48 protein-coding genes are annotated in these 55,929 nt (G+C 72.6%); 24 read left to right on the top strand and 24 right to left on the bottom strand.

Annotated elements, in window-relative coordinates:
- The 5 genes from ACGFIS_RS35415 to ACGFIS_RS35395 form a co-directional block, all read left to right on the top strand.
- Positions 1 to 2,435 (top strand): condensation domain-containing protein (locus ACGFIS_RS35415; RefSeq protein ID WP_392973816.1); only part of this gene is annotated, 2,435 nt, incomplete at its 5' end.
- Positions 2,432 to 6,433 carry an amino acid adenylation domain-containing protein gene (locus ACGFIS_RS35410; RefSeq protein ID WP_392973815.1) on the top strand — a complete coding sequence of 1,334 codons (4,002 nt, stop codon included), beginning with the start codon at positions 2,432 to 2,434 and terminating at the stop codon, positions 6,431 to 6,433. The genes ACGFIS_RS35415 and ACGFIS_RS35410, both read left to right, overlap by 4 nt.
- 13 nt (positions 6,434 to 6,446) lie before the next feature.
- The gene (locus ACGFIS_RS35405) at positions 6,447 to 6,656 is read left to right on the top strand and encodes an MbtH family protein (RefSeq protein ID WP_392898104.1); all 210 of its coding nucleotides are present in this window, start codon (positions 6,447 to 6,449) and stop codon (positions 6,654 to 6,656) included.
- Positions 6,649 to 7,308 (top strand): GNAT family N-acetyltransferase, encoded by a 660-nt coding sequence (locus ACGFIS_RS35400; RefSeq protein ID WP_392898102.1) that lies wholly within the window; start codon positions 6,649 to 6,651, stop codon positions 7,306 to 7,308. The genes ACGFIS_RS35405 and ACGFIS_RS35400 overlap by 8 nt, the downstream gene beginning before the upstream one ends.
- Positions 7,305 to 8,042, top strand: a complete 738-nt coding sequence (locus ACGFIS_RS35395) for a thioesterase II family protein (protein WP_392898100.1) — start codon at positions 7,305 to 7,307, stop codon at positions 8,040 to 8,042. Before ACGFIS_RS35400 ends, ACGFIS_RS35395 begins: the two co-directional genes overlap by 4 nt.
- A 67-nt stretch (positions 8,043 to 8,109) precedes the next feature.
- On the opposite strand, the gene ACGFIS_RS35390 is transcribed toward ACGFIS_RS35395, so the two are convergent.
- Positions 8,110 to 9,165: a S1 family peptidase gene (locus tag ACGFIS_RS35390; RefSeq protein ID WP_392898097.1), complete on the bottom strand. Its 1,056-nt coding sequence runs from the start codon at positions 9,163 to 9,165 to the stop codon at positions 8,110 to 8,112.
- A 199-nt stretch (positions 9,166 to 9,364) separates the two neighbouring features.
- Complete coding sequence (locus tag ACGFIS_RS35385) at positions 9,365 to 10,441, bottom strand: S1 family peptidase (RefSeq protein ID WP_392898094.1); 1,077 nt, start codon at positions 10,439 to 10,441, stop codon at positions 9,365 to 9,367.
- Positions 10,442 to 10,716: 275 nt separating this feature from the next.
- On the opposite strand from ACGFIS_RS35385, the gene ACGFIS_RS35380 reads away from it, so the two are divergent.
- Positions 10,717 to 11,706 (top strand): ABC transporter ATP-binding protein, encoded by a 990-nt coding sequence (locus tag ACGFIS_RS35380; protein WP_392898092.1) that lies wholly within the window; start codon positions 10,717 to 10,719, stop codon positions 11,704 to 11,706.
- A 3-nt stretch (positions 11,707 to 11,709) separates the two neighbouring features.
- On the opposite strand, the gene ACGFIS_RS35375 is transcribed toward ACGFIS_RS35380, so the two are convergent.
- The 8 genes from ACGFIS_RS35375 to ACGFIS_RS35340 all read right to left on the bottom strand — a co-directional run bounded on the left by ACGFIS_RS35375 (position 11,710) and on the right by ACGFIS_RS35340 (position 24,937).
- The gene (locus ACGFIS_RS35375; protein WP_392898089.1) at positions 11,710 to 15,423 is read right to left on the bottom strand and encodes a glycosyl hydrolase; all 3,714 of its coding nucleotides are present in this window, start codon (positions 15,421 to 15,423) and stop codon (positions 11,710 to 11,712) included.
- Complete coding sequence (locus ACGFIS_RS35370) at positions 15,420 to 16,247, bottom strand: carbohydrate ABC transporter permease (RefSeq protein ID WP_392898086.1); 828 nt, start codon at positions 16,245 to 16,247, stop codon at positions 15,420 to 15,422. The genes ACGFIS_RS35375 and ACGFIS_RS35370 overlap by 4 nt, the downstream gene beginning before the upstream one ends.
- On the bottom strand, positions 16,244 to 17,194 hold the full coding sequence (locus tag ACGFIS_RS35365) for a carbohydrate ABC transporter permease (RefSeq protein WP_392973814.1): 951 nt from the start codon (positions 17,192 to 17,194) through the stop codon (positions 16,244 to 16,246). The genes ACGFIS_RS35370 and ACGFIS_RS35365 overlap by 4 nt, the downstream gene beginning before the upstream one ends.
- 2 nt (positions 17,195 to 17,196) lie before the next feature.
- Positions 17,197 to 18,459, bottom strand: a complete 1,263-nt coding sequence (locus ACGFIS_RS35360; RefSeq protein WP_392898081.1) for an ABC transporter substrate-binding protein — start codon at positions 18,457 to 18,459, stop codon at positions 17,197 to 17,199.
- A gap of 123 nt (positions 18,460 to 18,582) precedes the next feature.
- Entirely contained in the window at positions 18,583 to 21,324 is a 2,742-nt protein-coding gene (locus ACGFIS_RS35355) for a family 78 glycoside hydrolase catalytic domain (RefSeq protein WP_392898079.1), read from the bottom strand.
- 307 nt (positions 21,325 to 21,631) lie between these two features.
- The gene (locus tag ACGFIS_RS35350) at positions 21,632 to 23,056 is read right to left on the bottom strand and encodes an FGGY family carbohydrate kinase (RefSeq protein WP_392898077.1); all 1,425 of its coding nucleotides are present in this window, start codon (positions 23,054 to 23,056) and stop codon (positions 21,632 to 21,634) included.
- 37 nt (positions 23,057 to 23,093) lie between these two features.
- Positions 23,094 to 24,101 (bottom strand): 2-hydroxyacid dehydrogenase, encoded by a 1,008-nt coding sequence (locus tag ACGFIS_RS35345; RefSeq protein WP_392898074.1) that lies wholly within the window; start codon positions 24,099 to 24,101, stop codon positions 23,094 to 23,096.
- A gap of 47 nt (positions 24,102 to 24,148) precedes the next feature.
- On the bottom strand, positions 24,149 to 24,937 hold the full coding sequence (locus ACGFIS_RS35340; protein ID WP_392898071.1) for a DeoR/GlpR family DNA-binding transcription regulator: 789 nt from the start codon (positions 24,935 to 24,937) through the stop codon (positions 24,149 to 24,151).
- Positions 24,938 to 25,179: 242 nt separating this feature from the next.
- Between ACGFIS_RS35340 and ACGFIS_RS35335 the strand changes: the two genes are divergently transcribed.
- From ACGFIS_RS35335 to ACGFIS_RS35315, 5 genes are all read left to right on the top strand, one after another.
- Positions 25,180 to 26,655, top strand: a complete 1,476-nt coding sequence (locus ACGFIS_RS35335) for an FGGY-family carbohydrate kinase (RefSeq protein ID WP_392898068.1) — start codon at positions 25,180 to 25,182, stop codon at positions 26,653 to 26,655.
- A gap of 21 nt (positions 26,656 to 26,676) precedes the next feature.
- Entirely contained in the window at positions 26,677 to 27,276 is a 600-nt protein-coding gene (locus ACGFIS_RS35330) for a histidine phosphatase family protein (protein WP_392973813.1), read from the top strand.
- A 113-nt stretch (positions 27,277 to 27,389) separates the two neighbouring features.
- Positions 27,390 to 28,343 carry an ornithine cyclodeaminase family protein gene (locus ACGFIS_RS35325; RefSeq protein WP_392898062.1) on the top strand — a complete coding sequence of 318 codons (954 nt, stop codon included), beginning with the start codon at positions 27,390 to 27,392 and terminating at the stop codon, positions 28,341 to 28,343.
- A gap of 82 nt (positions 28,344 to 28,425) precedes the next feature.
- Positions 28,426 to 29,214 carry an SDR family oxidoreductase gene (locus ACGFIS_RS35320; protein WP_392898060.1) on the top strand — a complete coding sequence of 263 codons (789 nt, stop codon included), beginning with the start codon at positions 28,426 to 28,428 and terminating at the stop codon, positions 29,212 to 29,214.
- Positions 29,211 to 30,275 carry a dihydrodipicolinate reductase gene (locus ACGFIS_RS35315; protein ID WP_392973812.1) on the top strand — a complete coding sequence of 355 codons (1,065 nt, stop codon included), beginning with the start codon at positions 29,211 to 29,213 and terminating at the stop codon, positions 30,273 to 30,275. The genes ACGFIS_RS35320 and ACGFIS_RS35315 overlap by 4 nt, the downstream gene beginning before the upstream one ends.
- On the opposite strand, the gene ACGFIS_RS35310 is transcribed toward ACGFIS_RS35315, so the two are convergent.
- The 3 genes from ACGFIS_RS35310 to ACGFIS_RS35300 all read right to left on the bottom strand — a co-directional run bounded on the left by ACGFIS_RS35310 (position 30,272) and on the right by ACGFIS_RS35300 (position 35,746).
- Positions 30,272 to 31,099 carry a nitroreductase/quinone reductase family protein gene (locus tag ACGFIS_RS35310; protein ID WP_392973811.1) on the bottom strand — a complete coding sequence of 276 codons (828 nt, stop codon included), beginning with the start codon at positions 31,097 to 31,099 and terminating at the stop codon, positions 30,272 to 30,274. The two genes, ACGFIS_RS35315 and ACGFIS_RS35310, sit on opposite strands and share 4 nt — an antisense overlap.
- Before the next feature lie 302 nt (positions 31,100 to 31,401).
- Positions 31,402 to 34,413 (bottom strand): BREX system ATP-binding domain-containing protein, encoded by a 3,012-nt coding sequence (locus tag ACGFIS_RS35305; protein WP_392973810.1) that lies wholly within the window; start codon positions 34,411 to 34,413, stop codon positions 31,402 to 31,404.
- Between the two features lie 79 nt (positions 34,414 to 34,492).
- On the bottom strand, positions 34,493 to 35,746 hold the full coding sequence (locus tag ACGFIS_RS35300) for a glycosyltransferase (RefSeq protein ID WP_392973809.1): 1,254 nt from the start codon (positions 35,744 to 35,746) through the stop codon (positions 34,493 to 34,495).
- A 310-nt stretch (positions 35,747 to 36,056) separates the two neighbouring features.
- On the opposite strand from ACGFIS_RS35300, the gene ACGFIS_RS35295 reads away from it, so the two are divergent.
- The gene (locus ACGFIS_RS35295) at positions 36,057 to 36,506 is read left to right on the top strand and encodes a peroxiredoxin (protein ID WP_392898046.1); all 450 of its coding nucleotides are present in this window, start codon (positions 36,057 to 36,059) and stop codon (positions 36,504 to 36,506) included.
- 20 nt (positions 36,507 to 36,526) lie between these two features.
- Here ACGFIS_RS35295 and ACGFIS_RS35290 read toward each other — a convergent pair whose 3' ends face one another.
- Positions 36,527 to 38,161, bottom strand: a complete 1,635-nt coding sequence (locus ACGFIS_RS35290) for a CocE/NonD family hydrolase (protein ID WP_392973817.1) — start codon at positions 38,159 to 38,161, stop codon at positions 36,527 to 36,529.
- 180 nt (positions 38,162 to 38,341) lie between these two features.
- Here ACGFIS_RS35290 and ACGFIS_RS35285 point away from each other — a divergent pair, with 180 nt between their 5' ends.
- Positions 38,342 to 39,430 carry a mechanosensitive ion channel family protein gene (locus ACGFIS_RS35285; RefSeq protein ID WP_392973808.1) on the top strand — a complete coding sequence of 363 codons (1,089 nt, stop codon included), beginning with the start codon at positions 38,342 to 38,344 and terminating at the stop codon, positions 39,428 to 39,430.
- Between the two features lie 38 nt (positions 39,431 to 39,468).
- Here ACGFIS_RS35285 and ACGFIS_RS35280 read toward each other — a convergent pair whose 3' ends face one another.
- Positions 39,469 to 40,332, bottom strand: coding sequence for an ATP-binding protein (locus tag ACGFIS_RS35280; protein WP_392973807.1), 864 nt, complete (start codon positions 40,330 to 40,332; stop codon positions 39,469 to 39,471).
- A gap of 144 nt (positions 40,333 to 40,476) precedes the next feature.
- On the opposite strand from ACGFIS_RS35280, the gene ACGFIS_RS35275 reads away from it, so the two are divergent.
- Complete coding sequence (locus tag ACGFIS_RS35275; protein WP_392973806.1) at positions 40,477 to 40,887, top strand: organic hydroperoxide resistance protein; 411 nt, start codon at positions 40,477 to 40,479, stop codon at positions 40,885 to 40,887.
- 16 nt (positions 40,888 to 40,903) lie between these two features.
- Here ACGFIS_RS35275 and ACGFIS_RS35270 read toward each other — a convergent pair whose 3' ends face one another.
- The 4 genes from ACGFIS_RS35270 to ACGFIS_RS35255 form a co-directional block, all read right to left on the bottom strand.
- Positions 40,904 to 41,530, bottom strand: coding sequence for a GPP34 family phosphoprotein (locus ACGFIS_RS35270; protein WP_392973805.1), 627 nt, complete (start codon positions 41,528 to 41,530; stop codon positions 40,904 to 40,906).
- A 2-nt stretch (positions 41,531 to 41,532) separates the two neighbouring features.
- Entirely contained in the window at positions 41,533 to 41,769 is a 237-nt protein-coding gene (locus tag ACGFIS_RS35265; protein WP_392898028.1) for a hypothetical protein, read from the bottom strand.
- 11 nt (positions 41,770 to 41,780) lie between these two features.
- Positions 41,781 to 42,695, bottom strand: coding sequence for an SPFH domain-containing protein (locus tag ACGFIS_RS35260; RefSeq protein ID WP_392898025.1), 915 nt, complete (start codon positions 42,693 to 42,695; stop codon positions 41,781 to 41,783).
- Positions 42,696 to 42,766: 71 nt separating this feature from the next.
- Positions 42,767 to 42,946, bottom strand: coding sequence for a hypothetical protein (locus tag ACGFIS_RS35255; RefSeq protein WP_392898023.1), 180 nt, complete (start codon positions 42,944 to 42,946; stop codon positions 42,767 to 42,769).
- 40 nt (positions 42,947 to 42,986) lie between these two features.
- On the opposite strand from ACGFIS_RS35255, the gene ACGFIS_RS35250 reads away from it, so the two are divergent.
- From ACGFIS_RS35250 to ACGFIS_RS35220, 7 genes are all read left to right on the top strand, one after another.
- Positions 42,987 to 43,406 carry a limonene-1,2-epoxide hydrolase family protein gene (locus ACGFIS_RS35250; RefSeq protein WP_392973804.1) on the top strand — a complete coding sequence of 140 codons (420 nt, stop codon included), beginning with the start codon at positions 42,987 to 42,989 and terminating at the stop codon, positions 43,404 to 43,406.
- A 328-nt stretch (positions 43,407 to 43,734) separates the two neighbouring features.
- The gene (locus tag ACGFIS_RS35245; RefSeq protein WP_392973803.1) at positions 43,735 to 44,775 is read left to right on the top strand and encodes a nitrous oxide reductase family maturation protein NosD; all 1,041 of its coding nucleotides are present in this window, start codon (positions 43,735 to 43,737) and stop codon (positions 44,773 to 44,775) included.
- Between the two features lie 150 nt (positions 44,776 to 44,925).
- On the top strand, positions 44,926 to 45,618 hold the full coding sequence (locus ACGFIS_RS35240; protein ID WP_392973802.1) for a hypothetical protein: 693 nt from the start codon (positions 44,926 to 44,928) through the stop codon (positions 45,616 to 45,618).
- 107 nt (positions 45,619 to 45,725) lie between these two features.
- Entirely contained in the window at positions 45,726 to 45,863 is a 138-nt protein-coding gene (locus tag ACGFIS_RS35235; protein WP_392898014.1) for a hypothetical protein, read from the top strand.
- Positions 45,864 to 45,930: 67 nt separating this feature from the next.
- Positions 45,931 to 46,335, top strand: coding sequence for a DUF3592 domain-containing protein (locus ACGFIS_RS35230; RefSeq protein WP_392898011.1), 405 nt, complete (start codon positions 45,931 to 45,933; stop codon positions 46,333 to 46,335).
- Positions 46,336 to 46,619: 284 nt separating this feature from the next.
- Positions 46,620 to 47,390, top strand: a complete 771-nt coding sequence (locus tag ACGFIS_RS35225; protein ID WP_392898008.1) for an MBL fold metallo-hydrolase — start codon at positions 46,620 to 46,622, stop codon at positions 47,388 to 47,390.
- Positions 47,391 to 47,448: 58 nt separating this feature from the next.
- Positions 47,449 to 48,357, top strand: a complete 909-nt coding sequence (locus ACGFIS_RS35220) for a hypothetical protein (RefSeq protein WP_392898005.1) — start codon at positions 47,449 to 47,451, stop codon at positions 48,355 to 48,357.
- Positions 48,358 to 48,434: 77 nt separating this feature from the next.
- Here ACGFIS_RS35220 and ACGFIS_RS35215 read toward each other — a convergent pair whose 3' ends face one another.
- Positions 48,435 to 49,223: an RNA ligase family protein gene (locus ACGFIS_RS35215; protein ID WP_392898002.1), complete on the bottom strand. Its 789-nt coding sequence runs from the start codon at positions 49,221 to 49,223 to the stop codon at positions 48,435 to 48,437.
- 125 nt (positions 49,224 to 49,348) lie between these two features.
- Between ACGFIS_RS35215 and ACGFIS_RS35210 the strand changes: the two genes are divergently transcribed.
- Entirely contained in the window at positions 49,349 to 50,404 is a 1,056-nt protein-coding gene (locus ACGFIS_RS35210; RefSeq protein WP_392973801.1) for a hypothetical protein, read from the top strand.
- 56 nt (positions 50,405 to 50,460) lie between these two features.
- Here ACGFIS_RS35210 and ACGFIS_RS35205 read toward each other — a convergent pair whose 3' ends face one another.
- Positions 50,461 to 51,552, bottom strand: a complete 1,092-nt coding sequence (locus tag ACGFIS_RS35205; protein ID WP_392973800.1) for a DUF6348 family protein — start codon at positions 51,550 to 51,552, stop codon at positions 50,461 to 50,463.
- 500 nt (positions 51,553 to 52,052) lie between these two features.
- On the opposite strand from ACGFIS_RS35205, the gene ACGFIS_RS35200 reads away from it, so the two are divergent.
- Positions 52,053 to 52,565: a hypothetical protein gene (locus ACGFIS_RS35200; RefSeq protein ID WP_392973799.1), complete on the top strand. Its 513-nt coding sequence runs from the start codon at positions 52,053 to 52,055 to the stop codon at positions 52,563 to 52,565.
- Positions 52,529 to 53,119 (top strand): hypothetical protein, encoded by a 591-nt coding sequence (locus ACGFIS_RS35195; RefSeq protein ID WP_392897992.1) that lies wholly within the window; start codon positions 52,529 to 52,531, stop codon positions 53,117 to 53,119. The genes ACGFIS_RS35200 and ACGFIS_RS35195 overlap by 37 nt, the downstream gene beginning before the upstream one ends.
- Before the next feature lie 73 nt (positions 53,120 to 53,192).
- Here ACGFIS_RS35195 and ACGFIS_RS35190 read toward each other — a convergent pair whose 3' ends face one another.
- From ACGFIS_RS35190 to ACGFIS_RS35180, 3 genes are all read right to left on the bottom strand, one after another.
- Positions 53,193 to 53,786, bottom strand: coding sequence for a maleylpyruvate isomerase family mycothiol-dependent enzyme (locus tag ACGFIS_RS35190; protein WP_392973798.1), 594 nt, complete (start codon positions 53,784 to 53,786; stop codon positions 53,193 to 53,195).
- Positions 53,787 to 53,855: 69 nt separating this feature from the next.
- Positions 53,856 to 54,839: an RNA polymerase subunit sigma-70 gene (locus ACGFIS_RS35185; RefSeq protein ID WP_392973797.1), complete on the bottom strand. Its 984-nt coding sequence runs from the start codon at positions 54,837 to 54,839 to the stop codon at positions 53,856 to 53,858.
- Positions 54,840 to 55,154: 315 nt separating this feature from the next.
- Entirely contained in the window at positions 55,155 to 55,814 is a 660-nt protein-coding gene (locus tag ACGFIS_RS35180) for a hypothetical protein (RefSeq protein WP_392973796.1), read from the bottom strand.
- Positions 55,815 to 55,929 lie beyond the last annotated feature (115 nt).

The raw sequence follows: 55,929 nt of genomic DNA, 5'->3' as shown, positions 1-55,929 counted from the left end.
AGGATGCTCCGGCGCTGGTCAACATGTACGGGATCACCGAGACCACCGTGCACGTCTCGTATGTGGCCCTCGACCGCGCCTTGGCGGCGGCCGCGCCGGGCAGCGTGATCGGCGTCGGCATCCCGGATCTGCGCGTCTACGTCCTGGACGGTCGTCTGCAGCCCGTACCGCCGGGTGTGGCGGGGGAGTTGTACGTCGCGGGCGCGGGGCTGGCGCGCGGTTACCTCAACCGTCCGGGCCTGTCCGCCGAGCGGTTCGTCGCCGACCCGCACGGCAGGCCCGGTACCCGCATGTACCGGACCGGCGACGTCGGCCGCTGGCGCCGCGACGGGACGCTCGAATACCTGGGACGCGCCGACCAGCAGGTGCAGCTGCGCGGGTTCCGGATCGAGCTGGGCGAGATCCAGGCGGTCCTGACCCGGCACGAGGCCGTCCGGGACGCCGCGGTGGTCGTCCGGGACGACCGCCTGGTCGCCTATGTGGCCGGGAGCGGTGTCGATGCGTCGGAGCTGCGCCGGTTCGCCGGTCAGGACCTGCCCGACTACATGGTTCCGGCGGCCGTGGTCGAGTTGGACGCTCTGCCGCTGACGGTCAACGGCAAGCTGGACCGCAAGGCTCTGCCCGCGCCGGACTTCGCGGCCAAGGTGTCCTCCCGCGCGCCCCGCACGTCCGAAGAGGAGGTCCTCGCGGGCCTGTTCGCCGAGGTCCTCGGCCTGGAACGGGTCGGGGCCGGCGACGGGTTCTTCGACCTGGGCGGCGACTCCATCATCGCGATCCAGCTCGTCTCCCGCGCCCGCCAGTCCGGCCTGGTCATCACACCGCGCGAGGTGTTCCAGCACCAGACCGTCGAGGAACTGGCCGCGACCGCGCGTCCGGTGGGCGAAGGCGAACGGGTCGACGCCGAGGCCCCCGGCGCCGGCATCGGCCAGGTCCCCGCCACGCCGATCATGCGCTGGTTCCAGGACCTGAACGGCCCGGTCGGCGGCTACAGCCAGCGGATGCTGCTCCAGGTCCCGCCGGACCTGGGCGTGGAGAGGCTCACCGCCGCGCTGCAGACCGTCCTGGACCACCACGACATGCTCCGGCTCCGCATGCACGCCGACGCCGACGCCGACGGCTCGCAGGCCGCGGACAACAGAGGCACCGAGTTCGAGGTCGCCGAACCCGGCACGGTCGACGCGGCGGCGCTCGTCCGCCGCGTGGACGTCGCCGGCCTGGACACCGGCGGGCTCCGCGCCGTCCTCGCCGCCGAGGCCGAGGCCGCCCGCCGCCGCCTCGACCCGGCCGCCGGGACGATGGCGCAGCTCGTCTGGTTCGACGCCGGCCCCGCCGAATCCGGTCGTCTGCTGCTCACCCTCCACCACCTCGCCGTGGACGGCGTGTCATGGCGGATCATCCTGCCCGACCTGGTCGCCGCGTGGGGCGGGGGAGACCTCGACCCCGTCCCGACGTCGTTCCGCCGCTGGGCGCAGCGCCTCGCCGCCGAGGCGTCCGACCCGGCCCGCACGGCGGAGCTGCCGCTGTGGGACGACATCCTCGCCACCCCCGACCCGGTCCTCGGGCCCCGCCCGCTCGACCCCGCGGCCGACACGTTCGGGACGGCGCGGCACCGCACGCTCGACCTGCCCGCCGACGTCACCGCGCCGCTCCTCGCCGACGTCCCGGCCGCCTTCCACGGGCGGGTCAACGACGTGCTGCTCACCGGCCTCGCCCTGGCCGTCGCCGAATGGCGGCGCGAACGCGGCACCTGCGACGAGACGGCCGTCCTCATCGACCTCGAAGGGCATGGCCGCGAGGAGATCGTCCCCGGCGTGGACCTGTCGCGCACCGCCGGCTGGTTCACCTCGATCTACCCGGTGCGGCTCGACGCCGGATGGGTCGAGCCCGCCGACGTCCGCGAGGGCGGCCAGGCCGTCGGGACGGCGCTGAAGCGGGTCAAGGAGCAGCTCCGCGAGATCCCCGACAACGGCATCGGGTACGGCCTCCTGCGCTACCTCGACCCCGCGGCGGGCGCGCGCCTCACCGGGCATCCGCAGATCGCGTTCAACTACCTCGGCCGGTCCGCCGCGCCCGAGGCCACCGACTGGGGTCCGGCGGGACAGGCCGACGGCGACGCCCTCGGCACCGGGCAGGACGACGCGCTCGGCCTCGTCCACGCCATCGAGGTCAACGCGCACACCCGCGACCTGCCGGACGGCCCCGAGCTGTCCGCGACGTGGACGTGGGCGGGCGGACTGTTCGACGAGGCCGCGATCGCGGACCTCGCCGAGCGCTGGTACGCGGCGCTGCGCGGCCTGGTCGCGCACGTCGTGGACGGCGCGTCCGACGGGCCCGTCGGCGGGTTCACCCCGTCCGACCTGTCGCTGGTGGACGTCAGCCAGGACGAGATCGACGAGCTCGCCGCCGAGCTCGACGGCGAATGGGAGCTGGATTGAGCAAGTCGCAGCTTGAGGACATCCTCCCGCTGTCCCCGTTGCAGCAGGGGCTCTTCTTCCACGCGCTGTACGACTCGGGGCCTGTGGAGCGGCGAGCGGCGGAGCGAGGAACGAGTGGGCAGGCGAGCGCGACCAGAGGGGACGTGTACACCGCGCAGATCGTGTTCGACCTGCGCGGCCCCCTCGACGCGGACGCCCTGAAGGCCGCCGCCGCGACGCTCCTGCGGCGGCACGCCAACCTGCGGGCCGGTTTCCGGCAGCGCAAGGAGGGGTCACCGGTCCAGGTCGTGCACCGCGAGGTCCGCCTCCCGTGGGACGACGCCGACCTGTCCGCCCTGCCGGAGGCCGAACGCGAGGCGAAGGCGCGGGAGCTGGTCGACGCCGAACGCGCCCGGCCGTTCGACATGACGAAACCGCCGCTGCTGCGCTTCCTGCTGATCAGGCTCGCGGACGGCCTGCACCGCATGGTGTTCACCAACCACCACATCCTGCTGGACGGCTGGTCCACGCCCGTCCTGCAAACGGAACTGTTCGCGCTCTACCTGGCCGGGGGCGACGACGCCGGGATGCCGCGCGTCACCCCGTACAAGAACTACCTGGCGTGGCTCGCCGCCCAGGACCGCGCCGCCGCCGAGGACGCCTGGCGCCGCTCCCTCGACGGCGTCCACGAACCCACCCTCGTGGCGCCGGGCGCACCCGAGCCCGGCGCGGACACGCCCGGACGGGTCCGGACCCGCCTCACCGAGGCCCTCACCTCGGCGCTCAGCGCGCGCGCCCGCGCCCAGGGCGTCACCCTCAACACCGTCCTGCAACTCGCGTGGGGCACGCTGCTCGGCCGCCTCACCGGCTCGACCGATGTCGTGTTCGGCGCCGCCGTGTCCGGCCGTCCACCGGAACTCCCCGGCGTCGAGCAGATGATCGGCCTGTTCATCAACACGCTGCCGATCCGCGTCCGCGTCCGGCCCGCCGACACCGTCGCCGATGCGCTGATCCGCCTCCAGGACGAGCAGGCCGCGCTGATGCCGCACCACCACCTCGGCCTGGCCGACATCCAGCGCCTCAACGGCACCGGCACCCTCTTCGACACGATGACCGTGCTGGAGAACTACCCGTTCGACCCGGACGCCGCCGGCGCCGACCTCGGCGGCCTGTCCCTCCACGACGTGGACGGATACGACGCGTCCCACTACCCGCTGACCTTCGCCGCCGTCCCCGGCCGCGGCCTGTCCCTGCGCATCGACCACCGCGCCGACCTGTTCACCGAGGACGACGCGCAACGCCTGATGCGCCGCTTCATCCGCATCCTGGAGGCCGTCGCCCACCGCCCCGACCTGCCGCTGGGCCGCATCGACGTCCTGGACGACGACGAACGCGAACACGTCCTGGAGACCTGGCAGGGACCGGCGACGGACCGGACCCCGGGCACCGTCACGGGCCGCTTCGCGGAGCAGCTGGCCCGCACGCCCGCCGCCCCGGCCGTCCGCGCCGGAGGGGAGACCGTCACCTACGCCGAACTGGACGCGCGGGCGAACCGGCTGGCGCACCGCCTCATCGGGCTCGGGGTCGCGGCGGACACGCCGGTCGCCGTCCTCCTCGAACGGTCCGCCGACGTCGCCGTGGTGTCGCTCGCGATCCTCAAGGCGGGCGGCGCGTACGCGCCGATCCACCACGGCTACCCGCCGGAGCGGATGGCGTGGGCGGTCGCCGAGGTCGGTGCGCCCGTCCTGGTCGTCGACGCCGCCATGCGCGACCGCGTCGCCGGCCTCGACACGCCGGCGCGGATCCTCGTCGTGGACGACGACCCCGAGACGGCCGCACTGCCCGGCACCGACCCGGGCGTGCGGTGCCATCCCGACCATCTCGCCTGCGTGCTGTTCACGTCCGGCTCGACGGGCGTGCCCAAGGGCGTCATGCTCCGCCACCGCGACGCCGTCGACCTCGCCACCGACGGCCGGCTCAGGGGCGGGGCGCACGACCGGGTGCTCGTCCACTCGCCGCACGCGTTCGACGCGTCCATCTACGAGCTGTGGACGCCGCTGCTGCACGGCGGCACGGCCGTGTTCGCGCCTCCCGGGCATCTGAACGGCGAGGCCCTCGAAACGGTCATCGCCGAGGAGGACCTCACCGGCCTCTTCATCACCACGACCCTGTTCAACCTCGTCGCGGACGAGCGCCCGCAGGCGTTCGCGCGGCTCCGCGAGGTGCTGACCGGCGGGGAGGCCGGATCACCGGCCGCGATGCGCAAGGTCCTCGCCGCGTGCCCCGACACCGAGGTCGGCCACGTGTACGGCCCCACCGAGGCCACCACGTACACGACGTACTCGGCGCAGCGCGCCCCGCTCGCCGACCCGTCCGAGACGACCCCGGGGCTGGGCCGCCCCTTCGACGACATGCGCGTGTACGTGCTGGACGAGGGGCTGCGTCCCGTCCCGCCCGGCGTGGTCGGCGAGGCCTACATCGCGGGCGCGGGCCTCGGCCGCGGCTACCTGCGGCGGCCCTCCCTGACCGGCGAACGCTACGTCGCCGACCCGTTCGGCGCACCCGGCGGCCGCATGTACCGCACCGGCGACCTCGTCCGGTGGCGGGCGGACGGCGCCCTCGAATACGTCGACCGCGTCGACTTCCAGGTCAAGGTCCGCGGCTTCCGGATCGAGCTGGGCGAGATCGAGGCCGCCGTCGCCGCCCACCCGGCCGTCGCGAACGTCGCCGTCATCGCCCGCGAGGACACCCCCGGCGTCAAGGCCCTCGTCGCCTACGTCATCGCGGAAACCCCGCCCTGCAGGGGGGACGACCCCGCTGAACCCGCCGGTGGGGGACGCGGTGTGGACGGCCTGCGCGAGTTCGTCGCCGCCCGGGTGCCCGAGTACATGGTGCCCGCCGCGTTCGTCCGGCTCGACACGTTCCCGATCGGCCCGACCGGCAAGCTCGACCGGCGCGCCCTGCCCGCCCCCGACTACGGCGAGGCCGCCGCCGGACGCGAACCCCGCACACCCGAGGAGGAGCGGCTCTGCGCCATCGTCGCCGACGTCCTCGGCCTCGACCGCGTCGGCGCCGACGTCAGCTTCTTCGACCTCGGCGGCGACAGCATCGCCGCGCTGAAGCTCGTCACGCGGGCCCGGCGGGCGGACTTCGAGCTGACCCCCCGCGACGTGTTCACCCACCAGACGGTCGAGGCCCTCACGCGGGCCGGCGGGCCCGAGGACCGGCTCGGGTTCGAGATGCTGCTGCCCATCCGGACGTCCGGGACCCGCCCGCCGGTCTTCTTCGTCCACCCGGCGGGCGGCCTGTCGTGGAGCTACCTGCAGTTCCAGCGGCACCTCGCCCCCGACCAGCCGATGTACGGGCTCCAGGCCGCCGGTTTCACGCGGCCGGAGCTGCCCGGCACCGTCGGGGAGGCGGCCGAGGACTATCTGGAGCAGATCCGCGCCGTCCAGCCGTCCGGCCCCTACAACCTCGCGGGCTGGTCGCTCGGCGGGCTCATCGCCTACGAGATGGCCGTCCGGCTCCAGGCCGCCGGAGAACGGGTCGGGCTGCTCACCCTCATCGACGCGTACCACACCCAGGACCTCGAATCGGAGCGGCGCGAGATCCTCCCCGAGCTTCTGGAGAGCATCGGCATCGACGCCGGCATGATCGCCGCCGACGGCAACCCCGACATGGAGCAGATCATGGCGGTACTCGCCGCACGCGACGACGCCCTCGCGACCCTCGGCGAGGACGACCTGGTCAACGTCTACCGCAACTACGAGAACGGCCTCCGGCAGGCCGAGGAGTACCGGCCCGGACGGTTCCGCGGCGACATCGTCTTCTTCACCGCGCTCCAGGGCCGCACCGGCGACTCGCCCACCGCACGGTCGAACTGGGGCCCCCTCGTCGAGGGCGAGATCGAGGACTACCCCGTCGACGTCGACCACCATCTGCTCATGGAGCCGGGCCCGGCCGCCGAGATGGGCGCCGTCCTTGCCGCCAAGCTCGACAAACTACAGAGCACGCAGTGAAAGGGAACCAGAGATGACCAACCCCTTCGAGGACCCCGACGCCACCTACGTCGTCCTCGTCAACGACGAGGGGCAGCATTCGCTGTGGCCGTCGTTCGCCGAGGTCCCCGCCGGCTGGACGGTGGCCAAGGACGAGGACACCCGGCAGGCGTGCCTGGACTACATCAACGACAACTGGACCGACATGCGCCCCAAGAGCCTCATCGAGGCCATGGGTGAATGACGGCGGCCCGCCGGCGTTCCGCGGGGACGCGATCGCGGTCCCGGCGGTCACCGAGTGGACGATGGAGATGCTCGACGCGGCGGACCTGCGTCCCGCGCCGCTGCCGGGCGTCGAGATGACGTTCACGCTCGCCGGGCGGCCGTCGCCCGAGGTCAACCGCGCCATGTACGCGGCCGTCGGCGCCCGCGTCTGCTGGACGGACCGGTTCCCGTGGACGCACGCCGACTGGCGGGCGTGGGTGGAGCGGCCCGAGCTGTCCACCTGGATCGCCATGGCCGAGGGCACCATCGCGGGCTTCTTCGAGATCGAGGCGCAGCCGGGCGGGGACACCGAGATCCACCTCGTCGGCCTCACGCACGCGTTCGTGGGCCGCGGCTACGGCGGCTACCTCGTCGAGCAGTGCACCCGCCGCGCCTGGCAGCGCGGCGAGCTGTGGGCCCTCGACGGCGGCCCCGCCACCCGGGTGTGGCTGCGCACCAGCAGCCTCGACCACCCGAACGCGATCGCGAACTACCGGCGCCGGGGCTTTAAGGTGGCCGCGGAGACCACCGCGCCCAAGCTCGTCCCGGACCCGCGGGCCGCGCCGTGGCCGCTGCCGCACGATCCGCGCGTGGCCTCCCGCCGCCACGAGCAGGAGGAGTTGATCACTTGACCTGGTTCCGCTGCACCGAGAACCGTCCGTGGGCGTCGATGCGGCTGTTCTGCCTGCCGCACGCGGGCGGGTCGGCGGTGTTCTACCGGCCGTGGGCCAAGGAGATCAGCCCGGCCGTCGAGGTGCACGCCGTCCAGTACCCGGGCCGCGCCGACCGGATGGCCGACGCGATGGTCACCGACGCCCACCAGCTCGCCCGCCTCATCGCCGGTGCGATGGCGCCGCTGATGGACCGCCCCGCCGCCCTGTTCGGGCACAGCATGGGAGCCGTCCTGGCCTACGAGGTGGCGCGGCTGCTGCAGGAGCGCGGCAGCGCCCCGGTGCACGTGTTCGCCTCCGGCGCCCGCCCGCCGCACGACCGCGGCGACGACCGCGTCGCCGACAGGGACGACGACGGCGTGGTCGCCGAGATGGTGAACCTCGGCGGCAGCGACGCCGAGGCCCTGCAGGACCCCGAGCTGCGCGAACTCGTCCTGCCGTACGTGCGCAACGACTTCCGGATGATCGAGGACTACGCCCACCGGCCCGGCACGCGGCTGACCGTCCCGATCACCGCGATCATCGGGGACGCCGACACGCACGTGTCCGAGGAGCAGGCCGCGGGCTGGGCGCGGGTCACCGACGGGCGCTTCGCGCTCAGGACCCTGCCGGGCGGGCACTTCTACCTGACGGACCGGCAGCCGGACGTCATCGCGGAGATCCTCCGCACCCTCGAGGTCCCCGCCGTCCCCTGACCCGGACGGCGGCGGGCCGCCCCGCGGGAGCGATGGTCCGGGGCGGCCCGCCTCTGTCGGGTGTCGGTCAGTAGACGCTCAGGCCGTAGCGGTTGAGCACCTCGCTGACGGGCTGGAAGAACGTCGTCCCGCCCCAGCTGCAGTTGCCGCTGCCGCCGGAGGTCAGGCCGAGCGCCGTGTTGGGAGCGAACAGGGCGCCGCCGCTGTCGCCGGGCTCGGCGCACACGGTGGTGCGGATCAGGCCGGACACCGACCCCTGGGAGTAGTTGACGGTCTGGTTGAGGGCGGTGACCCGGCCGTTGTGCAGGCCGGTGGTGCTGCCGCTGCGGTACACGGTCTGCCCGACCGTGGCGTTCCCGGAGCGGGTGATGTCGTGGGTGCCGCTGTACAGGCTGACGGCGCCGCGCGTGTCGGTGGGCGTCGAGCTGTACTGCACGACCCCGTAGTCGTTGCCGGGGAAGCTGCTGGCCACGACCCGGCCCAGCGTCCGCCCCGACCTGTCGGTCCAGGTCGAGCTGATGTTGGTGCAGTGCCCGGCCGTGACGAAGTAGTACGTGCTGCCACTCCGTACGTTGAAGCCGAGCGAGCAGCGGGAGCCGCCGGCGTAGATGGCCTCGCCGCCGAGGGTGAACTTCTGGAACTTCCCGGCGACGCGCTCGGTGCGGACGGCGGCGCCGTGCTCGGCGGCGGCGGCCTGCACCTTCTTGAGAGCGGCGCCCTTGACGGTGCTGTCCATCGTGAGCAGCACCTGGTTGGTGTCCGCGTCGATGGCCCAGGCGGTGCCCGGGATCGTGGCGTCGCGCTTGAGTGCGGCCATGACCCGGTTCAGGTCGGCGCCGCTGCGCGCCACGGTCTTCGGGACGGCGCCGGCGGCGCGCACCGCCTGTGCGGCCTTGGCGTCGGTCACGGTCACGACCAGCTTGCCGCCCTTGAGGTAGGAGCCGGCGGTCTGGGAGCCGAGCTGGTGCGCGAGCGACGACGCGACCGCGCCGTGGTCGACGGGGGCGGCGGGTGCCGCCGGGCTTGCGAACGCGGCGGGTGCGGTGGCGAGGGTGGCCGCCACCACTGCAGCGGTCGCCGTGGTGACGGCGACGGCGCCGACGCGCCTGTTTCGGATCTTCACTTGTGCCTCCACGGGGGGATGGGCGCACCCGAGTGGCGCGCCGGAGGTCACCGACATGGTGTAAGAACCGTCAATGCGGGCGTAAGACGCAGAAGGTGACTAATTCGGGACGAGGTGGTTGGCACCCTGACAGTGGTCCCGTGGTCAGACCATGAAACGCCTTCATGTTGTGGATCAATCGCCCGCGATCCGGCAGGTGCTAGTAGACGTCGACCCCGTACACCGAGAGCACCTCGGTCACGGGCTGGAAGAACGTGACGCCTCCGGACGAGCAGTTGCCGCTGCCTCCGGACGTCAGCCCGAGCGCGATGGACCCGGCGAACAGCGGGCCGCCGCTGTCGCCCGGCTCGGCGCACACGGTGGTGCGGATCAGGCCGCTGACGCTGCCCTGCTGGTAGTTCACCGTCTGGTTGAGCGCGGTGACCTGCCCGCTGTGGACGCCGGTGGTGCTGCCGCTGCGGGTCACGGTCTGCCCGACGGTGGGGTTCCCGGCGTCGGTGATGTCCTGGAAGCCGCCGGGGCCTCTGACGCCGCCCCGCGTGTCCTCCGGGGTGGAGGTGTACCGGACGATGCCGTAGTCGTTGCCGGGGAAACTGCTGCCGGTGTTGCCGCCGAGCGTCGTCCCCGACCCGTCGGTCCAGGTCGTGCCCGCCGCGGTGCAGTGCCCCGCCGTCAGGAAGTAGTAGTCGGTTCCGTCCGTGACGTTGAAGCCCAGCGAGCAGCGGGAGCCGCCGGAGTAGATGGGGTCGCCTCCGATGACGTACGGACGGAATTTCCCGGCGACGCGCTCGGTGCGGACGGCCGCTCCCTGTTCGGCGGCCGCGGCCTTCACCTTCTTCAGCCCGGCGCCCTTGACGCTCCCGTCCATGGTCAGGACCACCTGGTTGGCGGCCGGGTCGACGGCCCAGGCGGTCCCCGGGACGGTGGCGTCGCGCTTGAGCGCGGACATGACCCGCTTCAGGTCGGCGCCGCTGCGGGTGACGGTCTTCGGGACGGCGCCGGCGGCGCGCACGGCCTGCGCCGCCTTGGCGTCGGTGACCGTGACCACCAGCCTGCTCGTGGCCCGGTCGAGATAGGCGCCGGCGGTGCGGGAGCCGAGCTGCCCCGCCAGCTTCACGGCCACTCTGCCCGTGTCGGACGTGGTGGCGAGGGGCGCGCCGGCCGCGTCGAGCGACGCGTTCGCGGCGGGAGCGGCGGCCAGAGCGGCCGCCAGCAGCCCGGACGCGGCCATGGTCGCGGCGGCGGTACCGCGGATGCGCGTGGGACGGATTTTCACTGTGCCTCCAGGGGGGATTGGGCGCGCCCGGATTGGCGCGCCGGAGGTCACCGGACATGCTGGAAGAAACCTGAACGCGGACGTAAGGCAATAAAGTGACCAATCGGGCAGCCACGGATTGTCACACTGGGTACGGATTCCGTGGTCGTCCCTCGATGGACGGCGCGTCCAATGGGCCTCCCCGGCAGGCGAAGCGCGACGTACAGTCAAGGCGACGGGGGGCCGGACGTAAGCTGCGGATCCCCCGCCCCCGGTTCCCCCGCATGGGAGTGCCCATGGGTGTCGAGATCCGGGTGGAAGGGCTCAGGAAGTCGTTCGGGCGGCAGGTCATCTGGGAGGACGTGTCCCTCACCATTCCGGCGGGCGAGATCTCCGCCCTGCTGGGGCCGTCCGGAACCGGGAAGTCGGTGTTCCTCAAGAACCTCGTCGGGCTGCTGCGTCCCGACCGGGGCCACGTGTACGTGGGCGGCGGCGACGTCCCGCGGCTGCGCGAGAGCGACCTCTACGAGCTGCGCCGCCACTTCGGGGTGCTGTTCCAGGACGGCGCCCTGTTCGGCTCCATGAACCTCTACGACAACATCGCCTTCCCGCTGCGCGAGCACACCAGGAAGGGCGAGTCGGAGATCCGGCGCATCGTGCTGGAGAAGATGGAGATGGTCGGCCTGTCCGGCTCGGAGAGCAAGCTGCCGGGTGAGATCTCCGGCGGGATGAAGAAGCGCGCCGGACTGGCCCGCGCCCTCGTCCTCGACCCGGAGATCATCCTGGCGGACGAGCCCGACTCCGGCCTCGACCCCGTCCGCACCGCCTACCTCAACCAGCTGTTCGTCGACCTGAACACCCAGCTCGGCGCGACGTTCCTGATCGTCACGCACGACATCGGCACCGCCCGCGTCCTGCCGGACAACCTCGGCCTGCTGTTCCGCCGGGGCCTGGTGATGTTCGGGCCGCGGGAGATGGTGCTGTCCAGCACGCACCCCGCGGTGAACCAGTTCTTCAACGCGCGCCGGCAGGGGCCGATCGGGATGGCGGAGGAGAAGGACCTCGCCGAGGTCGCGAGCGAGTCCGCGCCGCAGGCGATGCCCGCGCCGATCCCGCCGCAGCTCATGCCGAGCGGCGGCGGCCTGCGCCCCTCGATGCGACGCCCCGGGGCGTGGCTCGCCGAGCACCGGGTGACCCCGCCGCCGGGCTCGTTCATCGACGACGAGGGCCGCAACTGGCTCACCGACTGGGACTCGCTGGCCGCACAGCGCCAGTGGCGCCCGTAGGCCTCAGATCTCGGTCCTCAGGACGACCGGGCCGAGGAGTCCGGAGGTGCGCTGGCCGGGGAAGACGAAATGGGTGGGGCTGGTCTCGTCGAGGTGGGGGGCCAGGGTGCCGTAGACGACGATCTCGATCTCGTTGGGGCCGGCGCGCAGGGCCGAGCCGAGGTCGAAGGTGTACGGGGCGCAGATCCGCACGCCCGCCGCGTGCCCGTTCACCGTCACCTCGGCGGTGCCGCGGACGCGGCCGAGATCGAGCTCGCCGCCCCCGGGAGCGGCCGCCAGGTCCAGGACGCGCCGGTAGCGGACGCCGCCGCTGTAACCGGCCAGGCCCGCGTCCTCCCAGTCGCCCAGCCCGATCGTGCCCGCGCCGACGGCGAAGGCGACCGGCCCCGCCAGCGCCGCGCCCTCCCGGTACCCGGGCCGGGTCCGCAGCCGCAGCTCGGCGGTCCCGGCCGGCCGTGCGCGGCCGGGGAGTTCGAGGTCGACGGTGCCGGCGCCGTCGTGCGCTGCGCCGAGCGAAACGCCTTCGAGAAGGACGCCGTCGAGCAGGATGCCGGTGACCTCGCCCCGTGCGGTGAACCGCATCCGGGTCGCGCCCGGCGGCACCGCGAAGCGCAGCCGCTCGGTCCTGGGCAGGGCGCCGGGGTCGGCGAAGGACGCGGGCAGGACGGTGCCGTCGCTCACGTCGTCCTCCAGCCAGTGCGCGCAGGGCAGGGGGTGCGGGCGGCGCCGCAGGTGGAGGGCGGCGGGATCGCCGCTCTGCGCCCGCCTGGGCGCGACGGGCACCGCGACGCCGTCCCGGGCGGCGTGCCAGCCGGTGCCGGACACGAGCGGGCCGTCCACCAGGACCGCCGCCGGGGCCTCGCCTTCGGTGAGGACGAGGGTGAGCGGCGCGCCGGGCGCGTCCGGCAGGTCGTAGCGGCCGACGCGGGGGGCCTCGTGCTCGGCGTAGGGATCGAAGCCGCCCTGCCGGCCGATCTCCACCCCGTCGACCAGGACCCGGCACGGGGACGCCGACGCGACCTGGAGGCGGGACGGGCCGGGGACGCGCGGCAGTTCGGCGGTGAAGGCGACCCGCCCACCCGGGCGCACGGTTCCCCCGGCGGTGATCCACTCGGGTCGGACGCAGCGGGCGGGCTCGGTCACGACGGACAGGTGGCCGCGCAGCCGCACGTCCTCACCGGGCACCAGGCGGATCTCCAGCGTGTGCTCGCCGGGCGCGAGCGCCGCGCCGCCCACCGCCAGGTAGCCGCGGTCGTCGAGCGGGGCCTCGGCCCCGTCCACCAGGAGCGTCTTCGCGGCGGGGAAGCCGAGCACCGGGAACCCGCCCGGAGCCGGCACGGTCACGCGGGTGCGCAGGGTGATCCGCTCGCCCGCCGCGACCTCGCCGAAGTCGAGGAACTCCTCGGGGACGTGCCCCTTGGGCCCGAGCGCCGCCCGGTGGACCGGGTCCTTGCGGATGCCCCGGCTGTCGGAGTAGACGACCGGCCGCCACCCGCCCCCGGCGCCGGACCACAGCCCGTGGGGGCCGAACGTCGCGTAGGCCGGCGTCCAGCCGGCGGACGGGTCGTCCTCCACCCGGTGCGAGAGCCGCCAGCGCTCCAACGCCGCCATGGCGCCGGCCGGACGGGCGAAATCCGCCCACGTGTTGTCGAGCGTCGGCACCGGCTCCATGTCCCAGGTGGAGCCCAGGTCCAGCTCGGCGGCGGGACGCCGCGGCGGGGCCGCCTCGTCCCGCGGCGGGGCCGCCTCGTCCCGCGGCGGGCGAGCCGTGCCCGGGAACACCAGCAGCGCGGCGGGGCCGTCGTCGAACGGCACGACGACCTCCGCCCCCGACGGTCCGGACGTGACGGGCAGCTCCCGCGGCGGGCCGCCGAACGGGCTCACCAGGTAGGCCGGGCCCGTCACGTCCTTCACGCGGATCCGCATGTCGCGGTGGTAGCGGCCGGGATCGAAGTCGTAGGTCACGTCCAGCCAGCCCAGGTCGATGCCGCGCTCGTCCGGGCGGCCGACCGACACGCGGCTGGCCATGGACTCCGCCGCCGTCACGAACACCACCGTCGCGCCGTCGACCTCGCGGACCAGCGCGGGGACCGGCGCCTCGACCCGCCGGGAGCCGTCCAGCAGGGGGCCGAGCGCGCCGGTGTCCGGGACGGTCTCCAGCAGCGGCGCCAGCCTGGCCACGGCCTCGCCGGCGGCCGGGTCGCCGACGCCGAGCCGGGGCGGCGGGCCGACGGCGACGACCCGGCCGCCGCCCTCGACCAGTGCGGCCAGCCGCCTGGCGGTGTCCCCTTCGAGGACGGTGCAGGCGGGCAGCAGCACCGTGCCGTACGACTCGTCCGCGACGTTCAGCCGCCCGTCCGCCACCGTGGCCCGCCGGACGGAGTCGTCGTCGATGACGTCGGCGTCGACGCGGAACCGGTCGAGGGCGCCGGGCACCATCTGGAACCACGCCATGTCGCCGACCAGCGCCCGGTAGGTGTCCTGGGCGAGCGCGGCGGACGCGTCGGCGCCGTCGAGCCGGGTGCCCGCCTGGGCGGTCGACGTCGGGAACAGCACGGCCGTGTCGCAGACATGGCGGCCCAGCGACAGGGCCGCGCACAGCCGCGTCACCGCGTCGGCGAAGACCCGGTGGTGCGCCCAGTAGGGCTGCCGCCAGTCGGTCGAGGGCGGCGCCCACTCCCACCAGCCCGCCCTGGTCGTGTAGTAGGCCGCGTGCGGGTTGTAGAGGGTCGCGCCTGAGCGCAGCCATGGCAGCAGCCAGTCGAACGTCTCCTCCAGCGTGCCGCCCCACCCGCTGGAGTGGAACGCCTCGATCCACACGCGGTCCCGGCCGTACAGGTGGGCCAGGGACGAGTGGATCCGGGCGTCGCCGTGGTGGTCCGAGCCCGGCGCGCCGAACCAGCGGTGGGTGCGGGCGTAGTCGGCGTACAGCCGCACCCCGTCCACCGGGTGCCCGGCGCGGGCCGGGTCCTGCTGGTCGCAGCCGTGCAGCAGCCCGTGCCGCTCGTGCCATCCGGCCAGCGGCCGGAAGAACGCCTCCTCGGCCAGCTCCGCCCGGGTGAGGTGGTAGTCGCGCCGGACCTCGCCCGCCGCGTCGCCGCCGTCCTGCCACAGGGACGGCAGGTGCGGGGCCAGGTCGTAGCCGCGGCGGGCGGCGAACTCTTCGGCGAACCCCTCCGTCCAGGTCGGCAGCGCGGGCAGCTCGTCCTGGAAGGAACCGACGATCACGTTGCCGAGGCGGTGACCGAGGCGCCGCTCGAACTCCCCGTGGACGCGGTCGAGCAGCGCCGCGCACGCCCGCGCCGACAGGTAGTCGAAGCCGCGCGCCGACGTGCCGCCGCCCGGCTCCAGCCACCGCCCGGCGAACTCGGGGACGTCGCGCACCAGCCGCGCCTGGAGGTCGGCGCCGGAGAATCCGAGCTGGTCGTAGAACCACAGCGACACGCCGAGCCGGGCGGCGTCCTCGCACACCCCGTCGAGCAGTTCCCACCAGGCGTCGGTGAAGAACGCGGGCTCGTCGGCGTCGGCGCCGAACATCGGGCCGGACGGCGCGAGGTTCAGGATCACCAGGTTGTACACGCCGCCCTCGGCGAAGCGTTCGAGCTGGTCGCGCAGCCGCCGCCGGTCCAGCCGCTCGCCGCTCCACCACCAGATGGGCGCGGGGGAGTACGCGCGGGGCGGCGCGTCCAGCACCGCCCGGAGCCGGTCCGGGATCATCCCTTGAGTCCGCTCGCGAAGCCCTTGATCACATACCGCTGCAGGACCAGGAACACGATCAGGATCGGCAGTGAGGCCAGCACCAGCCCGGCGAACACGAGCCCGTTGTCCGAGACGTACTGGCCGACGAAGGAGAAGATCCGCACCGGCACCGTCTCCCGGGCCGAGCCCCCCAGATACAGCAGGGGAGTGAAGAAGTCGTTCCAGATGAACACCGCGTTGAGGATCAGCACGGTGCCGGTGACGGGCCGCAGCAGCGGGAACACCACCCGGGTGAACGCCTGGAAGTGGCCGGCGCCGTCGATCAGCGCGGCGTGCGCGTAGTCGCCCGGCAGCGCCCGGATGAACCCCGTGTAGAGGAAGATCGTGAAGGGCAGCTGGATCCCGCTGTAGAAGACGATCATGCCCGGGTAGGTGCCGAGCAGCCCCGCCCCGTCCACCATCTTGAACAGCGGGATCATCCCGAGCTGGAACGGCAGCACGATGCCCAGCAGGAACAGCACGTACAGCCCGTAGCCCAGCCGGGACGCGCGGCGCGACAGGAAGTAGGCGGCGAACGAGCCGATCGCGATCAGCACCAGCAGGCTCACCACCGTGATGACCGTGCTGTTCAGCAGCGCCGGGCCGAGTTCCGCGCGCGTCCAGGCGGCGGAGTAGTTGTCCAGCGCCGGGCTCGACGGCGGCGCCAGCGGCGACTCGGCGACCTGCCGCTGGTCCTTGAGCGACAGCGTGACCAGCGCGTACACGGGGAACAGGAAGGCGACGGCGGCGGCGACCATCACCATCTCCAGCCCGAACGTCCGCAGCCCGTACCGCATGTTCATCCGCTCACCTCTCGGCTCCGCAGGTAGTGGATCTGGACCATCGACACCGCCGCGACGAACAACGCCAGCACCAGCGCGATCGCGGTGCTGTAGCCGAAGTTGCCGAAGACGAACGCCTGCTTGTAGAGCACCGTGGACAGCGTCTCGCTCGCGTGTCCCGGACCGCCGCTGGTCGCGGCGTAGACCTGGTCGAACAGCTTGAGCCCGCCGATGGTCGACAGCATCATGTTGATGGTGACCGCGGGCGCCAGCATCGGCCACGTCACGTTCCGGAACCGCTGGAACCGGCCCGCGCCGTCGATCATCGCGGCCTCGTGCAGCTCGGCGGGCACCCCCTCCAGCCCGGCCAGGAAGATCACCATCGAGTACCCGGCGAACTGCCAGATCACCATGCCCGCGACCGACCACAGGGCCAGCGACGGGTCGCCCAGCCAGTCCTGCCGCAGGGAGCCCAGCCCGACCGCGCCGAGGATGCCGTTGAGCCCGGCGCCGGGCGCCGGGTTGTAGATGTACTTCCATAGGAACGCCACCATCACCGGGCTGACCACGGCCGGGGCGAAGAACACGACCCGCAGCACGGTCCGCGACTTGATCCTGGCGTGCACGCCGAGCGCCAGCAGCAGCCCGATCCCGTTCTGGACGAACACGATCGCCACGGTCAGCAGCAGCGTGTTGACCAGCGAGCCGCGGGCGGCCTCGTCGCGGAACAGCTCCGTGAAGTTGCCCAGGCCGATGAAGCTCCGCTCGCCCAGGCCGTTCCAGTCGGTGAAGGCGTACACGATGCCGCTGAGGCTCGGGTACAGCACCACCAGGGCGTAGACGGCCAGGGCGGGCGCCGCGAACCACCACGGCGGCGACAGGAAGCGGGCGCCCCGCCGCCGGCGGCGGCCCGCGGCGTCCGGCCGGACGGGCCGCTTCACCGGGGCGGGGCTGGTGGTCGAGGTCACGTTCAGTTCTTCCGGTAGGTCTCGTCGAGCTTCTTCAGTGCGGCGTCCACCGTCGTCTTGCCGCCGAGGAGTTCCTGCACCGCCGCGAAGTGGGCGGGCTGGATCTCGGCGTTCGGCCACGCCTGGTCCATGAACGGCACCGCCTTGTTGCCGTCGATGAACGGCAGGAACGACTCGAGCACCGGGTCGACCTTGGAGCCGGCGTCGCGGGTCAGCGGCACGCAGGCGATGGCCTCGGCCCAGCGGTTCATGTTCTTCTGCTCGCCGAGGAACTCGATGAACGCCTTGGCCTCGTCCAGGTGCTTGCCGCGTGCGCTGACGCCGAGGCCGACGCTCACACCCGCCGGGATCCACACCTGGTTCGCGTCGTCGGAGCCGGGCACCGGGAACATGCCCAGCGCGTCGGCGCTCGCGGCGGACTTGCGGAAGTCGGGCAGCACCGCCGACACCTGGATCGCCATCGCGGCCTTGCCGGTGGCGACCATCGAGGTCTGCTGCTCGAACGTCGTGCCGTTGGGGTTGTCGTTGAGGTACCCGCGCTCCTGGAGTTCCAGGTACATCTCCAGCGCGTCGGCCCAGCCCGAGCCGGCGAAGCTCGCCGAGCCCGCCTTCATCCGCTCGTCGAAATCGGGCGTCTTCGCGTAGACCGTGGACGGGACGAGGGCGTAGGTGATCAGCTGGGTGACCCACGGGGTCTGGGCGCCCAGCGCGATCGGCACCGTGCCCTTCTTCTTGATCTTCTCGCAGACCTCCAGGAACCCGGACCAGGTCGTGGGCGGCTCGACGCCGGCCTCCTCGAAGACCTTCTTGTTGTAGATGGCGCCGATGACGCTGGACCCGGCGGAGTAGATGAAGGTCTTGCCGCCGTTCTGGAACGCGGGCTTCAACCCGGCGGGGATCCGCTTGGTCCAGGACTGGCCGCTCAGGTCGGCCAGCAGGCCGGCATCGGAGACCTGCTTCATGCTCATCGCCGAGCCGTCGCCCGGGAACACCACGTGCACGTCGGGGGCGTTGCCCGCGCCGAGCTGGGTGCGCACCGAGGTCTGCACCTGGTCGGTGGGCGCGAAGGAGGCGCTGAACTTGGTCTTGGTGTACTCCTTGAGCAGCAGGTCGAGCGGCTTCTGCTGGTCGGCGACACCGACCAGCCGCAGCGTCCCGCCGCCCGAACCGGACGTCCCGCCACAGGCCGCCAGTGCGCCCATGGCGGCGACGCCCCCGGTCAGCCCCAGGAAGCCGCGGCGGCTGAGCCCTGTCGACGATGTCATGAGTCCTCCTCGAAACGCGGCTTCGGCGCCGCGGTGATCATTCGCGACCGGGGCCGCCATGGGTGCTGCGGCCGGGGGCCGCCGCGAGTTGTGCGGCCGGGGCCGCGGGTGTGCCGTCCACCGTCAGGGGACGGCGGCCGATGGATCTTCCGCGGTGAAGCGGTAGTCCCCCGAGGTCACCCGGCACAGGAGCGCGCCGGGTTCGGTGCCGATGATCTGGATCCCCGCGGCGGCCGCCACCGGGACCCCGCTCTCGTGCACGCCGCCGGGATCGCCGGTGGGCACGTGCACGATCGCGGTGGCCCCCGGTGGCACGCTCACGTCCAGCCGCAGTTCGCCGTCCGCCCGTGCCCACCCGGTCCGGACGGTGCCGCGCACCGACTCGTAGGCGGCGCGCGCCCACGTCAGCGCGCCGGGCCGGGGGCGGATCCGCAGCTCGCGGTAGCCGGCGGAGCCGGGTGCCTGGCTCAGCCCGGCGACGCCCTCGTAGAGCCATTCGCCGATCGAGCCGAGCGCGTAGTGGTTGAAGGAGTTCATCGCCGCGGCCTGGAAGCCGCGCTCTTCGGTGTAGCCGTCCCAGCGCTCCCAGATCGTGGTCGCGCCGTGCCGCAGCGGGTACAGCCAGGACGGCGGGCCGGTCCTGCGCAGCAGCGCGTGCGCCAGGTCGGGCCGCCCGCAGGCGTCCAGCACCGGGGCGACGAGGCCGACGCCGAGGAATCCGGTGGTGATGCCGGGGCCGGCCGCTTCGACCAGCTCGGCCAGGCGGCCGGCCGCGTGCGGCGCCAGGTCGTCCGGCAGCAGGTCGAACGCCAGGGCCAGCAGGTAGGCGGTCTGCGTGTCGCCGGAGATCCGGCCGCAGGGCGTGACGAAGCGTTCGGCGAAGGTCTTGCGGACGTGCCCGGCGAGGGTGCCGTACCGCCGCGCGGCGGTGTCCCGGCCGAGAATCTCGGCGGCGCGGGCGGTCAGGTCGGCGCTGCGGGCGAAGTAGGCGGTGGCGACGACCTCGCGCGGCGTCGGCTCCGGGGCGAGCCAGTCGGCGAAGTGCGGGCCGACGCGGTGCCGCCACACCAGGTCCGGGTTGTGCCGGTGGACGTGGTCGACCCAGGCGCACATCGCGTCGATGTTGCGTTCCAGGAAGCGCTCGTCCCCGTACACGCGGTACAGGTGCCAGGGCACCAGGACCCCGGCGTCGCCCCAGCCGGGCGCGCCCTCGTCGGCGACGCCGGTCAGCCTCGGCGCCACGTTCGTGAAGGCGCCGCCGGGCGACTGGGCGCCGCGCACCTCCCGCAGCCAGCCCTCGAAGAAGGCCGCGACGTCGGCGTTGAGGCAGGCGGTGGGGAGGAACACCTGCGCGTCGGCGAGCCAGCCGAGCCGCTCGTCGCGCTGCGGGCAGTCGGTGGGGACGCTGACGAAGTTGGAGCGCTGCCCCCAGCGGATGCCCCGGTACAGGCGCTCGACGTCCGGGTCGGAGCAGGCGAAGTCACCCGTCCAGGGGGTGTCGTTGTGCAGGACGACGCCGGTGATGTCGGCGGCGTCCAGTGCGGTGAGGCCGGTGACCTCGGCGTAGCGGAACCCGTGGTAGGTGAAGCGCGGCTCGAACACGACGTCGGGATCGCCGCCCGCGATGAGCACGTCCGTCGCGTCGGCGGTGCGCAGGTTGTCGGTGTAGAGCGCGCCGTCGTCGTCGAGGGCCTCGGCGTGCCGGATCACCACGCGGTCGCCCGGGGTGAGGCCGCGGGCGGTGATGCGGACGCGTCCGGCGAAGTTCTGGCCGAAGTCCACCAGGTGCCGGCCGCCGCCGGTGCGGGTGACGGTGCGGGCGGGCAGTTCCCCGACGGCGCGGACCGGCGGCGCCGCGGAGGCGGTGAGCAGGTCGTGATCGGTGCCGGTGACCTGCGCGGAACGCCAGCCGTCCGCCTCGGCGAACGCGGGGCGGTCCCAGCCCGGGGTCTCGCGGCGCAGGTCGTGGCACTCGCCCTTCAGCAGGTCGGCGTACCGGACGGGGGAGCGGCGGGTCCACCAGGTCCCGTCGGTGGCGATGACCTCGTGGCGGCCGTCGGCGTGGTCGAGGTGCAGTTCGGCCAGCAGTTGCGGGAACGCTCCATAGTGGGCGCCGAGGCGGCGCGGGTCGAAGCCCACGTAGCCGCTCCACCAGCCGTCGGCGAGGGTGGCGGCGAGGACGTTGCGGCCCGCGCCGACGAGCGCGGTCACGTCGAGGACCTGGTAGTCGATGCGGTCGCGGTAGTCGGTCCAGCCCGGCGCGAGCTCGGCGTCGCCGGCCCGGTGGCCGTTCAGCCGCATCTCGTAGAGCCCTCGGGCGGTGACGTAGAGGCGCGCGCGGACGGGCGCGGCGGGGGTCTCGAACGTGCGCCGGAGCCGGACGGCGGGCTGGAGTCCGTGGTCGGCGAGGGCGAGCTCCCCCTCTTCGGGCGCGTCCACCACGTCGAGGTCACCGGTGTCGTGGGTGATCCAGGAGGCCCGCCAGGCCGGCGGGCGGAGCATCCCCGTCTCGAACCAGGAGCGCGCCGCGGCGGTCGCGCCGTCCTCGGCGGTGACGGCGATCTCCCAGCGGTAGCGCGTGCGAGGGCTCAGCGGCGCGCCCGCGTAGCGGACGGACACCGCGGCCGGGTCGCTCACCTCGCCGGTGTCCCAGACCGGTGCTCCGGATTCGGGCGAACCGGCGCCGGCTCCGGGGGCGGGGACGGTCCACACCCGCACGCGGTGGCGGGCGGGCGCGTCGCCCCGGCGGGGGGAGGAGAGCCGCCACGACAGCAGCGGGGCGTGCTCGTCGACGCCCAGCGGCTCGGCCAGGTGCTCGCAGCGAAGGCCGTAGGGCACCAGTGCCGCGGTGGGAGTGCCGGTCATGAGCCCGCCTCCGATCGCTCGCATCATCATGCGGTTAGTTAACACTTCTGAATGTGAGATTGAGGGTAGAGATATCGAGATCTAGTGTCAATATGCCGCACAGATCATGTTACGGCGTGACCTGCCGCGTATCGCGTCGATCCCTGCTCTGGCCGTATCCGGGGACCAGCCGCCTCGTCTGCAACGGTCACGGTACCTGCGACCGGGCAAAGCCGTCGAAAGTGGGCTCCGGGGGCCGGCAGAGCCGTTCCCCAGGGGCCTGTGGCGGGGCGGGAGGTCATGGATGCGATAACAACATGATCGAGCGTTATGAAGTCGTGCGCCAGCGTGCACGGGCGGTCTCCACCCGCGCCAGGTAGGCGCGGTGCTCCCCGTCGTGGAACGCGGCCCGGGCCGGGTCCGGGTCGCGGACGGAGGCGGGACGGGTCCACGCCGCCGCGTCCAGCCCGTGGCCCCCGGCGAGCACCGCGCCCCGCGCCCCCGCCTCCTCCGCCGCGACCCGCAGCGGCCGGCCCAGCACATCGGCGAACAGCTGCAGCCAGCGGTCGCTGCGGGTTCCGCCGCCCGCCACCGACAGCGCGCCGCGCAACCCGGCGGCGGCCAGGCAGTGCCGCGCCGCGTAGGCGATGCCCTCGCAGGTCGCCCGCACCAGGTCCGCGGTGGTGGTCTCCAGGCTCACCCCGGTGATCTCGGCCCGCGCCGCCGGTTCGACGAACGGCGCCCGTTCCCCCGAGGGCGAGAAGAACGGCAGCACCCGCACCCCGCGCGCACCCGGAGGCGAGGCCGCCAGCAGGTCGTCCAGGTCGCGATGGGACGCGCCCACCCTCGCCAGCACCCATTCCAGCGCCGCCGTGCCGACCATCGCGGGCATGCCGCGCAGCCACCGGTCCGGCCGCCCGGTGGCGAAGCAGAACCCGGTCGGCTCACCGTCCAGCGCGGGTTCGTCCACCACGGCCAGGCAGGCCAGCGTCGTGCCGATGATCAGCAGTCCGTCGCCGGTCCCGGTCACCCCCGCCCCGAGGGCGCAGGCGGGCACGTCGAAAGGGCCGGCGGTGACCCGCGTGCCGGCCGGAAGCGGCCCCCCGGCGAGCATCCCGCCCCGCGGCAGCGGCTCCGCGACCGGTGCCAGCAGATCCGCCCGGTGCGACAGGCCGCAGGCCGCCAGGGAAGCGGCGTCGTAGGTGCGCGTCCGGGGATCCAGGAACGGCACCGAGGCGTCGCTCGCGTCGGTCGCGCGCACCCCGGTGAGGCGCTGGAACACCACGTCCTTGCAGTAGGCCGCGGTGGCGGCGGCGTCGAGCGCGGCGGGCTCGTGCCGGTCCAGCCACGCCAGCAGCGGGGCCGGGCAGCCGGGGAACATGGCGTTCCCGGTGCGCGCGAAGACCTCCGCCGCGACGCCGCCCTCCGTCCACTCCGTGACGATCGCGGCGGACCTGCCGTCCATCCAGGAGATCGCGGGACGGACCGGCCGGGCCCGCCCGTCCACCAGCCACACGCCGTCGCCCTGGCCCGTCACGCCGACGGCGTCCGGGGCGGCGAAGCGGGCGCGCCGCGCGGCCAGCGCGCCGAGCACCTCCCCGGCGGCCGACACGACCTCGTCGGTGTCCTGCTCGACCCGGGCGTCCCCGCGCACGGTCCGGGCGGGACGCGACTCGACCGCCAGGGTCCGGCCGTCCTCGTCGAACGCCGCGGCCTTCACCACGGACGTTCCCACGTCGATTCCGACGTACATGGCGAGCTTCCTTGTCTGTTCCTGGCGGGCCGGTGGATCAGGCCGGGTTGAGGCAGTGCGCCAGGGGCTCGCCCCGGTGCAGCCGCCCGACCTCGGCGGCGACGATGCGGGCCGCCTTCTCGGCCACGGCGCGGCTCGCGCCGCCCAGATGGGGGGTCATCACCACGCCGGGCATGCCGAACAGGCGCGAGTCCGCGGGCGGCGGCTCCACGGCGAAGGTGTCCAGGCCCGCGCCGAGCAGATGACCCGAATCCAGCGCGTCGCACAGCGCGTCCTCGTCCAGCAGCGGGCCCCGGGCGCAGTTGACCAGCACCGAGCCGGGCGGCATCAGGGCCAGCTCCCGGGCGCCGATCATGGCCCGGTTGTCGGGGGTGAGCCGGGCGTGCAGGGAGACGACGCGGGAGCGGCGCAGCAGGTCGTCCAGGCTCGCGGCGCCGCCGCCGCCGGGCAGGTACGGGTCGTAGACCTGGACGTCGGCGCCGAAGCCCGCGAGGATCCGGGCGACCCGGCTCCCGACGGCCCCGCCGCCGACCAGCCCGACGGGCGTTCCCTCAAGCTCGAGGCCGGTGGCGTCGTAGGTGTAGTACCGCCCGCCCCACTCGCCCCGCCCGGCCAGCGCGGCGTGGGTCTCGGGGATGCGGCGCAGCACGGCGAGCATCAGCCCGACGGTGTACTCGGCGGTCGCGGTCGCGTTGCGTCCCGGTGCGTAGCAGACGCGCACGCCGCGTTCGGTGGCCGCCGCCACGTCGACGTTGACGGGGCCGCCCCGCGCGACCGCCACGAGCCGCAGGCCGGACGCGCTGTCCAGGATCTTCGCGGTGACGGGGGCCATCTGGGTCACGCACGCCTCGACGCCGTCCAGCGCGTCGATCATGGTGTCCTCGTCGCCGGACGCCTCGTCGACCTCGGCCACCGGGCCGAACGGCACGACCGGCCAGGGCAGCTCCAGGCGGCGGACGTCGCCCGCGCCGCCGAGCTCGGCGTCCAGCGCGCCGGCCAGCAGCTCCGGCAGGACGAAGCGGTCTCCCGCGGCCAGCACTCTCATCGGGTCTCTCTCGTCGGGTCGTTGACGGCGGGCACGCGGCCCCGGGCTCAGGTGACGGCCACCTCGTAGGCGACCTTGTGCTCGTCCAGCTCCCGCAGCACCTCGGCGTCCGCGCCGTCGTCGACGATGAGGCGGTCGAACGCCGACAGCGGCGCCACCCGGTGCAGCGCGACGCGGCCGAGCTTGGAGTGGTCCACGAGCAGGACGTTGCGCGCGGCGGCGTCGAGCATGGCCCGCTTGACCGACACGATGTGCTGCTCCTGGTGGTAGGCGTACCCGCCGGAGACGGCGGAGGTCGACACGAAGCACAGGTCGACGTGGAGCGCCGTGATCGCGTCCACGCAGGAGACCCCCAGGAAGGAGTCGTGCAGCGCGTCGTACTCCCCGCCGAGCGCCATCAGCCGGATGCCGCGCTCGCGGGCCAGCAGGTTCGTGGTCTCCAGGAAGTTGGTGATCACGGTCAGCGGGGTGACGCCGGCCAGCCTGCGGGCCAGCGCCAGGGTGGTCGTGGAGTCGTCGAGCATCACCGCCATGCCGGGTTCGACCAGCTCGGCGGCCTTCGCCGCGATGGCGTCCTTGGCGGGCCGCATCGACTTCATGCGGTAGGCGACGTTGCTCTCGAACACGCCGGACGGCTGCGCGGTGACGCCGCCCCGGTACTTGCGGACGATGCCCTGCCGTTCGAGGTCGTCCAGGTCGCGATGGATCGTCATGAGGCTGACGCCGAAGCGCTCGGCCAGGTCCCCGGCGGTGACCGACCCTACGGACAGCACATGGTCGGCGATGGCCTGGCGCCTTGCGTCAGGTCCGCGCCTGCCGCTCATCTCCTTGGTCATGCTGCGATCCTCTCGTGGCCGCTCGCCGGCGGAGGGGTGATCGGCCACCCGAACTGCGATACTGGGATTCGTGATGTTAACAACCATCACCCCAGCGCCATCGAGCTTGTAACACCGGGACGTCCCACGTCAACCCCGTCCCGTCGTCTCCGGGGGGTCGTCGAGACGGTAACAAGTGATTGATATGATGCCCTGGCATTATAAGTTCACATCTTTAAGCGATAAAACTAGGGAGTCCTATCGTGCAAGCTGGCTCGTCCGGGCCTCTGTGGGTCGGCGTGGACGTCGGGACGCAGGGGGTGCGGACGCTCGCCGTCACCGCCGACGGCCGGGTGGCCGGCCGCGGATCCGCCCCGCTGACCGGGCGGCGCGACGGCGTGCGGCACGAGCAGCGGCCCGGCGACTGGTGGGAGGCCGTCACCCTGGCCACCCGGGAGGCGCTGCGGGACTCGGCGCCGGAGGCGGTGCGCGGCCTGGCGGTGTGCGCCACCTCGGGGACCGTCCTGCTCACCGACCCGGACGGGCGTCCGCTGACCGGCGGCATCATGTACGACGACGCGCGGGCGTCCGCCGAGGCGCGGCTGGCGCAGTCGGCCGGGGCGCCGCTGTGGGACCGGCTCGGGCACCGCATCCAGCCCTCCTGGGCGCTGGCCAAGGTGCTGTGGCTGGCCCGCGACCGGCCCGGCGTCCTGTCCCGCGCGCGGATCGCCCACCAGGCCGACCTGGTCACCGGTCGGCTGGTGGGGGAGCCGGTGGCGACCGACTCCAGCCACGCGCTCAAGACGGGCTACGACCTCCTCGGTGAGCGGTGGCCGCGCGATCTGCACGACCGGCTCGGGCTGCCCGCCACGCTCTTCCCCGAGGTCGTACGGCCCGGCACGGTCCTCGGCGAGGTCGGGGCCGAGGCCGCCGGGCAGACCGGGCTGAAGGCCGGCACACCGGTGATCGCGGGGATGACCGACGGGTGCGCCGCCCAGCTCGGCTCCGGCACGCTGCGGCCGGGCCGGTGGAACTCGGTGCTCGGCACGACCCTGGTGCTCAAGGGGGTGACGGCCTCGCCCGTCCGCGACCCGGCCGGGGTGATGTACAGCCACCGCGCACCGGACGGGGCCTGGCTGCCCGGCGGCGCGTCCAGCGTGGGCGCGGGCGTCTTCGCGGGCGTCGCGGACCTGGAGCGGCTGGACGGACTGGCCGCGCGCCACGAACCGGCCGGCGCGGTCGCCTACCCGCTGGTCTCGCCCGGCGAGCGCTTCCCCTTCCTCGCGCCCCAGGCCGAGGGCTTCATGCTCGGCACGCCCCGCGGCGAGGGCGACCGGCACGCCGCCCTGCTCCAGGGCGTCGCCCTGGTCGAGCGGCTGGCGCTGGCCTACGTGCGGCGGCTCGGAGCCGCCGTCGAGGGACCCGTGACCTTCACCGGCGGTGCGGTGCGCAGCGACTACTGGACCCGGCTCCGCGCGGACGTCCTGGGCCGCCCGGCCCGGATCCCCGAGCACGCCGACGCCGCGCTGGGCATGGCGGTCCTCGCGGCCTACGGCACGATGCCGGGCCGCTCGCCGGCCGGCGTGGCCGAGTCGATGGTGCGCATCCGCACGGTCGTGGAGCCCCGCCCCGGCATGACGGAGCGTTTCGACGCCCCCTTCGGGCAACTCGTGGACGAACTGGAAAAGCGCGGCTGGCTGCCCGCCGAGGTGGCCGCCTACGCACGAGAGCACGGGTAGGACAGCATGGTCAGGAGCGCCTTGAACACCATCCTCTACGTCGTCCGGCACGGCCAGACCGAGTGGCACGCGGAGAACCGGTACGCGGGCGTCAGCGACGTCGCGCTCACCGGCACCGGACGCGAGCAGGCCGAACGGCTCGGCCGGTGGGCGGCGGAGACGGGGGCGGAGGCGGTGTGGGCCTCTCCGCTGAGCCGGTCGAGGGCGACGGCGGCCCCGGCGGCGTCCGCGCTCGGGCTCCCCATCACGATCGACGGCGACCTGATGGAGGTGGACTTCGGCTCCGCCGAGGGCCGCACCCGCGCGGAGCTGCCGCCCGCGGACGTGGACGCCTTCCTGGCCGACCCGGTGACGGGGGTGTTCCCGGGGGCCGAGGATCCCCGCAAGGCCGTCGAACGCGGCATGACGGCGCTGCGGCGCATCGCCTCCCGCCACCGGGGCGAGCGCGCCCTGGTCGTCACCCACAACACGCTGCTGCGGCTGACCCTGTGCGGGCTGCTGGGCATCGCGCCGTCGTCCTATCGCACGGTCTTCCCGCAGGTCCGCAACTGCGCCGTCACCGAGCTGCGGATGACCGGACGCTCCACCGCCCTGATCTCCTACAACGTCCCGGTGCCCTGATCCGCCCGGCGGAGGGGAAAGGGCCACGGAATAAAGGACCAATCGTCACATTCGTCCCAACAGTCCTATGTTGAGTAGTGACGGCGCGACGGTGCGGGCGGGAGAATGGTCCGGTGACGCTCCTTTTGGCCCGGTCTGACCTTGAGTCCCTCCTCGACCCGGCGGAGTGCCTCGACGCGCTGCGCCGCGGCTTCACGGCCGCGGAGGGCGAGGCGGTCGCGCGCCGGGTGGTCGGCAGGCTCCCCGGCCAGGGCACCGCGACGGCGCTGCTGCCGGGCGTGATCGAGGAACTCCCCGCCTACACGGTGAAGGTCAACGCCAAGTTCCCCGGCAGCCGCCCCGCGCTGCGCGGCGTCGTCTGCCTGCACGACCTCGGCACCGGGGAACTGCTGGCGCAGCTGGACTCGGCGACCGTGACCGCGTGGCGCACCGGGCTGGCCGCCGCGCTCGGCACGCACGCCCTGGCCCGTCCGGACGCCGGGGCCGTGGCGGTCATCGGCGCCGGGGCGCAGGCCGAGCTGGTCATGCGGGGGCTGTCGGAGCTGCGCGAGGTGCACGCCCTCACCGTCTGCGACCTGGACGCCGGCCGCGCCGCCGGTTTCGCCGAACGGCACGGCGCACGGCTCGGGCTCACCGCCACCGTCGAGGCGGACCCGCGCGACGCCGTCCGGGACGCCGGGATCGTCGTCATGGCGACCTGGGCGCGCCGCCCGATCCTGTGCGCCGCCGACGTGACCCGCGGAACGCACATCACCTCGCTCGGCGCCGACGAGCCCGGCAAGGCCGAACTGGCCCCCGACCTGATCGAGGGCGCCCGCGTCGTCGTCGACGACGTCCCCCTCGCCGTCGAGATGGGCGTGCTGGCCGGGGCCGGGCTCGACGTCAAACACGCCGCCGGGACGCTCCGCGACCTGCTGCGCGGCCAGGTGCCGGGACGGGTGAAGGGCGGCGAGGTCACCGTGTACGCGCCGGTCGGTCTGCCCTGGCAGGACCTCGCGGTGAGCTGGACCGCCTACGAGGCGGCCCGCGGCACCCGCGCCGGGACCCGGTTCGACTTCCTCGCCTGACCCGGAGGCCGCGCATATTGAAACACGTTCTACCTCCTGCGTAGGCTGTGCGGCACTACTGGACGGCCCGGAGGTGACCGCGGTGATCCTTGATCGGTTCCGCATCGAAGGCAGGGTCGCGGTGGTGACCGGCGCCGGCCGCGGCATCGGCGCCGCGACCGCCGTCGCGCTCGCGCAGGCCGGCGCCGACGTGCTCATCTCCGCCCGGACGGAGGAGCAGCTCGGCAAGGTCGCGGCCGAGATCGAGGCGGCCGGGCGGCGGGCGCTGATCGTCCCGTCCGACCTCAGCGATCCGGACGCGGCGGCGGACCTGGCCGCCCGCGCGGCCGACGGCCTCGGCCGCCTCGACATCGTGGTGAACAACATGGGCGGCGCGATGCCGGCCCCGTTCATGGCGACCAAGCCGCGCCATCTTGAGAACGCGTTCCAGTTCAATGTGAGCACCGCGCACGCGCTGACCCGCGCCGCCGTCCCGCACCTGCTGGAGTCGGGCGCGGGCAGCGTCGTCAACATCTCCTCCGTGATGGGGCGGATCGCCGGCCGCGGCTACCTCGCCTACGGCAGCGCCAAGGCCGCTCTCGCCCACTACACCCGGCTCGCCGCGTTCGACCTGGCGCCGCGCGTCCGCGTCAACGCCATCTCCGTCGGCTCCATCGCCACGTCCGCGCTCGACATCGTCATGACCAGCGACGAGCTGCGCACCGAGATGGAGCGCAAGACGCCGCTGCACCGCGTCGGCGCCCCCGAGGACGTCGCCGCCGCCGCCCTGTACCTCGCCTCACCCGCCTCCGCCTACACGACCGGCGCCCTCCTGCGCGTGGACGGCGGCATCGAGACCCCGAACCTCGACCTGGGCCTGGAGGATCTGTGACCTACCGCGTCGTCCAGTGGAGCACCGGCAACGTCGGCCGGCACGCCATCGCGGGCATCGACGCCCGGCCCGACCTCGAACTCACCGGGGTCTGGGTGTCCAACCCGGCCAAGGTCGGCAAGGACGCCGGGGAACTCGCGGGCCTCGGCCGCGACCTCGGCGTCACCGCCACCGGCGACGAGGAGGCGCTGCTCGCGTCGCGGCCCGACTGCGTCGTCTACACCTCCATGGCGGACGTGCGGCTGATGGAGGCGATCGACGACCTGTGCCGCATCCTGCGCGCGGGCGTCAACGTCGTGTCCAGCAGCCCGGTGTTCCTGCAGTTCCCGGACGGCGTCGTCCCGTCCGAGATGTCCGATCCCGTGCGGGAGGCGGCCGCCGAGGGCGGAGCGTCGATCTTCGTCAACGGCATCGACCCCGGCTTCGCCAACGACGTGCTCCCCCTCGCCGTCACCGGCATCAGCGAGCGCATCGACCAGGTCCGCTGCATGGAGATCCTGAACTACGCCACCTACGACCAGGGCACGGTCCTGTTCGACATCATGGGCTTCGGCCGGTCCCTGGACGAGACGCCCATGCTGCTGCAGCCCGGCGTCCTCACGATGGCGTGGGGCAGCGTCGTCCGGCAGATCGCCTCGGGTCTCGGCGTGGAACTGGACGAGATCACCGAGTGGCACACCCGGCTCCCGGCCCCCGGCACCATCGCCGTCTCCGCAGGGACGGTCGAGAAGGGCACGCAGGCGGCGCTGCGGTTCGAGGTGCGGGGGATGCGCGGCGGCGAGGCCGTCGTCGTCCTGGAGCACGTCACCCGGCTCCGCGACGACCTCGCCCCCGACTGGCCGCAGCCCGCAGGCCACGGCTGCTACCGCGTGGAGGTCCACGGCGAACCGAACTACACCGTGGACCTCCGGCTCCTCGGCACCGACGGCGACCACAACACCGCCGGGCTGAAGGCCACCGCGATGCGCCTGGTCAACGCCGTGCCCGCCGTCGTCCAGGCGCCGTCCGGACTGCTCACCGCCCTCGACCTGCCGCTCATCCCGGGACGCGGCCTGCTCTAGAGCCCGATCGCGTCCAGTAGCGGGACGAGCCGCTCCTCCTCGTGATCCAGGTGGGCGTGGAGGGTTCCGGTGAGCCGTTCGACCTCGGCGAGCAGGGACGCGGGGTCTCCGGCGTCGAGGACGCGGCGCAGTTCGTCCAGTAGCTCCTGAATCTTCTCGTGGTCGTTTTTCAGCTCGTCCAGCGTCGGCCCCAGATCCGGATGGTGACGCTCCAGGAGCGGGAAGATCTGCTGGTCCTCGCCCATGTGGTGGTTGCCGAGGCCCTGGCACAGCGTCAGGCAGTTGACCCGCAGTTGCGCGCCCAGGCCGGCGCCCGACGCGGTGACCTCCTTGCGGATCAGCTCCAGCTCCCTGCGGAACGCGCCGTGCACCGCGACGAGCATCGCGCCGAGCGACTTCGGCCCGCCGGGCGGCCCGGCCGCGACCGGGACCAGCGCGACGACGGGCAGCGTCCGTCCCGACCTGGTCTCGTACTCGGCCCACCCCGGGTCGGCCTCGGCGGCGCGGGCGAAGGCGGCGTCACGTTCGCCGCCCTCCAGGACGACGGCGTCCGCCTCGTAGGTGAAGGCGTCGCTTTCGACCGTGACGCGCGGGTTCGCCACCAGGTTGCGGAACCAGGCCGGGTGCTTCGGCGACCCGCCGGCCGATGCGATGACCAGGACGCGGTGGGCGCCGTCCGGCAGGTACCCGAGCGGCGTCGTGTGCCGGGCACCCGACCGCGCCCCGGTGGTGGTCAGCAGGAGCAGCCGGCCGTCCTCGAACACGCCGCCGACGCGGCCGCCGTTCGCGCGGAACTCCTCGATGACCTGCCTGTTGAAATCCATATGTCTCCTGAACTGTTTTCGGGCATGGCGAATAAGCCACGGAAACGGTGCGCGACCGTGGCTGAAGAATGGCGGGGAAGGGCAGGCCGAAGACGGTGTCCGCCGCCCAGGGCAGCCCGATGACGTCGCGTGATGCACGCGAAAAAAGAAAGATGAAGAAGAGAGGGGCGAGGATGGGAGTGGCGGGCCTCGCGCCCGCGCCGGCCTCACTCGGAGGCCGGGTACCTCACTCGCTCATGGCCCATGGCCGACCCGGCAGTCACGGAATAAAAGATTACCCGCGCCGGCAATTCAATGCAAGATCAGATTCCTTCGCGGTGCGCGGCGGCGGCCGCCTGGGTACGGCTCGTGACGTTCAGCTTGGCGAGGATGTTGGAGACGTGGACGCTCGCCGTCTTCGGCGAGATGAACAGCGCGGCCGCGATGTCCCGGTTGTTGCGCCCCTCCGCGACCAGCTTCAGCACCTCCCGCTCCCGCCCGGTGAGGGCGCCGAACGGGCCGGACGGGGCGGACGCGCCGGCCGGGGGGCGCGCGGCGCCGAGCCGGGCGCGGGCGCCGAGGTCGCGGAGGGCGGCCAGCAGCGGCGCGGCGCCGAGCCGTTCGGCGCCGCGGACCGCGGACCGCCACTGCTCGGCGGCGCCGTCGCGGTCTCCGTTCTCGGCGAGGGCCTCGGCCAGCCGCCACCGCGACCGCGCCACCTCGTACACGAACCCGCCGTCCGGGTCGCCGTAGGTGAACAGGCCGGCCGCCTTCCGCCACAGGTCCACGTCGTGGACGCCGTCCACGCGGCGCCGCTCCGCCTCCGCGCGGGCCAGCCACGCGTGCCCTTCGAGCCCGATCCAGGCGCGCGGCCGCCCGCTGTCGGTGAAGGCGACGGCCCGCCTCGCCCGCGACAGCAGGTCGTCGCCGGCCTCGGCCGCCTCCCGGACGGCGCCGTCGTCGCCGGCGGCCCGCGCCCGCGCGGCGATCTCCGCCTGCGCCCACAGCCCCGTCGCGGCGATCCGGATGACGCTGACCGTGTCGCCGTAGGAGGTGCCGATGATGCTCGCGACGTGCTCGCTCGCGGCCCGGGGGTCGCCCCGCCACAGGGCCTGCTCGGCGGCGAGGCCACGGGCGAGGTAGTTGAGGAAGAGGTCCTGGCCCCACAGCGGGGTGATCCAGCGCAGCCGCTCGTCGGCGGCGGGCCCGCCCCGCGCGACCTCGACGAACAGGGCGTACGCGGAGATCTGCGCCTCGTACGGCCGGACGACCTGGACCGCGAAGTCCTCGGCGAGCCGGTCGGCCTCCGCCCAGTCCCCCGTCGTGTAGTGCATCAGGTACCGCAGGGACCGCATGATGATCCCGAAGGTGCTCCATCCGAGACCGTGCTCCAGGGCGAACTTCACGCCGTCGTCGGCGGCGCGCGCCGCGCCCGCGAGGTCGCCGCGGTCGAACTTCGTCCGGGCGTAGTGCCAGGCGGCGCGCATCGTCACCATCGGGTTCTCGCCGCCCGCGGCGGCCAGGTCGCGGGCCCGCGCGAACACCTCCGCGACACCCGAGTCGGCCTCTTCCGCCTCCCGGTGCACGCCGAGCGTCACCAGCAGGCTCGCCTCGGCCCCGGCGGCCCCGGCGGCGCGGGCGGCCTCGGCGGCCCGTTCGGCCAGCCCGGGCAGCTCGCCGTCGCCGTCCCGGTAGAGCAGCATCCGCGCGTAGGTGGCGAGGGCGTCGGCGCGCTCGATCGTCGGCGGGTCGGCGGGCAGCATCGCGACCGCCTCCCGCGCCATGGCGACCGCCTGGTCGATGTCGTCGATGTCGCCCAGGTACGACGCGAGGACCTCGCGGATCCGGCAGCCGAGCGGCGCGTCCGCCGGGTCGACCTCGTCCAGCAGCCGCCGCAGCCGGTGCACGGCGCGCCGGAGCTCACCGGCCTGCGCGGACTGCTGGGCGGCGAGCAGCGTCAGCCGCACCCGGTCGGTGCCGGCGGCGCCCTCGGCGTCCGGCACCGCGTCCCACAGCTCCAGCGCCCGCTCGTAATGCCCGGACGCCTCGGCGGGCGCGCCGAGCCGCCCGGCCTCACGTCCCGCCCGGACGGACGCGGTGAACGCGGCGGGCAGGTCGTGCGCGGCGAGGCTGTGGTGGGCCAGCTCCGCCGCCGACCCGCGCGTCCCGTCCGGGAGACCGGCGAGCAGCCGCGCGAACGCGGCGTGCAGGCGGGTCCTCTCGCCCGGCAGAAGGTCCGCGTAGACGGCCTCGCTCAGCAGCGCGTGCCGGAACGTGTACCCGGCCCCGGCGGGCACGAGCAGCTGCTGGGAGACGACCTCGCGCAGTGCCCCGCCGACCGCCGCCTCGTCCAGCCCGGACACGCGGCGCACCAGCTCGTCGTCGATGCGGCGCCCGGCCACCGCCGCGACGCGGACGACCCGCTCCGCGGCGTCCGAGAGCCGCTCCACCCGCGACAGCAGCAGGTCGGCGAGCCCGGACGGCAGCTCCGCCGGCTGCGCGCCGGCCCCGTCGAGCCCGGCCCCGTCGAGCCCGGCGCCGTCGAGCCCGGCGGCGTACAGTTCGCCGGCATAGAACGGGTTGCCCTCCGAGCGCCGGTGCACCCGCTCGACGACCTCCGCGGTCACCGGCGCGGACCCGCGTGACAGCTCGGCGAGGTACTCGGCGGTCTCACCGGGCCCGAACGGGCGGACCTCGACGCCGGTCACGTTCGGCAGCCGCAGCAGCTCCGCCACCACCGGCCGCAGCGGATGCCGCCGGTGCAGGTCGTCCGAACGGTAGGTGCCGACGAGGCAGACCCGCTCCCGCTGGAGCACCCGGCTGAGGAACGTTAGCAGATGCCGGGTCGAACGGTCGGCCCAGTGCAGGTCCTCCAGGACGAGCAGGACGGTCCGGTCCGCCGCCAGCTCGCCGAGCAGCCCGAGCACGGCCCCGAAGAGCTGCTGCTGGCCCAGCTCGGACGCCGCGCCGGGGCCGCCGTCGCCGTCCGGCAGCAGCCGTCCGAGGACGGGCCGGGCGCCGATCGCGGCGCGGACCTCGTCCGCTTCGGGGATACCGGCGTGCGCGGCCGTCCACAGCGCGTCCGTGAGCGGCAGGTACGGCATGCTCTCGCCGAGTTCGGCGCACTGCCCGACGAGGACGGCGCAGCCCCGGTCGCGTGCCGCGCGGGTGAGCGCGGACACCAGGTGCGTCTTGCCGGCGCCCGCGTCGCCGCTGACGAGGACGACGCCGGCGGCGCCGCCGGCGGCCCGCTCCAGCGCCGCGGTCAGCTCCGCGAACTCGGCCGCCCTGCCGATCAGCCTGCTCGTCGGCGCCTTGCCGTTCCCTTCGGTCATCGCGCCCAGTATCCCACCCGATCGGACATGAACGGGCCCCGGATCCAGCGCGGATCCGGGGCCCGTGGCTGGCGGACGGTCAGCCGACCAGGGCGGGGGTCCTGTCGGTCTCGCGCACCGCCGCGTCCTCGTCCGCGGACTCGGCCGCGGGCTCGGGGACGGGCTCGGGCTCGGGAACGGGCAGCACCTTCTGGTAGGCGCGGAGCGTCTCCGCGGCGATCCGCTCCAGCGAGTACCGGGAGCGGGCGCGGTCGGCGGCGGCGATCGAGTAGCCGTGCAGCGTGGTCTCCTCGGCCAGCAGGTGCCGGATGGCGCGGCCGATCACGACCGGCCGTCCCGCGGGGACGTGCAGGCCGGTGATGCGGTCGAGCACCTCGTCGGCGTTGCCGCCCGCGGGGGTCGTCACGACGGGTACGCCGCAGGCCATGGCCTCCAGCGGCGTCGACGGGCACGGGTCGTGCGGGGTCAGGCACAGGGCGAGGGAGGCGGTCCGCAGCAGTTTCGGCAGCGCCTTGCGCGGCAGCCGGCCCAGGAAGATCACCCGGTCGGCGACGTGCAGTTCCTTGGCGAGCAGCGTCAGCCGGTGCACGACCTGGTCGTGGTCCAGGTCCTCGCGGGCCGGGCCGCCCGCGACGGTCAGCTCGGCGTGCGGGACGTGCACCAGCGCGTGCAGCGCGGTCTCGACGTCCCCGGCCTCCAGGTCGTCGCAGACCATCACGAGCCGGCGCCGGTCGCCGCGGGGCATCGCGGGGCCGATCTGCGCGAACTGGTCACCGTCGACGCCGTAGGGGACGACGGCGACGGCGGGGCGGGGGACGCCCATCCGCACGACCGCGTCCGCCTCCTCGCTGTGCCCGGCCAGCACGATGTCGGCGTCCCGGCCGATGGCCTTCTCCAGACGGTCCCGATGGGGGTGCACGGGGTTCCCGGCGCGCCGCTCGGCGGCGGCGACCCCGTGGTAGCTCTGCGCGAACGGGATGCCCAGCTCGCGGGCGACGGCGCAGGCGGCGAGCCCGCCGATCCAGCCGTGCGCGTGCACGATGTCGGGACGTCCGTTGCCCGTCCAGCGGCGGCGCAACTCGTCGGCGAAGTCACGGACGTGCTTCAGCGTGTCCTCATCGGACAGCGGGCGGGCCGGCCCGGCGTCGATGTGGACGAGCGCTGCACCGGGCGCCAGCCGCACCCGGTTGCGGGCGGCGGGGTCCTGGCGCCGCGTGTAGACCGTGACCTGGTTCGGCTCCCCGTCATTGGCCAGCGGGCGGGTGAGCGAACGGGCGAGGTCCCGTACATGGACGGACTGCAGGTGTTCGCCGTCGAGGTCGGAGGCGGACACGAGAGCAATGTTAAGCGTGCGGTGCATGACGGATCCTCCGGGACATCACAGGGGAAGCACGGAGGTATCTGCGTCGTAGACACCTGCTCGGACAGTTTCATATCCGTCCGCACTCCCCGTCAAACGTCGCGAATGGGATCTCCGGTTCGTTTGGACCCGGTAAACCGCCTTCAACCTGGTTGAATACTGGACCAGATGGACGACGAAACATTTCGGTGAGCGGCCTGCGGCCCGGCACGTGGACGTCCCGGCGGCATCACCGCCCACCACCGCCCTGGCCGCCCACCATCCGGACGGCTAGGTTCGACCCATGAACGTCGGTGACGTCGTTGACGACTTCGAACTGCCCGACGAGACGGGCGAGCCGCGCACGCTGACCGGTCTGCTGGAGAAGGGCCCGGTGGTCCTGTTCTTCTACCCGGCGGCGATGACCCCCGGCTGCACCGCCGAGGCCTGCCATTTCCGGGACGTGGTGGCCGAACTCGCCGAGGCCGGCGCCCACCCGGTCGGCGTCAGCGCCGACCCGGTCGCCAAGCAGAAGGAGTTCGCCGACAAGCACTCCTTCGGCTACCCCCTCCTGTCGGACCCGGACGGCGACGTCCGCGCCCGCTTCGGCGTCAAACGCGGCATCGCCCTCCTGCCCACCAGACGCCAGACCTTCGTGATCGACACCGACCGCCGGATCCTGGCGGTCGTCAAGAGCGAGATCCGCATGAACACCCACGCCGACCGCGCCCTGGACGCCCTGCGGGCCCGCTAGCCGTACTCGGGCGCCGCGGGTCAGCGGACGACGCGGACGACGGGGAGGTTGATGGCCGAGGGGTGGGCGGGGGAGTGGAGGATCTCCTGGTCCGCGGTGAGCATTTCGGTGGCGGTGCCGATGGGGGCTCCGGTGCCGGGGTTGCGGGCGACGCGGGGGTAGGCGCCGCTCGCGACCTGGACGCGGACGCGGTGGCCGCGGCGGAAGCGGTGACCGGCCGGCCATAGTTCGACGGCGACGTGTCTCACGCCGTCGGCGTCCGGTTCCGGGGTGCCGGGGACGAGGCGGCGCATGCCCTCGCACAGGTTCAGCGACTCGCCGTCCGCAGTGACGTCGCACAGCCGCACCACGAAGTCGGTGTGCTCGCGGTTCGAGCGGATGTACAGGTCGGCGGTGACCGGGCCGATGATCTCCAGGTCGTCGTCGAGGACGGCGGAGGTGTAGGTCAGCACGTCCCGGCGGCGCTCCAGGCGTTTCTGGTCGGTGGACGGGCGGGTCTCGCCGAGCAGGGTGGGGCCGCCGAGGAACGGCGTCGGGTGGTTCGGGTCGTAGCGGTAGGCGTCGGGTTCCGAGTCGGGCGGGTCCTCGGGGGACAGGGCGCCGGCGGGCCGCAGGTGCCAGCGTTCCTCGCGCATCCCGGGGACGGGCCAGTCGGGGAACTCGCGCCATTCGCCCGCGCCGGTGATGTACAGCCGGACGGGCTGGTCCCGCAGCCCGGACGGGTCGTCCAGCAGGTGGGCGCGGAACCACGCGACCGACTCGCCGACCGACCCGCGCATCATCCGCTGGTCGGCGTGGAACCACGGGCCGATCGTCAGGTAGGGGCGCCGCCCGGCGGCGCGGAGCGCGGCGTAGTCCTTCATCTGCCACGGCAGGAAGATGTCGTACCAGCCGCCGGTCATGTTCACCGGCGCCGTCACCCGCGAGACGGTGGGGCTGAAGTCGCGCTTGTCCCAGAACTGGGTGTCGGGGCCGTTGACGAGGAGTTCCTGGAAGAACCGCTGCTGCCCGCCCGTCGCGAGCCGGTCGAGTTCGGCGATCGGGCGTCCCGAGAGGGTGGCGCGGCGGGCGCGGCGCGGCGACATGATGCCGGTCGTGATGCCCGACAGGGAGCTCTTCATCCGCGCGGTGAGGTCCACCCAGATGAGCGCCGACTCCAGCGCGAACGTCCCGCCGACGTTCACCGCGTCCCGGAAGGTCGAGGCGGTGACCTGCATCGACAGTGCCCGGAGTTCCGGGCCCGCCTCGGCGGCGACGGCCCACTGGACGTAGCCGAGGTAGCTCGGCCCGTGCATGGCGAACGTCCCGCCGAACCACGGCTGTGACTTCAGCCACTCGATGGTGGCGAGTCCGTCCTCCCGCTCGTCCAGCGCCTCGAACACGCCGCCGGACCCGAACCCGCCGCGGACGCTCTGCACCACCGCCTGGAACCCGTGCGACGCGAACGCCTGCCCGCACATGAGCCCGAACGGCCCGCGCCGCCCGTAGGGGGAGCGGACGAGCACGGTGGGCGCCCGCTCCACGTCGACGGGCGCGTACCGGTCGGCGAGCAGCGTCACCCCGTCGGCCGCGGGGACCGGGAGGTCCCGCTCGACCGTGACCTGGTGGGGGCCGTTCCGCAGTCCCAGCGCCGTGACCCCGAGCCGGCGCATCATTCCCACGCCTACCACTTGATCGATCGTAATCGCCCCGTCGGTCGCGTCAGCCCCCGGAGTCCGTGATGTGCCTCGCACGCTCCGGGTCTTCTATACGATCGAGGGCGCACAAGACGGCGGAAACGGGATCTGACGGGCGGGCGGCGAGGCCGCCCGCGCGAAGGGGGAGATGCACGCGCCATGGGTGATGTGAGCTGGGAGCGGGTCATCGCCGCCGGGATCGTGCTGGCGTCCGCTCTGGCGATCGCGGTGGTCCTGCGGTTGCTGACGGCCCGGCTGTTCAAGCGGGCGGGCGACACCCGGTGGGCCTGGGACGACCTGGGCGCCCGGCTGATCAAGGACCTGGTGGTGCCCGTCTCGGTCCTGCTCGGCCTGTGGATCTCGGCGAAGGTGCTGCAGCTGCCGCGCGGCACGCTCGACGCCACGGCCAAGGTGCTCACCGCCGCGACGATCCTGGTGGTCACGCTGGCGCTGGCCCGGCTGATCGCGGCGTCGGTCGCCTCCGTCGCGATGGCCCGGCAGGGCGTCGCCGGAAATGTGACGATCTTCGCCAACATCACGCGGGTGATCGTGCTCGGCCTCGGCATCCTGGTGATGCTGGGGAGCCTCGGTGTGTCGATCACGCCGCTGCTCGGCGCCGCGGGCATCGGCGGCCTGGCGGTCGCGCTGGCGCTGCAGGACACCCTCTCGAACCTGTTCGCGGGCGTGCACGTCCTGGCGGCCAAGACCATCGAGCCCGGCGACTACATCAAGCTGGCCACGGGCCAGGAGGGGTACGTCGTCGACATCAACTGGCGCAACACCTCCATCCGGACGCTGTCGGACAACATCGAAGTCATTCCGAACATGCGGTTCTCCGACACGATCCTCACCAACTTCCACCGCCCCGCGCAGGACATGTCGATCCTGGTGGACGCGAAGGTGAACTACGAGGCCGATCTGGACGAGATCGAGGCGCTCTGCATCGAGGTCGGCCAGGACGTGATGAAGGAGGTGCAGGGCGGCGTGGCCGACAGCGACATCTTCGTGCGGTTCAAGAACTTCGACGATGGCGCCGTCGGTTTCCACGTGATCCTGCGGTCGTCGGAGTTCGGCGACCAGTTCCGCATCAAGCACGAGTACCTCAAGCGGCTGCACAGGGCGATCCGTGAGCGGGGCATCGCGCCGCCCTACTGGCACCACCGCGTGGCCCTCGAGGAGATCTCGGCCCGCCACGACGGGGCGGGCCGCAACGGCGAACCGGCCCGCCGCGGCGAACCGGCGGTCTGACCCCGGTCCGGCCCCGGCGGCGCGGCGGGGTACGGCCGTCAGGCGGGCGGGGGGACGTCCTCGTCGAACCAGGCGAGGAACTCGGTGCGGCCGAACATCCGCGCGGTGTCGACGGCGGACGGGGATCCCGCCCGCGGGTCGGCGCCCGCGTCCAGCAGGGCCCGCACCACCTCCGACTCCTTCTTGAACACCGCCCCGGTGAGCGGCCGCTGGCCCCGGTCGTTGGCGCGCTCCGGGTCGGCGCCGCGGGCCGCGAGGGCCCGGACGGTGCCGGGGTGGCCGTGGTGGGCGGCGACCATGAGCAGCGTGTCGCCCTTGTCGTCGGACAGGTTCGGCGGCACCCCCGCGTCGACGTGGCCGGCGAGCTCCGCCGTCTCGCCGCCGCGCGCCATCTCGAACAGGCGGGTCGCGAACTCTTTTCTCTCCGGGTCGGCGTCGGTCATGAGCGGAACCCCGCTTCCGGCGGTGAGCAGCCCGCCGAGGCTGTCCTCCCCGTACTGCAGGTTCTTCTCCAGGGCGACGAGCGCCCCATCCTGGAGGAAAGTGCGGAACCGTACGTCGTCGGCCAGCGCCCTCATGATCAGCAGTCCGCGGCCCTGTTCCGCCCCGGGATCGGGTCGCGGAATCCGCTCGGCGTCGAAGCCCGTCCCCGAGTCGATCACTTTGATCATGCAGTGGCGGTCCTGGATGATGGCCCGCACCGTGTAGTCGGCCCCGTGCTCGGCGTGCCTGATCACGTTGGTGCACGCCTCGGTCAGCATCACCTCGATGTCGCTGCGGATCTGGTCCTCCACCCCGAGGGCGGTCAGGGCCGCGTCCAGCAGCCTCCTCGTCGCCGGGACGCTCGCCGCGTCACGGGGGAGCAGGAGGTCGAGGCTGATCTCCACGTCGTCTCCGTCCACGTTCCGTCCAGGTGAAGCGTGCCCTTTCGGGCACTCTCAAACATCGGCGACGGATGTCCGGTGCCCCCGGGGATGCGCGGGGACCCTCCTGCCACTACATTGGTTGTGTAAAACTAAGTTGTACGCAATCAAAAGGAGGAACGGGTGGACGTTCACTACACCGCCGTCGCCACCGCCAACGGGCGCGACGGCAAGGCCGTCAGCTCCGACGGCCGTCTCGACCTGGCCCTCGCCGTCCCCACCGAGATGGGAGGTGGCGGCGGCGCCGGCACCAACCCCGAGCAGCTGTTCGCCGCCGGGTACGCCGCCTGCTTCGCCAGCGCCCTCGGCGCCGTCGCCCGCACGACCAAGCAGGACGTCCGGGACGTCTCCGTCACCGCCGAGGTCGGCATCGGCGGTGACGTCGAGAACGGGTTCGGCCTCACCGTCGTGCTGCGGATCGAGCTGCCCGACGACCTGGAGAACGGACGCGACCTGGTGGAACGCGCCCACCAGGTCTGCCCGTACTCGAACGCCACGCGGGGCAACGTCCCGGTCGAGCTCGTCTACGAGTAGCCGGCCGGCGGGCGGCTCAGCCCGCGGCGGCGGCCGCGTTCTGCTGGCGGATCACCTTGCGGACCGCCGTCGCCGCCGGTCCCGTCCGGGCCGTCAGCTCCTCGATCCGCCGCCTGTGTCGCCGCCGGTCCGCCCCCGGCAGGACGGTCTTCAGCCCGCCCGCCGCCGCCAGCGCGACCGCCGCCGCGTCGTAGCTGTTCACGTGGGCCACCGGACGCCCCCGCAGCGCCGACGACGCCCCGCCCCACAGCGACTTCACCACGCGGGGATCCTTGACGGTGACCTCCTGGCCCGGGAACAGGCCCAGCCTCCGGCGGGGCCGCACGCGGATCCACCCGTCGCGGACCAGCTCGTCCCGTACCTTCACCACCATGGCCTTGCCGTCCTTGTGCACCCAGTGCTGCCACGACCTGGGCCGCGACCCGGCGATCTGCGCCAGGACCCCGTACGGATCCTCGCCCGGCGTGCCCGGGACGGGCTTGCGCCGCTCCTCGCCGAGCCGCCCGTCGAGGTACAGCTCGGTGAGGGCGGCCGCCCGCAGCACGTAGCCGAGCTGCGGGCCGCCCTTGCTCATCCTGTGCTTCTTCAGGTCGTACGCCAGCAGATACATCCGTGCCGGCAGCGATTCCGGAACACTGACCATGACTAGTCCTCGCCCCCGCCGGGCGGCGGGTCTTCCTCGTCCTCGGCGGCACCGCGGGGGCGGCCGCGCCCGCGCATCGCGCGGGCCGACCCGGGCATCCGGCCCGCGTCGGCGAGCGCCCGCCTCAGCAGGAACTCGATCTGGGCGTTGGTGCTGCGCAGCTCGTCCCCGGCCCACCGGGCCAGCGCCTCGTGCACCGCCGGGTCGAGCCGCAGCAGGATCTTCTTGCGCTCAGTCACTGGTAAGGGGGTCACTGGTAGAGGCTGCCGGTGTTCACCACCGGCTGGGCGTCGCGGTCGGCGCACAGCACGACCAGCAGGTTGCTGACCATCGTGGCCTTGCGCTCCTCGTCCAGCTCGATCACGTTCTGATCGTCGAGCCGCTCCAGCGCGAGCTGCACCATGCCGACCGCGCCCTCCACGATCCGCTGCCGCGCAGCGACGACCGCGCCGGCCTGCTGGCGGCGCAGCATCGCCTGCGCGATCTCCGGGGCGTACGCCAGCCCGGTGATCCGCGACTCGATGATCTCCACCCCGGCGGACGCGACCCGCTCGGCCAGCTCGGCCGACAGCTGCGCGGTGATCTCGTCGGCGTTGTCGCGCAGCGAGGTCCGGTCGGCGTCGTCGTAGGGGAAGCTGCCCGCGATGTGCCGGACGGCCGCCTCGGTCTGGAACGCCACGAACTCCACGAAGTCGTCGACCTCGAACACGGCCCGCGCGGTGTCGGCGACCTGCCACACCACCACGGCCGAGATCTCGATCGGGTTGCCGTCCAGGTCGTTGACCTTGGCCAGCCCCGTCTCGTGGTTGCGGATCCGCGTCGACACGCGCTCCCGGGTCGTCAGCGGGTTCACCCACCGCAGCCCGTCGGTGCGGACCGTCCCCTTGTACCGTCCGAGCAGCAGCAGGACCCGGGCCTCGTTGGGGGCCACGGGCGTCAGGCCGGCGGCGGCGACCAGGCCGGCCACCGCGAGCAGCGATCCCGCCGCGATGCCCGCCGCCAGGGCGGCGGTCCCGCCCACCGCGACTCCGGCGAGCACCGCGGCCGCGCCCACCAGCACCAGGACGACGGCGAGCCCCAGCATCGCCCACCCGCCGCGGTCCCGGGCCGCCCGCTCGGTGATCTTCGGGCGCGGCATGTCCACCTTCGTCGCCTCGTCGGCCATGTTCGGTTCTCCTCGTCTAGCGTTATCACCAACCTAGCAAAGTGATATCAGTTTATCCACATCGGGACATGTCAGGCGACCGTGACCAGATCGGGCTCCTCGGCCTCGGGGCTCACCGTGGGGACGTCGCGGAGCGTGATGAGCGCGAACACCGCGACCAGCGCGGCGAACACCGCGCTGCACAGCAGGGCGGCGTGCATGCCGTCCACGAGGGCCTCCCGCGCGGCGGCTCGTCCCCGATTGTCCCGCATCCCTGAACTACGGTGGTGCCACCGAACTTGGAGGACCGCCATGAGCGAGACCCGGATCGTCACCGACTTCCTCTCCGCCCTCGAAGACCTCGACATCGACCGTGCCCTCACCTACGCCGCGCCCGAGATGGTCTACCAGAACGTCCCGCTCCCGCCGGCTCGCGGCCTGCCCGCCGTCGAGAAGACGCTCCGCGCCATGTCCCGCTACGGCACCGGCTTCGAAGCCCGCGTCCACAACATCGCCTCCAACGGCCCCGTGGTCCTGACCGAGCGCACCGACGTCCTGGAAGCCGGCGCCTGGCGTGCCGAGTTCTGGGTGTGCGGCACCTTCAAGGTGCTCGACGACCGCATCACCCTCTGGCGCGACTACTTCGACTGGACCACGTTCATGGCCGCGTCCGTGAAGGGCCTGGGCGGCGTCGTCCTGTCGGCCCTGTCACCCCGTCCCAAGGCGACCTGACCGGCCGGCCCGGGTCTTCGGGCCACGCCCGCCCGCGCGCCGAGTCGTTCATAATGGCCGCGGCGTCGCCGGCCGGCGGCCCTTTTCCCCTCGGGGGAACGCTCGCGCTTCCGCGCGGACGCTCAGCCCTAATCGCCCGTTGTCCGGCGGCTTCCCCCGAAGCCGTCTGGGCTTGCGAAAGGGACGGCAAAATCGAGCGTGATTCCCCGGGCTTTACGCTTCCGGCACCGGCGGCATTACCTGGCCGGTCCAAGATGATCGAGGAATTGCCCGGCCGCGAAAGGCGGCGGGCGGTCCCGAGTCGGAGCAAAGAAACGGGGGAAAAGGGATGAGGCGGACTCTTGTGGTCTCGCTCGGCACGGTCGTCGCGTTCGCGGCGCTCGTGCCGGCCGGCCAGGCGTCGGCGGACGCCCGGATTCACGTGGTGAAGCCGGGGCATTCGATCCAGAAGGCCGTCAACAAGGCCAAGCGCGGTGACATCATCCAGCTCAAGGCGGGCCGCTATGACGGGGGTGTCCTCGTCCGCAAGCCGCTGACGATCCGCGGCGTGGGCAACAAGACCGTCCTGCGGCCCGGCCGCAGGGACCACTGCGCGAAGGTCGAGCAGCCCGGAATGGGAATCTGCGTGGTCGGCCGCGCCGGGCACCCGGTCAGGAACGTGACGGTCAAGAAGCTCAGCGTCTGGAAGTTCAAGGAGACCGGCGTGCTCGGACTCCACACCGACAAGCTGACGGTGGAGTACGTCCTGGCCAAGAAGAACGGCGAGTACGGCATCGCGGAGTTCAACTCCACCCGCGGCCGTTTCGTGCACAACTGGGTTGAGCACTCCGGTGAACACGCGGGCCTCTATGTCGGGGACATCGCCGACGCGCACGGGACCGTGGTCGCCGAGAACCACGCCTCCGGCAACGCGCTGGGCCTGCTCATCCGGCACGCCCGCCACGTCAAGGTCTGGGGCAACGACTTCGTCCGGAACTGCACCGGAATCGCGCTGGTCGACGACGGCCAGAAGGGCGGGCAGGGCAACAACGCGATCTGGAAGAACAACGTCTCGAAGAACAACCGCGACTGCAAGGCGTACGGCCCGGTCCCCGCGCTCAACGGCACCGGCATCCTGCTCTTCGGCGGCGACCACAACACGATCGCGAAGAACAAGGTCAAGCGGAACCGGGGCGACCTGCGCTACTCCGGCGGCATCGTCCTCCAGCGCGGCGTCCCGCCGAAGAGGCGGCCCGCCGAGCACAACCTGATCAAGGCCAACCACGTCCGCGGCAACGCGCCGTACGACCTGGTCGACAAGAGCGGCAGCAGGACCAACCGCTTCGATCACAACCGCTGCAAGACCTCCAAACCACGCGGCCTCTGCTGACCGCCGAATCACCCAGGGAGGCCGCGCCGGGAACTCCACCCGGCGCGGCCTCCCGCCGAAGAGCCCCGGAACCGAAGAGCCCCGGCTCCGAACCGCCCCCGCACGGCCCTGTTTGCGCCATGATGGGCACCCGCCGAACCGGGGAGGGGCATGGCGTCAGCACCGGCCGCACCAACCGCACCCACCGCATCCACCGCACGCGACCGACACCCCGAGCGCTGGCTCGCCGCCTGCGCCCTCGTCTACGGCCTCACCCATCACCTCGGCTTCGGCCTCGCCGGGCTCGGCACCATCGGCGACACCCGCTGGGCCGACTGGATCGACATCCTCGTCCCCTACGCCGTCCTGCTCACCGCCGCGGCCGCCCTCCACACCGGGCGGGCCGACCGCCGCAGCTGGGCCGTCTACCTCGTCGGCGCCATCACCTACGTCGAAGGACACGGCATCCACCTCGCCGCCAACTCCGTCGGCAACGACACCCCCGGCATCGCCGTCGTCCACCTGTGGGACGAAGTCGTCGGCCACTACCTCTGGTACGCGGGAACCGCCGTGGTCGTCGCCGCACTGGCCCGCACCCTCGCGGCACGCCCCGCCCCGCCTGCGCACCTCGCGCTCGTCCCCGCCCTGGCGGTCGCCCTCACCTGGACCACCAACTCCCTCGAAGGCGGCACAGCCGTCATGGGCCTCATCGTCGCCGCCGTCTTCACCGCCTGGGGCCTGCGCACCCGGCACCACCTCGGCCGCGTCCTCATCCCCGCCTTCGCGCCCGCGCTGATCGCCCTGGCCGCGTACGGCATCTGGCGCCGCGGCTTCCCCCAGCCCACCGATCTCGGCTGGCTCTGACCAACGCCGCCCCCACGCGCCGGCTCCCGCCCCGGATAGGGGACGAGGGCCGCCCGGACTGCCCGACGTTTTCGCTCCGGACGACGTCGGGCGGGGCGTCCTCGCAGATGACGAACAACTCGTCGGCGAAGATCTCGATCCGCCGGCCGGGTGGACCGGGCATCACCACCCGCGTGAAGACCGACTCGGGCTTCGTCTGCCCCCGCAGCGGCTGCCGGATCGCATCGTCCGGCATACTCGGCTGACGTTCGCGAAGCCTTGACGGGTGCCTGCGGAACCTGGTCGATGACGTCGACCTGCCGAAGGGGGAGCATGTCCACTTTCGTCCCCGCCATCGTCTGCGGCGGGATCCTGCTGGCCCTGGGCTATGTGCTGGTACGCGACTGGTGGCGTCTGACCCGGCGGGGCACGCCGGCGACCGGCCTCGTCGTCGAGTACCGGAGGCGGGGCCCGACGGACGTCACCCCGCGGAAGATCACGGCCGTCTTCCAGTTCACGACCGCGGAAGGCCGTTCCGTCGAGGCCGTCAGCTTCTCGCGCATCCCGGGACTGCCGCGCCCGGGGCAGGAGGTCCCCGTCTTCTACGACCCGGCCGCCCCCGCGGAGAAGGCCGACCTGGCCAAGGTCCTCCGCTTCAAGGTCGCCGCCGGTTCGGCGGTGTCCGTGCTCGGGACGGCCATGCTGATCGCGGCCCTGCTCAGCGCCTTCGGCTTCTGACTCCGCGAACCGGGGTGAGCACCACGGTTATGAACGGCCGCGGAGCCCGGTGAGCCGGGCCGGTCAGGGCCTGCGTCCCGCGGAGATGACGCTCCCGAACTCCTCGCGAATCGCCGCCCAGTACTCCAGATCCTCCCGATCGGCCTTCCATCCCTTCCGTCTCCGCGGAACGTCGCCGCCCGGCGCCGCCATCGCCGCCCGCGCCGCGTCTCCGGCCGCCCCGCAGCGCGGGTGGCCATGGCCGGCGGATCAACACCTGATGTTCAGCGTTCTAGACTTCGCGGATGACCAGCGAGCCTCTCAGCATCACGGTTCTGGGCTCCGCCACGCCGTACCCGAGCGCGGACAACCCTTGTTCCGGCTACCTGGTGACCGGCGCGGGCACCCGGGTGTGGGTGGACGCGGGCACCGGGACGCTGGCCGAGCTGCAACGCCACGTCCGGCTGGACGAGCTGGACGCGATCTGGATCTCGCACCTGCACGCCGATCACAGCGCGGACCTCCTCACCGCCTACTACGGCGCGCTCTACGCCGACATCCGGCTCGCCGCCCCGATTCCCCTGTACGGCCCTCCGGGCATCGCCGACCGGCTCGCGCACTTCCTCACCAACACCTCGACCCGCAGCCCGGTCGAATCCGCCTTCGACATCGAGGAACTGCACGACGGGCATCAAGTGCGGGCCGGCGCGCTCACGCTGACCAGCCGGGCGGTGTCACACGGCATCCCGGCCTTCGGCCTGCGCGTCGAGGCCGCGGGCCGCTCGCTGGTGTACTCCGGGGACACGGGCCCCTGCCCCGCGCTGACGAGCATGGCCGAGGGATGCGACGTGCTGCTGTGCGAGGCGGACAGCGCGCACGCCTCGGACGCCGAAGTGCAGGTCCACCACACGCCGGAGGACGCCGGCGACACCGCCCGCGCGGCCCGGGCGGGACGGCTGATCGTCACACACGTCGGGCGCTCCCTCACGCCCCGGCAGGCAGTGGCCGCCGCCTCGACCCGCTTCGAGGGCCCCATCGACTACGCCGCCCCAGGTGCCGGCTTCCCGGTCGGCTGAGCATCGTCCGTTAGGCTTTTCCGGAAAGCGCGGTTCGCCCGGCGGACGGGAGCTCCTCATGGATCGACCGAGTGCGATCGACCGCAGGACGCTCGCCCGTCACATCGCCGGAGACGTCGACCGGGTGGCGCCGCTGCTCGCGCGGCTGCTGGTGATCCGCGCGATCTGGAACATCCGCCACCGGCGCGGCGACCATTCTCTCTGGGTGGCGCAGGACATGGCCGCCGACTGCCGGGAGGAACTCCGGGCGGCGGGGACGACCACACGGAACCTGGCCCGCGCCCTGGTCCCCGACCACGACGTCGACCACGACCTCACCACCGCGATCACCGGAGCCGACCGGCTGAGCACGGCCATCAGAAGCGAAAGGGACGCATACGCGGACTACCACCTGGCCACCGACCCCGACAGCCTCGACAAGCAGCGGGCCGCTGAGATGGGGAGGCGGTGGCAGGAGAAGCAGGACCACGCCGGCGAGGCCCTACGCGGGCTGCCCGGCGACCTGGGCAGGGGCGAGGCCGGATCGCTGCTGCTGGATCGGGCCCTCGACCGTGTCTTCGAACGGGGCCCATACTACCAGGCCCGCCACTACCTGTTCAGCCGGGAGCCCGAACGCGCCTGGCGCCGCCGGGTCGCCGGCGTCCTGCACGACGAGGCGAGCACCGCGATGGTCCGCGGCAGCCGGGCGGCCACCGGCGACCTCGCCGCCGACCTCCGCCACGGGTGCCGGGCGCTCGGCGACACGGCCCCGAGCGCATGGGCGGGCCAGGCCGCGGGACGCCTCGAACACATCGCCATCCCGGTGTTCACCGGGACGAAGCCGCTCACGCCCGACAAGGTCACCGCGATCCGGCTGCTGGCGCTGTGCCTGACCTGCGAACTGGAGACCGATCGGCCTTCCGCGGCAGGCGACCCGTTCCGCGTCGTCGTCGCCGGGATCACCTCGATGGAACGGGATACCGTCTGACCGTTCCCGCCCGGACCACTGGGTCAGGGCACGTCCCGTAGGTCTGCCGTCCTACCGTGTCGGGTGACACGCGTCCCTCACCGCCGCTGCCGGCGGCGTTTCAGGGTCCGCTCGTAGTCCTGGAAGCGCGCCTTGGCGATCCTTGACCGGTCGAGGCTGCGCAGCACCAGGCCCTCCGGCCGACGGCCCGCCGTCTCGTCCAGGCCTGCCCGGGACTCAGAGAGGTGGGCGGTCAGGAAGGCCGACATGCCCTCCACGTCCTTCGGCAGTTCCCCGCCGCTGACGACGCTCAGGTACGGCACCGGCGGAATGTCCAAGCCCTCCGCCAGGCTCCGCAGGGCATCCACATCGAGGAATTCCTGCCCGCCGCCGTCACGCCACGAGGAAATGCGGCTGCGCTCCCAGCCCAGGACGTCCATATCGGCCGAGGTGAGGTCGAACAGCCGATACCCCACGGCGCCTTTCGCGCTGTACTGCTTGGCCTGGCCGCCGATCTTGCCGCCGTAGACCTCCAGGTACAGCGTGACGATCGGCCGGTGGAAATCGGAGTGGTGGCTTTGCGCAAGGCGCTCCGCCAGCGGCCTGAGCGCCTCCACGATGCCCAGGGCCGGGTTTCCGACGCGGTCACCCCGGGCGTACAGCAGTTCCTCGCGGGAGCCGATGAAGTAGTCGGCCGAGCCGGGGAGCAGGACGATCCGGCCGTTCGTGCCGTCGATCTTCTCCGTCAGATACGCCATGCCGTCGAAGCCGTCGAAGGTCGTCAGCTCCTCGGTCAGTGCCCCACGCTCCCCGAGGGCATGGTAGGTGAGGATCGAGGGATACTTCGTCGCCGAGTTCAGCGCGTCGATCTTGCTCATGTCGAACATCTCGCTATTCTCGGGCATGCTCATGTCGAGCGGCGAGCAGTTTTTGGAGCACGGTTTTTGGAGCACGGTGCGGCCACTGGAATGCCGCCCACAACAAACGTGGCAATGCGGGAGGAGCAATGGTGATGAACGATCCGCTGGCGGCCGGAGTGAAGTTGCTCGAGCGTTGGCTGCCCGGTGTCCGGGTGTCTCTCGTCCACGGCGAGGCGCCGCGCGCGCTCGACGTGGACTGGGAGGAGCAGCCGCCGTCACTGGCGCAGGTGGCCCAGTACGCAGGATTCGCCGGCCGGGCGGAACGCCGTCCGGTGGCCGTCCAACGGTTCGAGATCGAGGACGCGGACGAGATGTTCGGCGCCCACCGCGCTGCGGCGGGATTCCCGGACGCGGGCGCGGAGCAGGCCCTGGCATTCCTGGTTCCCGTTCTGGAGGCCGCCGCCGGTCCGCTGGACCGCCGGACACGGGCGGTCGCCGCGTTCGTGGCCGGGATGCTGGTCGAGGACAACGAGGACCTGCTGCGGATACAGGTCGCAGCCGAGCCCGGCGGCTCGCCGCTGGAAGACGAGGTTCACCTGATGGTGCGAACCTGGAGAGGCGACACCGGCCGCCTGTCCGTGGCACCCGCTGGGGCGACGCCTCCTGATCAGGGCGACGCGGAATCGCGCATCGCGTGCCTCACTACGTTGCTCAGTGAGTTGCTCTACATCAACAACAACAACCAGGTCACGTTCGAGGTGACCTTCATGGCGCATGACCTGCCGGTCTCCGTCGATCTCGATGCCGCTGACGCCGCGCTGCGAGCCGCGCCGCCACCGGGCATCGGCTGGGACTTCGCCGAAACTCCCGAGGAGGAGGACGACGACGGCCTTCTCTTGCGATGGTCCCTTGACGAACTGGAGGCCGCCCTGGCCGATTCTGAGCGCGCGTTGATCGAGCTCGCTTGGGGAACGGGGATGGGTGCGGGTGGCTCACCCTCGATGGAGGATCCCGGTGACCATTTCGTCCACTGGCTGCTGAAGGATCTGCTCAACACCATCCGGGCCGAGGTCACCGGCACCCCCGACGGTCCACCACGGCTCGCCTATGGCAAAGGGCTTCCGCTGGAGCTCACCGGCGACGGGGCTTGCCTGGTTCTGGTCGGACCGGACAGGATCGCGGTCATCGATATCGATGATGGCTGCTGACACGAGGCTGCTTACACGAGGCTGCTTACACGGAGCGCGCTCCGGGCCATTACAGATCACGACTTACCACTGGAGTACTGGACGCCGTCGGCAGGCACGAGGAGGGAGAAGAGCCGCACCGCCACCCTCCCATGGGGCAGAGGCGCCGGACTGTCCGCGACCACGGCCTCACCACCGGGCCACGGCTCGCCGTCCAGGAGCACCTCATTGGTCTGCAGCCGGCCGTCGTGGTAGGCGGTGAACAGGCGCAGCCCGTGCACCCTCCGGGTGAGCGGAACCGAGCGCAGCTCGTCCAGCAGCCGGTCGAGCAGCGGCCCGGCGGACGGCACCGCCCGGTCGGTGAACATGGTGAGCTGAGCACCCAGGACCAGCTCGAACGCGCCGCCGGGGTGTTCGTATCGCTCCCGCACCACCTGGTCGGAAGCGGCACCGGGACGCAGCAGGCCGTCGACGATCGGATGCAGGGAGCCGCGCTCGAACTTGCGGAGCGCCCCGCCGATCGCCTCGCGCCAGGTGGTGCCGTGCCCGGCGAAGCTCTCCACCAGCCATGGCGTGGCCAGCGCCGGGTGCGACACGGCGAAGTCGACCTGGGCCATCACCATGCCCGCCGGAGCGGGGTGGACGAACAACTTCGCATCGGCCTTCGCCTCGCCGTCGAGCAGCACGTGGTGCCCCCGCAGGAGGCCCTCGAACACGGCCCGCGGCGAGGGGACGCCGCCGTCGCCCGGCTCGACCGGCTCCAGGTCCCGGGCCAGCGCGGTCTCGCCGAGCTCCAGATCCGACAGCTCCGACCCGGCGGACAGCGCATTGTTGATCGCCTTGATCTCGCTGCTGCGCAGCGCCACCCGTTCGATCTCGCCGCGGCCCGCCTGCTGGGCGCGTGCCAGCGCGGCCACGAACACCGCCTCGGCCGGCAGGCTCACTCGTCCCCCCGGAGCCACCACCGCGTCCGGGAACGCGACGTCCGGCAGCAGCCGCCGCGTGAACGCCATCGGCAGGAAGATCAGCAGCCTCTCGGCCAGCCACGGCTCGACCCCGGCCCCGGTGAGCCGGCCCCACACCTCGTCGTCACCCGGCGGCTCGGCGCCGGCGCAGAACGCGGCGATGCCCACCTCGACGGCGGCGTCGAACACCATTGATTCGGTCACGTGTCTCGGTCACTTCCTGTTGTCAGCCCGGGGCCCGGGGTCGGGGACGAGCCGCGCGGCGAGCCGCTGCCCGGTCGGTGAGAGCGGCGGGAACATCCAGGGCGGTCACGGCATCGAGCTCGCCGAACCTCCGGCGATCCCTCTTCGACCCGTAAACCTGGGATCTGGTTCCGATCATGACCGATGTGATGTGACCAGCGCAATCGCCGGGACGACCATGGGGGACGACTCCAGAGCACGGGATGCGGTTCGGCGCCGTGTTCTTGCGGGCTTCGACACACCGGGCATTCTCCGACTATCGTGATTCACCGAGCCTGCAGAAGAATGATCGGACGAATTTGCTCTCCTCCCGCACAGCATTGATTATTCGCGAGCTGACGGAATGCGGCAGGGCCGGCGGCCCCCATCCGCCTTGTGGTCCTACCCGGCAAGTGTTCGGCTGCGGCTCGGGTTTCTGCGGGTCGACCTCTCGGCTCTGACGGCGAAGGAAGGTACCGCGCATGCCCGACGACGATTTCGATCACACCCTGAAAGACGTGATCCGCCACAGTGGAATCGTCCTCAAGGTGGGTGTCGCGGCGATCGTCGTCGTCCTCATCCTCAGCATCATGTACGTGTTCGGCTGGGGTTTCTTCTCCAGCGCCACGGCGCCGTGGCGCGGCGCGGCCGAGCAGCGGGAACGGATCGAGGGAAGCGGGGACTACCGGATCGCCGCGTACGACCATTTCTTTGACCTCTGTGCCCAGGTTCAGTCCGACGAGGCGTCGATAAGGAACCTGCGGCGCGAGCTGAAATCGGAACCGAAGCCCACCGATCAGCGCGTTCTGCAGATCAACGCGTCGATCACGGCGTTGCAGAACAACCGCGCCGAGAACATCAACCAGTACAACGCGGATGCCGCGAAGAAGCACACCGAAGGGCGGTTCCGGAGTTCGGGGCTGCCGTACCGGCTCAGTCTGAGCACCGAGGAGACATCATGCACGTCGAGTTCACCATCACCCGCTCGGACCTGAGGCGTTTCCTGGTCCTGCTGGCCATGGCGGGCGTGGCCCTGATCACCCTTGCCGGTTGCACCGAGGACGCCGGCGATGAGGAGCAGGATCGGACCCTGGGCGGGTACACGCGGCTCGTGGCGCAACAGCCGAGCAAGACCATGAACTACTCACCGACCCGGAACACGGCCAACTTCTGGATCGAAACCTGGAACAAGCCCGGCAAACTGAGCTACGTCTACCTGCAGAACGGCGACGGCGACCTGCTCGGCTACTACGTGTTCAAGGGACTCCCGGTGCCCTACTGCGTCAGCCTCACACCCCCGGAGCAGGTCAGCGGCACAAGTGACGCCGGTGTCGTGCGCAAGGCACCGGCCGTCGACGGCGTGTACTACGGACAGGGCGACTGCGACCGCTACTTCGGCATCGACGCGACGACCAACTCCTACGTCGAGTACACGGCCGGGCTGGGAATCAACGTGCTGCTCTACGACCAGCCACTGACCAACCGCCCGAACGTGGAGCCCCTCGGCCACACCCGCATCGACAAGGACGGCAAGCCGGTCGGCAACTAGCCGGCCGCCGCGTCGCCGCCCCCGCCCTCACCTCCAGCGCTCCCAGCGCCCCATCCGCGACGTGATCGCGTGATCATCCCTCGACGGGACGCCGTCCGGTGACCACGAGGAGGATGTCCTTGGACGTCATCTCCACGACGGTGGATCCCTCGCCGACGACCGCGTCGGAGTCGGTGGCGGCCAGTCTCCTCCCGCCGAGGTCGACCCCGAAGTACTTCAGCTGCCGGGGCCTGGTCGACGCCAGGACCAGCGCGAGCCGCTCGGCCGGTGCCGGGGGAAGGCCGAGCGGCTCGGTGAAGTCGAGGCCGTGGATGACGTCGTGGCTGAGGGCGCCCGCCTGCCCGCCGCCGGGTGGCTGCCAGGGGTGGTCGATGTTGCGCCGGAGGAGGTCGAGCAGATCGCTCTCGCTCGTCGCCTGCGCCGCCGACCGGGCATCCCGGTCGGCATACCGGTTGAACGAGAACCCGGCCCGGACCAGACCCGCCATCACCCCGATCGCCCTGGTCCGGAACGGCATCGTCATGTGGGCGACCACCTCACGGGTCCGCCAGCCGTCGCACAGGGACGGCGTGTTCCACTGCTCCGGCGTGAGGTCACCGAGCAGGCCGGCGAGCCGCTCCCGCTCTGCCCGGGTTTCGCTGGTCAGGTGGGCCGAGGTCGTTTCCATCGAGCTGGTCCTTTCGCGTCGTCAGGGTGTTCACCGACTTGTACGACGCGTCGGGCGAGAACTCATCGGTCACGCGGTGACGTGCTCCGCACCTCGGAGGGACTCCGGGAGGCCGAACTCGGCGAATCGGTGCTGGGTACCGAGGAACGTCACCATCCGGCTGATCCGCTCGTCCCGTATGTCGACCGAAACGAGAGCGAACGGGCGCAGGACGCCGTCGTCGCCGGGCCGGTACTGCCCGAACCCCGAGGCGCCGTTGATGCGGCATGGGACCAGTCGGGCGCCCGCGCAGGAGTCGCTGGCCCCGGCGAGCGCAGCGATCTTCTGTGCGCCCACCAGCCGCCACTGGAACGGCGGCATCGAAGCCACCGCGTCCTCGCGCATCACCGCGGTCAGCCCGGCGATGTCGTGGGCCTCGAAGGCGGTCACGTACCGGCGCAGCAGATCACGCTGCCCGGCGTCCTCGGGGTCGTAGAGGTCGAAGGGGTCGGGCCGGTCGGCCTCCAATGATGCCCGTGCGCGCTGCAGCGCGCTGTTCACCGCGGGCACCGTGGTCCCGAGGATCTCGGCGGTCTCCTGGGCGGTGAACACCAGGACGTCCCGCAGCACCAGGACGGCCCGCTGACGAGGAGCGAGGTGCTGAAGCGCCGCGATGAACGCCAGCCGCACCGACTCCCGTCCCACGACCACGTCACCGGCGTCCCGGCGCTCCAGCAGACGCGAGTCGGGCATCGGCTCCACCCACACCTCTGCCGGAAGCGGCGCACCGAGGTCCGGGCCCTGGTCGGCCGCCGACCCCACGTCCATGACCAGGGCCCGCCGCTTCGCCGCCCGGAGCATGTCGATGCAGACATTGGTGGCGATCCGATGGACCCATGTGCTCAGCCGTGCTCTGCCCGGGTCGTACCGGTCCAGCCTGGACGACGCCCGGATCAGGGTCTCCTGAACCGCGTCGTCCGTGTCGGCGGCGGAGCCGAGGAGCCGGTAGCAGAAGCCGGTCAGCGGGACGCGCAGAGCCTCCAGGTCCTCGATCGCCACCTCACCTGCCCGCACGAGCCACCTCCGTCAGCCGGCCGTCATGTCCACACCCCGAAGACTAGTTCCCGGTGACCGGGCAGATCAGCGGCACAACTGAGCCGGTTTCGCGCGCAAGGCACCGGCGTACACGTGCACCGAGCCCGCGAACCCGTGGCCGTAGGGGCCCAGCGGGCCGACGCGCACCTCCACGGCCTTTCCCACGTCCCCGCGTCCATCAGTGTGTCCCATCAACAGAAAGCCACCACAGGAAAGGTGGAACGTAGTGGTGGATTTGCAGACCTAATACTCCAGCCTCACTTCGTGGGGGGGCTGCGTGGTGGCGTGAACGTTTCACGCTGTATGTGATACCGACCGCCGATCTCGTCGGGCCGCTCGTGTGAGGGTGACTGAGCACGCTGCCAGGGCGAGGCCGCTGGCCGGCCCGGCCAGCTGGACGGACCGGTTCGGCGGGGTGATGATCTCTGACATGTCTGCTCCGGCGGTTACGACGACGGTTCGGAACAGGCCGTAGGCGAAGAGTGAGCCTGATCCCGTCCAAGTGGCTGCCACCGTCAGCCAGACCGGGATCGGGAGCCGCTGGGCGAGTCTGGGGAACGCCAGGGACAAGCCGCCCAGCGCGGCCAGAATGGCGGCTGCCGCCTCGCTGGCTGAGCCGGTACGGCCTGCGAGGACGCGCCCCTCTTCGTATCGGCCGAAGCCTCCGCCGTCGCCGATCGCCCACCTGACGCCGACGGCGGCGACGGCCAGCGCGGCAAGTGCGGCCATGAGAGCAACGCTTCTCTGCGCGACTGACGGCTCTACCTGAATGCTTGCGCCCAGAACGCGGCTCCAGCGTTCCCGCGCGTATAGCGCGAAGGCGGTCAGCAGGAACACGCCCTGAGCGGCCAGGCTGAAGGCGACCAGTGCCCATGCCCATGGCTCGACCAGCCCGCCTTCGAAGCTCATCGAGTCTCCCGAGGTCACCAGCCAGCCGGCAGCAGAGACGGTCACGATTGGGACGGTCGGTGCCACCCGCGTTCCGCAGTTCGTAGACACACGGCTGTGATCGCCGGCGAGTCGCCGCTGGTCAGCGCTGTGCGGCGCTGGTTTCCAGGGCTGGCAGGCT

Source organism: Spirillospora sp. NPDC048824 (assembly GCF_043198455.1).
Classification (GTDB): domain Bacteria; phylum Actinomycetota; class Actinomycetes; order Streptosporangiales; family Streptosporangiaceae; genus Spirillospora.
The sequence above is the reverse complement of the archived record's forward strand: the minus strand, read 5'-3'. Positions and strand labels throughout refer to the sequence as shown.

Bases quoted from the DNA above. Each gene is read 5' to 3' on its own strand.
- ACGFIS_RS35405 (WP_392898104.1), top strand. From the start codon at position 6,447: ATGACCAACCCCTTCGAGGACCCCGACGCCACCTACGTCGTCCTCGTC.
- ACGFIS_RS35380 (WP_392898092.1), top strand. From the start codon at position 10,717: ATGGGTGTCGAGATCCGGGTGGAAGGGCTCAGGAAGTCGTTCGGGCGG.
- ACGFIS_RS35375 (WP_392898089.1), bottom strand. From the start codon at position 15,423: ATGATCCCGGACCGGCTCCGGGCGGTGCTGGACGCGCCGCCCCGCGCG.
- ACGFIS_RS35370 (WP_392898086.1), bottom strand. From the start codon at position 16,247: ATGAACATGCGGTACGGGCTGCGGACGTTCGGGCTGGAGATGGTGATG.
- ACGFIS_RS35360 (WP_392898081.1), bottom strand. From the start codon at position 18,459: ATGACATCGTCGACAGGGCTCAGCCGCCGCGGCTTCCTGGGGCTGACC.
- ACGFIS_RS35355 (WP_392898079.1), bottom strand. From the start codon at position 21,324: ATGACCGGCACTCCCACCGCGGCACTGGTGCCCTACGGCCTTCGCTGC.
- ACGFIS_RS35350 (WP_392898077.1), bottom strand. From the start codon at position 23,056: ATGTACGTCGGAATCGACGTGGGAACGTCCGTGGTGAAGGCCGCGGCG.
- ACGFIS_RS35345 (WP_392898074.1), bottom strand. From the start codon at position 24,101: ATGAGAGTGCTGGCCGCGGGAGACCGCTTCGTCCTGCCGGAGCTGCTG.
- ACGFIS_RS35340 (WP_392898071.1), bottom strand. From the start codon at position 24,937: ATGACCAAGGAGATGAGCGGCAGGCGCGGACCTGACGCAAGGCGCCAG.
- ACGFIS_RS35310 (WP_392973811.1), bottom strand. From the start codon at position 31,099: ATGGATTTCAACAGGCAGGTCATCGAGGAGTTCCGCGCGAACGGCGGC.
- ACGFIS_RS35305 (WP_392973810.1), bottom strand. From the start codon at position 34,413: ATGACCGAAGGGAACGGCAAGGCGCCGACGAGCAGGCTGATCGGCAGG.
- ACGFIS_RS35295 (WP_392898046.1), top strand. From the start codon at position 36,057: ATGAACGTCGGTGACGTCGTTGACGACTTCGAACTGCCCGACGAGACG.
- ACGFIS_RS35290 (WP_392973817.1), bottom strand. From the start codon at position 38,161: ATGATGCGCCGGCTCGGGGTCACGGCGCTGGGACTGCGGAACGGCCCC.
- ACGFIS_RS35285 (WP_392973808.1), top strand. From the start codon at position 38,342: ATGGGTGATGTGAGCTGGGAGCGGGTCATCGCCGCCGGGATCGTGCTG.
- ACGFIS_RS35270 (WP_392973805.1), bottom strand. From the start codon at position 41,530: ATGGTCAGTGTTCCGGAATCGCTGCCGGCACGGATGTATCTGCTGGCG.
- ACGFIS_RS35260 (WP_392898025.1), bottom strand. From the start codon at position 42,695: ATGGCCGACGAGGCGACGAAGGTGGACATGCCGCGCCCGAAGATCACC.
- ACGFIS_RS35255 (WP_392898023.1), bottom strand. From the start codon at position 42,946: ATGCGGGACAATCGGGGACGAGCCGCCGCGCGGGAGGCCCTCGTGGAC.
- ACGFIS_RS35250 (WP_392973804.1), top strand. From the start codon at position 42,987: ATGAGCGAGACCCGGATCGTCACCGACTTCCTCTCCGCCCTCGAAGAC.
- ACGFIS_RS35245 (WP_392973803.1), top strand. From the start codon at position 43,735: ATGAGGCGGACTCTTGTGGTCTCGCTCGGCACGGTCGTCGCGTTCGCG.
- ACGFIS_RS35240 (WP_392973802.1), top strand. From the start codon at position 44,926: ATGGCGTCAGCACCGGCCGCACCAACCGCACCCACCGCATCCACCGCA.
- ACGFIS_RS35235 (WP_392898014.1), top strand. From the start codon at position 45,726: ATGACGAACAACTCGTCGGCGAAGATCTCGATCCGCCGGCCGGGTGGA.
- ACGFIS_RS35230 (WP_392898011.1), top strand. From the start codon at position 45,931: ATGTCCACTTTCGTCCCCGCCATCGTCTGCGGCGGGATCCTGCTGGCC.
- ACGFIS_RS35225 (WP_392898008.1), top strand. From the start codon at position 46,620: ATGACCAGCGAGCCTCTCAGCATCACGGTTCTGGGCTCCGCCACGCCG.
- ACGFIS_RS35220 (WP_392898005.1), top strand. From the start codon at position 47,449: ATGGATCGACCGAGTGCGATCGACCGCAGGACGCTCGCCCGTCACATC.
- ACGFIS_RS35215 (WP_392898002.1), bottom strand. From the start codon at position 49,223: ATGTTCGACATGAGCAAGATCGACGCGCTGAACTCGGCGACGAAGTAT.
- ACGFIS_RS35210 (WP_392973801.1), top strand. From the start codon at position 49,349: ATGAACGATCCGCTGGCGGCCGGAGTGAAGTTGCTCGAGCGTTGGCTG.
- ACGFIS_RS35200 (WP_392973799.1), top strand. From the start codon at position 52,053: ATGCCCGACGACGATTTCGATCACACCCTGAAAGACGTGATCCGCCAC.
- ACGFIS_RS35195 (WP_392897992.1), top strand. From the start codon at position 52,529: ATGCACGTCGAGTTCACCATCACCCGCTCGGACCTGAGGCGTTTCCTG.
- ACGFIS_RS35190 (WP_392973798.1), bottom strand. From the start codon at position 53,786: ATGGAAACGACCTCGGCCCACCTGACCAGCGAAACCCGGGCAGAGCGG.